The following is a 57,671-nucleotide window of genomic DNA, read 5'->3' as shown; positions in this document are numbered from 1 at the left end:
ACCGCATATCTTCCGCCACGCGCGTGCGGTTGAACTGCTGCGGGCGTCGGTTCCGCAAAAGATCATCGGCGACGTGCTCGGGCACCGATCAACCGAGTCCACCAACACCTATCTCAAACTTGCCACCGAAGATTTGCGGGCGGTAGCGCTCGACGTGCCCGGATCGGAGGTGCTGTCATGAGCGCCTGGCACGATCCCGATCGCACCATCATCGACGCCTTTCTGGAGAAGTCGCAGTTCCGGCCGGGAAGCAGACCCACGTATCGCTGGTTCCTTCGCAGCTTCGAAGATGTTGCGCTCCGGCACCCTGCAGTGGATCGCCAGATGATCGAAGACTGGTTGGGCGAAATGGCACCGCGCTGGAAATTGTCGACGCTATTGAACCAGGTCTGCATCGTTGACCGTTTCCTCGACTATCTGGTCCAGAACGAGTTGATCGCCAGCAATCCCGTTGCCGAGCTTCGCAGGCAGCACAACATCAAGCAGAACAAGCCGATCTGGCGTGCCCTTGCATCGTCCAATCCCGACGAGGCCCTCGCGGGACTGTATCGGCCTGCGCCCTACGGCAGCGTTCTGGGCGACTTCATGCGTGACCATGTCGCGCTGATGCGAAACCGGGGCTACCAGTACGAAACGCAAGCTCATTGGTTGCTGCGGTTCGACCGGTTCCTGCAGGCTCATCCGGAACTGGCCGGAGAGCCGCTTGAGACGATGTTGACGCATTGGGCGGCAGCAAAGCCGACCCGCAATCACGCGGCAGAATGCCAGAAGCTGGGGCGCATCCTGACCAAGGCGCGGCAACGGCTCGATCCGAACATCCCGCCGAAACGCTTCAACCCGCGACCGGAGCGGGAGGTGGCGCGGGAGCACCGGCGTCCGCATATCTTCAGCCCGGCTGACATCCGGCTCATGCTCGAAGTTGCCCGATGCTATCCGTCGCCGCATGCCCCGCTGCGGCCGCTAACCCTCTACACGATGATCTTGCTGGCCTATTGCGCCGGGCTGCGACGTAGTGAGATTGCGTGGCTCGATCTGGGCGACGCCGACCTTCGATCCGGCACGATCACGATCCGGGAAACGAAGTTCTACAAGACCAGGATCTTGCCGTTATCGGGCAGCGTCATGGTTGAACTGCGCGCCTATCTCGATGCGCGGCGGCGCGCTGGTGCCCCACAGGACCCGCAGTCGGGGCTGTTCTGGCAGGATCACTTCAAGGATCGTTACGCCCCGGTGGTGGTCACAACGATGATCACCAACGTCATGCGCCGCGGCGGGTTCAAACCGCTTTCCGGACGGACAGGGCCGCGTGTGCATGACCTGCGGCACTCGATGGTCGTAAACCGGATCCTCCAATGGTACCAAGCCGGCATCAACCCGCAGGACCGGCTGCACTTCCTCTCGACCTATCTGGGTCACCGGGACATCAACTCGACGCTGGTCTACATCACCGTCACGCAGGATCTGCTGCAGGAAGCCAGCGAGCGGTTCCGCGTCGTCGGTGCCCCCTGCCTCAACGGGGAGGCGCTGTGATGAAAGCCGCAAATCCCTTCCCCGAACTATTGCGGGCCTTCTTCCAGGAATGGCTGGCGGAACAGCGCAGCGCCTCGATCCACACCATCAAGTCCTATCGGGACACCTGGCGGCTGTTGCTTCGGTTCGTCGCGGAGCGAAACGACCGTGGTGTCGCAAGGATCACCCTGGCCGACGTCTCCGCCGGCGAGGTCCGCGCGTTCCTCAATCATGCTGAACATGGTCGCAAGGGCACGATCGGCACGCGCAACTGCCGGCTTGCCGCCATCCGCAGCTTCTTCAGCTTCGTGGCGGACAAGGATCCCGAATATGTCGCCCAATGTGCAGAGGTCCTCGCGATCCCGCTCAAGCGCAAACCCACCGCCGCACCCTGCTATCTTGAGCCAGCGGAGGTCGAGGCCATTCTCGCGCAACCCGACCGGTCGACCATCGAAGGGATGCGAGACCATGTGCTGCTGTCACTGCTCTATAATAGCGGTGCGCGTATCCAGGAGGCGCTCGATCTCTGTCCCAAGGCGATCCGGTTCGAAGCACCGTATTGCGTGCGTCTTTACGGAAAAGGTCGAAAAGAACGCATCTGCCCGCTTTGGCCGGAAACGGTGGCGTTGCTGAAAAAGCTGCTGGAGCGGCAGCCGCGCGCACCGGATGAGCGCATCTTCGTCAATCGTTACGGCGAACCCCTGGGGGCATCGGGCGTGCGGTACAAGCTGGCGAGTTACGTCGCAGCGGCGGCGAATGCGACACCCACGCTTCGCTCGAAGCATGTGACGCCGCACAGTTTCCGGCACGCGACGGCCGTCCACCTCGTCGCGGCGGGCGTCGACATCACCGTCATCCGAAGCTGGCTGGGGCATGTCAGCTTGGACACCACCAACCACTATGCCCAGGCCAACCTCGAAACCAAGCGAAAGGCGCTCGAACAGGTTGGCGTTCCAGCAGCAGGAAATCGACCCGCGCGATGGAAACGTGACGCGGACCTGCTCGACTGGCTCGACACCCTCTGACCCCGAACCACGGAGAAATAATGTGAAGGACGTAGCCCTGAACTCCCTGAATGATAGCGATGGTGCCGCATTCCTTCGCATTATCGCGTCCTCGCGATTACGCACCTTATGCGCAGCTGCGCATAAGGTCCGGTAGGCATCGGCATAGCTGTCATAGATCGCGATCTGTGCGGGCGTCAGCTCATGCACCAGCATTTCGTATTCGACCCCGGCATAGGAGAGGGACCGCGCAAGATAGAGCCCGAGCGCCTTCAGATCGCGCGAGATCATCTCCATGGCAGCAATGCCCCCGGCCTCCATCGCGGCAACGAACTCGGCCCGCGTCACGAAAGGGAAATCACCCGTGCCCCAGAGCCCGAGACGGGAGGCATAGGCGAGATTGCCGACCACCGTCGCGCCGGTCGCTGAGACGTAGAGCACCCGGGCATCGGGAACGGCATTTTGCAGCGCGAGGCCAGCAAGGCCTTGTTGGGATGCCTTCTTGTCGCCGCGGTCGGACTTTTCGCCGGCGGCATTCGCCATGGCGTGGCTTTCGTCGAAAGCGATGACCCCGTTGAACCCCTCGCCAAGCCAGGACGTCACCTGATCGAGGCGGGAGGCTTTCCCGTCGCGTTCAGCAGAACGCAGGGTGGCATAGGTGACGAAGAGGATGCCCTCTGGGAGACGGATATCGCTCCCCTGGCGGAATTTCGAGAGCGGCACGATATCGCTTTCACGCCCCCCAAGCGCCATCCAGTCGCGGCGCGCATCCTCGATGAGCTTGTCGCTCTTCGAGACCCAGACCGCGCGGCGTCGTCCTTGCAGCCAATTGTCGAGGATGATGCCCGCGACCTGCCGGCCCTTGCCGCAGCCCGTGCCATCGCCGAGGAACCAGCCCTTGCGCAGGCGAAAGGCACCTTCGTCATCCTCAGACGCTGCCATCAGCTGACCTTCGATCTCGCCGCGCTTGAACCAGCCCTTGAGATGCGTCTCGTGGGCATTGCCCGCATAGATGACGCTTTCAAGCTGCGGCGCGGAGAGGAGACCGTCCGCGACGAGGGTCTTCGGCAGCATTGGGCGGTAGGTCGGGACAGGCGGCGGGACAGAGGCCATGGCCGCGGATTGCACGAGTGCGGTCGGATGAGCGGCCGCGCCGTCGATCCGGATCGATTGCAGGTCATAGGCTTCGTAGACCGTATCCTGCAGCGCGCCCTCGGGTTCGCTCCAGGCTTTCGGCAGGTAGTCGAGCGGGGCCGTGTCGATGTCGTCGAACGGGTGCTTCGCGCGTTCCTCGGCGAGGGCGCGGGTTTCTTTGCGTGCTGCGTTGCGCAGGGCGTGGAGGTTGGTGCGGGTCGGGCGAGGTGGCACCGAAAGAGCCGCGCCAGTGGGGCAGGGCAGGGGGTTGCGGCGCGCGGGACAATGGGTGAGTACTACGGAGAGAAGATCACTCGTGGTCGCGCAGATCGGATGATAGGCGGCGTCAATATCAGCCGGTGCGGTCTCTTCAGCACCAGCCACGCGCTTGTCGATCACCGTCAGCCTCGTGTCGATCGTGGTGCCATGCCGCGCGAAGACCTTGCCGTCGATGGCTGCGGAAAACACCACGTCAGCGCTTTGCCTGATCCGCTGAAACGTAGGCTGGAAACTCTTGGTGGAGGGACGGAAACTCTCGCCGGTGATGACAACGAGACGCCCACCGGGCGCGAGGCGAGCAAGGGAAGACAGAACATGTTGGCTGGTGGCCTGCCGGAACCGGCCTTCGACGTGGCTAGCGGCCGAGAACGGTGGGTTCATCACGATGACCGAGGGCGTGATCGACCGATCCAAACGGTCGTCGATCGAGGCGGCATCGTGTTCCGAGACTGCAGCGTCGGAGAAAAGCTGCTCCAGCAACGCGCGGCGGGTCTCAGCGAGCTCGTTCAGCGCCAGGCGAGCGCCTGCGATCCGGGCGAAGATCGCCAGCATGCCGGTGCCGGCCGAGGGCTCGAGCACGAGTTCGTCGGCCCGAAACCCCGCCGCCTGCGCGACGATGGCTGCGAGCGGCAGAGGGGTCGAAAACTGTTGCAGACGGATGCTGTCTTCCGAGCGCCGCGTGTGAGAGGGCGCCAAACCGGCGAGGCGTTCGATCATGGAAAGAAAGGCGTGCGGCGTAGCCGCCTGCCGCTGTATCAGCGCACCGTAGCGCGAGAGCATCAGGATCTGGGCGACCTCTGCGGCCTCATAGACGTCCTTCCAGACCCAGGCACCACTGGTGTCGCTGGCACCGGAAGCTTCTTCCATCGCGGCGCGCAGGGCAGCGGCGTCGATGGGCTTGCCCGCCTCGAACTGGGGGACGAGGGTTTTCGCAGCCAGCAAAAGGTTTTGGGCGAAGCGCGAGGCTTCCGAGCGGGCAGGGGTCTCGGCCTCGGGCGCAAGCGGGACGGAATGGGGGTGAGCGTTCATCGGCAATCTCCGGGGTTGAGGGTTGGCCCCAAGCCCCGCGCGCACTCTCTCACCCGGGAGGGGTCACCCCTCCCGCCCTGTCTCTCGCTCTTTCATGGCAAAGCCCCGGTGCAAATTTGCCCGTTATCAGGACGACCGCAGATGCCTCGGCACGTCCATGGACTGATGCAGGACCCGGATCACGAATATCCTGTCCGGGTCCACCTCGTAGAACACGAGGTGCCGACCCGTGATCAGTTTACGCGCACCCTGCTGGAGGTCGGAGCAGTCCGATCCCATTTGCGGGTTGGCGATGAGCCCCTTCAGGGCACGATCGATGTCGTCGAGATAGCGGTCCGCCTGCGCCGCGCCCCACTGTCGATCTGTCTCGACCCAGATGTCGACGAGATCGGATTTTGCCGCCTGGGAGTGATGGATTTCACGCATCAGAAGCGCCAGAGCGGCTCCGCGCCTCGCGCTTGATCTCATCCATGTCAAGCGGACCGGCGTCACCGGATTGTTTGCCCTCCATCAGCGCAACGCGAAGCCGCGCCCGCTGACCTTCCTGCTCCTCCATCAGGCGCAGAGAGGCGCGGATCAACTCGCTGGTTGACCCGTAACGCCCCTCTTTAAGCATCAGGGCGATGAATTCGTCCCAATGGGGGCCAAGTGTGACGCTTGTGCTTGCCATGCTCATCTCCAGAATACGCATGAATAAGATATATGAGTATTTCGGGCATTTCAACTCGGGGGTGGGCTTGCGCCCTGTTCGGCGCCGGCAGGTCTGTGCAGCTCTCGCAAAGTCAGGTGATCTACAAATGCTCGTGCCTCGGACAGGCAGTCCAACTCATAGTGCCCGAAGAACCCCCAGCAGGCATCGACCTCCTCGCCGTCACGCTCGACGACATAGCCATAAACCTGGCCGCCGAGGTAGGCATCGAAGGTGACGATCTCAGCGCGCAGAATGTTTTTGGCCTTTTCGCGCATCGCCTTGGTGACGCGTTTCACGCCGAACTCTTCCCGGACCGCGTCGAGCGTCACGTAGACATAGCCGACTTGGCTGGAATCCCACGGGCAGTGAAACCCGATCGTGTTCATCGCGAGACCGGAATGATCGTAGAGAAACACGGGCAATAAGATCGCCTTGCGCTCGGCGCGCTCGCGCAGCTGCTCAATCGAGAGGTCGCTCTGGTCTGTGACGCCCGAGAGATCGCGCAGGAGCGCATCTGGGCTGTCGAAGGGATGGCTGTCGCCCAGCCGATAGCGCCGGTGCCAGCAGATCAGTTTCCCGAGGTTGGACCACTCCCTCGGGCTCTCAGTATCCGGGTCATGGTAGATCTTGATGGTATGGCCTTGGTAGGCCTCCTCGTAGACAGGGTCTTGCATTTCGATATCCTTTCTTGAAACGCAATCGACCCGCCGAGCCGGTTGAGGCCGCAGGCGGGTCGATTTGGACGTGGTCAGGTGGTCGGCGAGTTTGCCGTCCGGTGGATCAGGCAGCAGCGCGGTTCTGACGATCTTGGATGTGCTCAACCGAAACCTTCAGCAGCCAGTCCTCGAAGCCGAGAATGGTCTGGTGATTGACCACCGCCGCGACCCAAACTGCGCGCGGATCGCCAACAATCTGTGTCGGGTCGTTGTCGATCCGGCCATTGGCCATCCACGGCTCTGGCTGGATGCGCCCGAGCCAGTCCGCCAGCGACGGGATGCGTCCTTGGCAGTCTTCGCGCACATGCTGCTCGCCGATCCAGCGGATGGGAACAACCCGGCCCGCGCTGTTGGTCAGGCTGCGACCGAAGTGGCGTTCAGCATCATAGATCCCAACGGTATGATGTTTTTGGGCTCTGTGAACAAAGAGACCTAGGTGCTCTTTGGATGAGTCAAACCAGTCATGCACATGCTGGTAATCGTTTGGCACACCGCCAAACTTTCGGGCTGAGCTTTCAGCGTGATGGAGGGGGTGTGCCATGTCAGAGCCCCTCGTGTTCAGTGGTGTTGGTCTCGATGTAACGGTTCGAATGACTGACATCGATCTTGTCAGTCTCAAGCGACCAAGTCAGTTCACCATAGCCGCCCTCGTTGTTCTCGAACCCGGGGCACAGGGCATAGGCGAAGTCCCAGCCGAAATCTTCGGCCCGGCGCCGCAGGTCTTCCGTCAGGATGATCGTGTCAGGGGTCACCACGACATCCTCGACATTGCCGGAATCGCCGTAGCCTTCGTATTGCACCTCGATGTTCGTTACGCCGAGGGTGCGCAGTTCGGAAAGAAGCGTCGCGCGGGTTTCTACCCGCTGTTCGGCAGCACGCCTCTGGGATTCGAGTATCTGCGCGTAGAAATCAGTCTCTTGTGTCATGTCTTTGATCCTTTGGAATTGAGGAAATGGGAGGGCGACCATTACGCGGGGTCGCCCAGGAAGTTTCCTGCGGGGCTTCAGGCCGCAGCGTCGCCGCGGTCTTCAGCCGTCCGATCTACCAGGTTGAAATAGAGGTTCTCGGTCGCGCGCTTGAACCCCGGCGGTTTGCGCGGGGCGAGACAACGCACCGAAGCGCTGCAGCTCTCGCCGTGCTCCATTGCGAACTGCGTCACCTTGTCGATCAGGTCATCCATTCCCGCGGCCTGGATGCGCTTTTCGGGGTAGCTCGCCATCATCTGGAACTGAGTGACAACGAAGGCGCCATCGCGATGCGCGGGATAGAGGGTAATCTGGTAGTCGAGTGTCTTGGCCATCTCTGGTCTCCTGTGGCGGGCCGGACGCGGGTATCGCGCCCTTTGGAACCCGCCAGCCTGAAAGGACCGCCCTTTGTGCAAGGGCGGTCCGGGGCGGTGACTAGGGATGGGGGGCGTCAGTATTCCGACGGCAGCAGCAGGGTCAGGACCCGACGCGTTTGCGCAAGGTCAGAGGGCTCGGGGGAGCCGTATTGGTAGTCGACATCGTACAGGTCGAGTTTGAACCAGACCGTCGTGTCCTCAAGCTCAATGACACCCATCTCGTGCCAGCCATGGGGGTCGCTGTCGGCAATGAAGGTGTCGAAAGCGGCGACGCGGCGGGTGAGTTCCAGCTGCACATCGAGCCCAAGCGCCGCGACGCCGCGTGTCATTACGAACTGGCCCTGCGGGGCATCGGCAACTGGGGCATTGCCAAGGATGGTACGGCGAAAGGCGTCATTCTGCGCAGCGATAAGTGCGGCTTCCTGAACGGGGTCGAGGTCGAGTGTGGTGGTCATAGGAATTCTCCGGGACGGGCCAGCTGATCCGTTATCGGCTGTGGTCAACCCGCCAGCCGGAAAGGGCCGCCCTCGATGTGAGGACGGCCCAGAGATCATGTCAGGTTCAGGTCGGTGGTCGCTTCGTCAGGCAGCATCCCCACTGAGGAAGGCTGGCAAGGACGACGGTTCGTCGTTCTCGGCATCGATCTGAGTATCTGAGGCGGGCTGGTCGCCTTCTTCGGCCTCGGGCACATCGTCACCCATGTCGGCGTCAGCGTCCATCGCACCGGCAAACGCCATCCCGTCGGGCAGCCAGCGCGTCGTCTTCGCAACCGTCGCCGCGCCGAACCCTTCCGTCTCGCCGGCGGTTTCCGCGAAAGCCCGCTCCATCGCGGCCGCGATATCGCCCTTGCGCTCGCGATTGCGATCTTCGGCGTAGTCCTCGCTGATCAGCTTGAGCGCAGTCGCGACTGCATGGCCCTTGTTGACTCGACCCCAGTAGTTTTGCGCGGTCGGGCGCCAGCAGGCCGCCACATCGACATCAAGCCGCGCGCCAATCTCCTCGATGATTGGGGAGGGGCGATTGTCGGAGGAGAGCTGCGGCTTTACCGCCAGACCCGTCGCCCAGGCGAAAAGCGCCTGCTTATCGGCAAGAGGCAGCGCCGACATCACCCGGAAGTCCTCTGGTTTCTCGAGCTTCATCCAGTCGGTGGCGAGGTCCTGTTCCAGTGCCTCGAGCATTTTCTGGGCGACAGTATCCGCATGCAGCACCTCGCGGTCTTGCGCCTGGAAAGGCCGGATCGAGATGTCGAGCGCTTCGTTGTTGTAGGACCGCCCCAAAGCCTGTTCGCAGAGCGCGTAGAGCATCGCATCGAACGCCACCTCGAAATCCGCCGCCAGATGCGCCCGCAGGATGTGCTGACGCGTCGCGCGCAGATCGTCGGCGAGGCTCGCCGAAATCCCATCCGCCTTGCGCAAGGTCGCCGCCGGATCGGAGGTTGGCACCGGCGTCGAGGAGGTTGGCGGCGTCACGTGCGGGCGGGCAGGGGATGGGGCATCACCCGCTTCAGCACTATCCTCGCCCGGCTCGGTCGCAGCGGGGATATCTTCTGGTCGCACGAGGCCTTTCTCGACACGTAGCGCCCCGTCATGACCGATGGTCAGAACCACGCCCGCGATGGCACGATCTTCGTCCGCGTACGGTTGCCGTTCGCGCTGCAGGGCTTCGATCTCGCGCAAACGCGGCTCGATTGCGTAGTATTCCTCCGTCTCCGCCTCAGACCAATCCTCGCCGTCGTTCTGCGCCGCCAATTCCTCTTCGCGGGCGATGAGACGTTCCTCCTCGGCGAGCAAGTCCGGATCGGGATCGACATCCTGCGGATAGACCCGCCCGAAACTGCGAAACGCGCCGTAGTCGACCGAGAGGTGAACCTCGACCCATTTCCACATCCCCTCAAAAGTCTTGGCCGCAGCCTGCAGCCTCTCGATGGCGAGGCGCTCCAGGAGCTCGGGGTTTTCCATATGGGCGCTGGCACGATCGTCGAAGAGATCGCGCAGCAGAACGCCGCCTGCCGCCTCATACGCCTCGATGCCGACAAAGCGCCCGAGGGCCGAGTTCGCCGAATGCGCGGTCTCAGTCAGCTGGCGTTTGATGCTCTGTGGGTGGATGTGATAGCCGCCCTTCACCGCGTTCCAAACTGCCAGTTGGCGGTCATGGTCGTCGGTCAGCGTGAAAGCCATCACGCATTCGAGGGTCAGATCGCCCGCACGGAATTGTTCGATGATCTCGGGCGCGACACGGGCGAGTTTGAGACGACGTCGCACCAGGTCGACCGAGACGCCGAACTTCAGCGCGATCTCGTCCTCGCTGCGCCCCTCGGCGATCATCGCCTCAAAAGCTTCGAACTGGTCGGCCGGGTGCATCGCCGCGCGCTGGAGGTTTTCCGTGGTAGATGTGAGGATGGCGTTGCGCTCGTCCTCGACGAGGCAGGGCACGGGGTGATCAACTGGGATCACGCCGTCATCGGCGAGCTGCTTCAGCGCCTTGAGGCGGCGACCGCCGGCATCAACCGCAAAACGTGTCTCAGACAGCGCATGAACCACCAGGTTCTGCTTGATGCCGGTTTCGCGAATGCTTGCGAGAAGCTCGGCTTCGACGCTGGCGCTCGGCGCCACCTTGCGAACGTTGAGCGGGCTGGGCTCCAGCTGGTCGAGCGGGATCAGACGAATGTCGGTCGCTCCGTCAGCCGTTGCCGATGCGGCGGCTTCTGTCTTCTTCACGGTGGCGGGTTTCGGGCGGGTTGAGGTCTTGGCCATGGTCAGGGTCCTTGTTACGCCGGACCCGGATGAGACTCTCTCTATCCTATCAAGCCCGGCACCCGGGCTTCCCTTTCTCTGGCTTTTTCCAATTGCGGATCACGTCACCAATCGACCGTTTGTAAACGAATGCAAGCAAATGCTCTCTCGTTGTGCTCGTCCTAAGACCCATGGTATCCTTGCACTGAGCGCGATCTGAGAAGTTCCACCGGCAGTCGCGCGCGCATACTATAAGAGGAGCGAAGGCAACCGCTAAAAAGTCACTTGGGTAATGTGCAAAAGATCAGTATTTTGCACATATGAAAATCCAAGCATCCGCTTTGACTGATGATTTCAATGACCCGCTCATCACTATCGAGGAAGATGAGGAGGCTCGCGAAGAAGACCTCTGGTTTCTGCCGGGACCACTCGAAGAAGAAGCGGATGATTTGCCTCCCGGGCCACGGGCAGAACCGCCCGAGACTGCTGTCATCGAAGACTGGGCAAAGGCAGAAGGCGTTCACGCTGCACGACTGGCGCGGGTCGCTGGACGCCTGGGCGCTCTGGATGACCGGCTGCTGCGCGGCCCGGAAGGCTGGCGGCATCGCCTCGCTCTTATCGAGGCAGCGGACCTTAGCTGGTTTGCAGGGGATCGGGTGAGTTCTGATCGTCTGGCGCTCTGGATATCGATGCGGCTGTCAGGTGCACAGGATGACCCAAATGCCCTGGCAGGAGTTGGATGGGCTGTTCGGCGCCTGACAGGCGGCCCCGGGCCGCAGGCTGACTTGGCCGCCTTCCTTGATCGCCGCGATCCCGAGCACGCCGAGGACGGTGCCGAGCGCTTCGAGGATCGCGCAGGTGGATGGCTGGACTTCATGGCCGCCGCACGCGATCTCCACCCGATCACGCGGGCTTGCATGGGCTATCATCTCTGGAGACTGGCAGGCCTTGGTGGGCACGGCGACCAGATCGAAGCCACCGTCACCGCATCCAGGATTGCGGCCAGCGACGGAAGCGGTGCAATATTTGCACCGCTCGCTATGGGTGGGGCAGGGGGGCAACGTGCCTCTGGCTTGCCAACGGAACGCTTGGCCCGCTGGTTTGATGGAATGAACAGCGCAATTCTAACGGCAATGCGAACACTTGACGATATCGAAGCCTGGACCTTGCGGGCAGAAAATGTCATGGCGCGATTGTCTGGGTGCACACCGGTTGTCGCGTAGCCCTTAATTGTGAGATGAGAAACCCAACGAAATCAACGGCCACCCTTTGCCTTTAAATATGAGATTATGTCTTTAATTCCGATATTTTGCCCTTAAACCTGAAACAGGGTTCGGCCAGATACTCTATGGAAAGATGCGGAAACTCCGCTCGAAGGCGCTGCAATATCGTATTTAAGGGCAAAATTTGACGTTCAAAGCGTCATGTCTCGGAATTAAGGGCTACGCGACAACCGGGTCCGAGAGCAGCAGCACCTCGACCCCCTTGGCTTTGAACCCTTTGAGATGCGGGGACTGCGCCAGTTTGCCCGCGTCTTCGCCCGCAATGTAGAAAATCGCGTCCTGCCCCTCTTTCATCCGTTCGACGTAGCCGGTCAGGCTGGTCAGGGCCTCGGAGCCGGTCTAAGCAAAACGGCAGACCTCAGTTATCCGGTCGCGCAGCGCCGGATCTTCGACAAGGCCTTCTTTCAGGACAGCGCCGAAGTTGCCCCAGAAAGTGGCATAGGCCTCCGGGTCCTTGGTCGCCTTCTTCTTGAGTTCGCTCAGAACCTTCTTGGTGACCTGCCCCTTGATCTTGGCGAGCTTCGGGTCGGTTTGCAGCATCTCGCGCGAGACGTTTAGCGACAGGTCCTGGCTGTCCACAACGCCGCGCAGGAAGCGCAGATAGGCCGTGATCAGGTCTTTCGTCGTCTCCGAGATGAAGACCCGGTTCACGTAGAACTTCACGTGGCTCTTGCGTTCCGGATCGAACAGGTCGAACGGCTGCATCGACGGCACGAACAGGAGGCTGGTGTGGTTGAGCGAGCCTTCCACCTTGTTGTGAATGGTCAGCCACGGGGTATCGAAGGCACGCGACGCATGCCGGTAGAACTCGGTATACTGGTCCTCGGTGATGTCCGTCGGTGCCTTCGTCCAGAGCGCCTTCGCCGCGTTGAGGGTCTCGTCACCCAGCTTCACCGGAAAGTTCATGTGTTCGGAATAGGTCTCGATGATGTGGCGGATACGGGCGGGCTCGGCGAATTCCTTGACGTCCTTCTTGAGGTGAAGAGTCACGGTGGTGCCGGCGGCTTCGCGGGTCGCGGGCTCGATGGTGAAGGAGCCCATGCCGTCGGAGGACCAGAGCCAGGCCTCGTTCTCACCGGCCTTTCGGGTCAGCACGTCCACGCGGTTGGCCACCATGAAGGCCGAATAGAAGCCCACGCCAAACTGGCCGATGAGGCCGGGGGCATCCTTTTTTTCGACCTTCAGGGCTTCGAGGAAGGCGCCGGTGCCGGATTTGGCGATCGTGCCGAGCGTATCGAGCAGATCGGCATGGTTCATGCCGATACCGTTGTCCGAGATCGACAGGGTCTTCTTGTCGGCGGCGAGCGTGATCGCGAACCCTTCGGCGGGGGCCAGGCCGGGATCCGTCAGGGCCGCATAGCGGAGCTTGTCGCAGGCATCGGATGCGTTGGAGACAAGCTCGCGCAGGAACACCTCGCGGTTGGAATAAAGCGACCCGCGACAATCTCCAGAAGCTGGCCCACTTCGGTCTGGAAAGAAAAGGTTTCTTTCTCAAGCACGTCGGTCATTTCTGATCCTCCAGTTTCATGCGCGGCACCGATTTATGGAGCACGCGCGGAGCTTTCAATAAGCGCCCCTCATCCCCAGGGACCGCCGCGGGCCTGACGGCGCCGCGCAGGGCGCATGGGTGCTCTGCCAAGCTTCCGCAGTTCCGCAATCCGCTTTTCGACCGGAGGATGCGTGGCGAAGAGACCGTCCACGGCCTGCATGTGCAACGGGTTCACGATGAACATATGCGCGGTGGCCGGGTTTCTCTCGGCGGCGATGTTGTCGATCCGGCCAGAAAGGACTCCCAGCTTGTTCAGGGCAGAGGCCAGCCATTCCGGGTTGCCGCAGATCGCGGCGCCTTCCGCATCGGCCTCGTATTCCCGGACCCGGCTGATCGCCATTTGCACCATCGCCGCCGCCAGAGGGGCCAGGATCATCATGGCGATCGTGCCGATCATTCCAAGCGGACGGTCCCGATCGCCACCGAAGAACATGGCGAAGTTGGCGAGCATGGACACGGCGCCCGCCAGCGTGGCCGTGATCGTCATGGTCAGCGTGTCGCGGTTCTTGATATGCGCCAGCTCATGGGCCACTACGCCCGCGACCTCCTCGCGGCTCATGTGGCGCAGCAGCCCGCGCGTGACGGCAACGGCCGCATTCTGCGGATTGCGCCCGGTGGCGAAGGCGTTGGGTTGCTCGGTCTCGATGATGTAGAGCGCCGGCATGGGAATGCCCGCCCGCCGTGCCATGCTGGCCGTCATTTCCCAAAGCTCCGGCGCGGAGCCCTGATCCACGGGCCGTGCGCCATGCATCCGAAGTATGGCCTTGTCGGAATTCCAATAGGCGAAGAAGTTCATGCCCGCCGCGATGGCAAGCGCAATGATGAGCCCAGCCTCTCCGGCCAGCAAGAGCCCAATGAACCCGACAAACGCGGTCATAGCAGCCATAAGCATGAAGGTGCGAACCATTGATAATGCCTTTCGAATTTCGATTCTGCGGACGGATATAGGAAGATGAAGTGGCAGAACAAAGAGTATTGGAACAGCGCCGAGATGTGCCTCCATTTACCGGAATCTCACGGTAGGAAAATATTTTCGCGCGCGCCTCTTGAAGTGGCCGATTAGCAACACCTTATCTACATCGGAACGCCCATCCGGGGTTTCACGGATACGCGAGAAGGGTTCGGCTGAAATAGCGGACCGCCGATTGTTCGCCTTTGTGGGAACCACTTGGCAGCGCGAATACGACGACCGCCGCATTGTCGGCGAACCTTGATGCATGTCCGTCCTTCCGGGCGTTTCCACGCGTCGCGACGTCTGTCGCGCTCGCTGTTGGCAACGAAGGAGGCTCGACATGTACTACTTACCCTACACACGGCGCAGTGACCCGTTCGCGTTGATGCGGTCCATGATGCGCGACTTCGATCGCACCACACCTGCGCGCGGAGCACCCTCCGTGTTTCCGGCTGTCAACATTTGGCAGGGCGATGAGGCCGTCGCCATCACGGCGGAACTGCCCGGCGTGGATGCCGCAGATATCGACATCTCGGTAAAAGACAACGTCCTGACCCTGTCTGGCGAACGCAAGATGCCCGAAGTGCCGGAAGGTGCGCGCTGGCACCGGAGCGAACGCGGCTACGGCAAGTTCAGCCGCACGATCCGTCTGCCGTTCGCGGCCACCGACGAAAAGGTCGAGGCAAGGATGGCCAACGGTGTCCTGCGGATCGTCGTCGGTCGCCCCGAAGAAGACAAGCCGAAGAAAATCGAGATCAAGGCCGCGTGAGAAGGAGGATTGCGAGATGACAAATGATGTAACCAACACCCCCGAGAAAACTCCCGCCGACACACCCGAAACAACCTCGGGCGGCCGCATCTACCGACCGCTCGCGGACATCGTGGAGACGGCTGAAGGCGTGACGCTGAATCTGGAAATGCCTGGTGTCGCCGCCGATGACGTGGACATTACGCTGGAAAAGCGCGTTCTGACCATTCGCGGCAAGGTGCAACCCACCGCACCGGAGGCGCTTCAACTGGCTTATGCCGAGTACGGTGAAGGCGATTTCGAGCGGTCTTTCACCTTGGGCGATGATTTCGACCCCGACAAGATTGGTGCCGAGGTCTCGCATGGTGTGCTGACCGTGACCTTGCCGCGCCTGGCCGAGGCCAGCCCGAAGAAGATCGCGGTGAAGTCGGCCTGACACCAAACCACCCAAAGACCAGGAAAGGAGTGACAAGACATGCAAGTCAAAGACCTGATTCCATGGGCGCGTAAGGACCATGCGCCTGAACCCAAGGGCGACGATCACAACCCGATCGCCTCGCTTCAGAATGAGCTGAACCGTGTCTTCGAGGGCTTCCGCAACCGCTTCGGCGAGTTGGACTGGCCATGGGGTGGCGGGGAGGCTAAATCCGACGTCGTCGAAACCGACGACAATGTCGTCGAGGTCTCGATCGAACTGCCCGGCATGGAGATGAAGGACATCGAGGTGTGCGTCACTGACGACATGCTGACCGTGAAGGGCGAAAAGCGGATCGAACGGCAGGAAGAGAAGAGGGGCTATTACCTCTCGGAGCGCAGTTATGGCGCGATCTACCGCACGATCCCATTGCCGCCCGGCGTCGATGGCGAGAAGGCCGAGGCCAGCTTCAAGAACGGTGTTCTGACCATCAAGCTGCCGCAGACCCCGGAAGCGCAAGCCAAGGTGAAGCGTATCGAGGTCAAGGGTGCGTAAGCGCAGCAGAGGCGCCGCGCAGTGACGCGCGGTGCCGCCACTCCGAGCAGTCGAAATGAGCATAGATCCTTACAAGACATTGGGCATTCACAAGACCGCCACGCAGGACGAAATCAAGAAGGCCTATCGCAAACTGGCAAAGGACCTTCATCCCGACCTGCACCCCGACGATGCCGCCAAGCAGGAGCGCTTCAAGGCGGTCTCGGCGGCGTACGATCTTCTGGGGGATGCCGAAAAACGGCGCCGTTTCGATGCCGGTGAAATCAACGCGAGCGGCCAGGAACGGCCTGAACGCCAGTATTATCACCAGTATGCGGGTCAGGATGCGGGCCGTCGCTACGATCCCGGTTCGGGTTTCGGCGGGGGCGCAACCATGGGAGAGGAGGACCTCTCGGATATATTCTCGCAGTTCTTCGGCGGGCAAGGCGGCGCACGCGGTTCAGGATTTGGAGCTGGATTTCACGCCCGCGGGCAAGACCTTCGCTATCAGCTTGAGGTCGATTTTCTTGAAGCGGTTCGTGGTGCGAAGCGCAGTGTCACAATGCCCGACGGCGCGCATATCGAGATCACCATCCCGAAAGGTCTGAAGGACGGCCAGACCTTGCGCCTGCGGGGAAAGGGCGCGCCCGGTATGGGCGAGGCCGAAGCGGGCGATGCGCTCGTAACGGTCTCGGTGCGCCCGCATCCGGTCTTTACGAGGGTTGGTGACGATATCGAGGTAGATCTGCCGATCACCTTCGATGAAGCGGTTCTTGGTGCGAAAGTCGATGTTCCGACCGTGAACGGGCCGGTCTCGGTAACAATTCCGAAAGGTGTCTCGTCGGGGCGGAAGCTCCGCCTGCGCGGCAAAGGCATTCAGCGAAAGGGCGGCAAAGCTGGCGATCAAATTGTGCAGCTCAAGATCGTTCTGCCCAAGGAAGTTGACGACGACATGACAAGCCTTGCCCGGCGCTGGCGCGATATTGCCGGCTTTGATCCAAGAGCAGACATGCGGAGGAAGTTATGAGCATGACCGAAGACATGGTGCTGTCGCAGGTCCGCCGGTTGACCAAACGCGATCTGCGCCTTTGGGTGCGACAGGGCTGGGTTGGGCCTGCACTTCGCGAAGACGGGCCGGTTTTTGACGACCTGGACATCGCGCGCCTGCGGCTTTTGCGTGATCTGCGAAAAGACATGGGAGTCCCGGTCGACGTTCTGCCAGTCGTGCTGAACCTCATGGATCAGTTGCATCAGGCACGCCGGGACGTGCAGCTGCTCTTGAGGATCTTGGAGGACCAGCCCGGAGGGATACGCGAGGCAGTTGGTCAAAGTCTTCGCTTGCGCGGTCCCGGTGGGCAACCGAATAGCGACGATTAAAGGGGCGAGGCCATACAATCAGAAAAGGAAAGCGAAATGCACAAAGATCTTTCTGCCTACTATCGGCTCCTGATGATGACGCATCGCAGGTTTCTTATCGCCGACGAGGCATGGCGCGCCGCGCAAGCAGACATGCACGCTATTTTTCCGGCACATCAGATGCCATTTTCCGGCACGATTGGAGCGCCCGGCTCTCGGATGCGCAGGCTCCATGATGCACGGACCGACGCGCTATTGCGACTGCAAACCGCTCATGAGAAATTCACACGGGCAAAGGCGCGTTCCGCCCGTCGGCGTGCTCCAAAATACGAAGTGTTCCTCCTTACAGTTCAATAGATCGCGCCAAACCAGCGAAGCGGTGGCTTTGTATCTCGGCGCACTGGAGTCTAGGGTCAGGATTCATAACCAATAGATGACGAGAGCCGCGAGGGCGATGGCTGAGAGGAAGACCTTGGGGCATCGGTCATAGCGGGTCGCGACGCGCCTCCAGTCCTTGAGCCTGCCGAACATGATCTCGATGCGGTTACGCCGCTTGTATCTCCGCTTATCGTATTTGATCGCCGTCTTGCGTTTCTTCCGGCCTGGGATGCAGGCACGTATCCCCTTGTCCTGCAACGCTTCTCTGAACCAGTCAGCGTCATAGCCACGATCCCCGAGTAGCCATTTGACGTTTGGCAGGCCACTCAGCAGGGCCCGAGCGCCGATATAATCGCTGACCTGTCCAGCGGTGACGAACAGGTCGATCGGTCGCCCCTGACTGTCGCAGATGGCGTGCAGCTTGGTGTTCATACCGCCTTTGGTTCGGCCGATCAGGCGACCACGCCCCCCTTTTTGGCGGCCATGCTGGTCGCCGTTCGATGGGCTTTGAGGTATGTTGCGTCGATCATCACGGTCGTTTTCTCGCCGTGTTCCGCCGCCAGCCCGGCCATCATCCGCGCGAAGATGCCCTTTTCGCTCCAACGCTTCCACCGGCTGTAAAGCGTTTTGTGAGGGCCATATGCAGCAGGAGCGTCACGCCAACGCAAGCCATTGCGATTTATGAAGATAATCCCGCTCAGCACCCGTCTGTCATCAACCCGGGGCTTCCCGTGCGACCTGGGAAAGAAGGGAGCCAGGCGCGCCATCTGCGCGTCGGTCAGCAAGAAGAGATCGCTCATGTCACCACTCCGTTTTCGCAGGCGTGAATCACGCAGCGCAACAGAAATCAATGCATCCTGACCCTAAACCCGATATACCGAATGCAAGCTTTGAAAGGATCGGGTGCGTGACGTCAATTCTTGTGACCCTGGCCGCGGTATGTGGTGTTGCGGTCGTCGCCGTCTGCGTTTGGCATGCGATTTCATCGGCGCGCACCCCGCAAGGCGCGGTGGCATGGGCCGTTTTTTTGATCTCGTCGCCATGGCTTGCCATGCCGGTTTACCTCGTCATTGGTCGCCGCAAGCTACAAGACTACCGGGCCGCCTGGCGACAGAGCCATGGAGCCATTACGGGATTTCGCCTTTGCCAGGCTGCTGTTGACCCGGCACCCCCCAAGCAAGCAACGCTTGTCGCGCTTGAGCGGATCGGCGGCCTGCCATTTATCGGTGGCAACACTGTCCGCTTACTTGTCAACGGAGACGAGACTTTCGACGCGATCTGTGAAGCCATAGACCGTGCGCAAGACACAATCTGCATCCAATTCTACATCATCCGCAATGATGGATTGGGGCGCCGGGTGGCCACACATCTCATTCGGGCCGCAGAGCGCGGCGTCTGCGTGCGCGTCATGTACGATGGGGTCGGCAGTCAGAAACTGCCCGAGGCTTGGCCACAGCGTCTGCGCACCGCCGGCGTGAAGGTCCTCAACCCGGATCAGTCGCGGGGGCCCACGTCCCGGCTCGAGATCAACTTCCGCAACCATCGCAAGACGGTGATCGTGGATGAAAAGACCGCATTTGTCGGTGGCCACAACATCGGGGACGAATATCTAGGTCTCGATCCGCATTTCGGTCATTGGCGGGATACCCATCTGGAGTTCCATGGCCCAATCGCGATGCAGGCTCAGACCGTTTTTGCTGAAGACTGGCACTGGGCCTGTGGTGAAACTCTTGAAACCTCGCTGGAATGGAAGGCGGACCCGGAAAATATTGCTACCGCCGAGACTACGGCCGCGTTGGTCCCGACGGGTCCGGGGGATCCTCTGGATAGTGGCAGCCTGATGTTCTTCGCAGCGATTACGGCCGCGACAGAGCGGGTCTGGATCGCCTCGCCCTACTTTGTGCCCGATACTGATATCCTGTCAGCGTTGACCGCAGCTGCCCTTGCGGGCAAGGATGTACGGCTTCTTCTGCCGTCCATAATCGACCACTATCTCCCTTGGGTCGCAGCGCATGCCTATTTTGACGAGATCCGCGCCGCCGGTGTGAAGGTCTATCGGTATCAAGGCGGGTTCATGCATCAGAAGGTGATCCTGATCGACAACGATCTTTCGGCGGTCGGGACTGCAAATCTCGACAACCGGTCCTTCCGGCTTAATTTCGAGAGCATGGTTTTTGTGGCCGACAAGGACTTTGCTAGCGCTGTTGAGCGCATGCTTGCGGCTGATCTCGACAATTGCGAAGAGGTCACGCGCGCCCTTGATGAACAGCCCCCCGTCATCCGCTATGGTGCGCCTCTGGCGCGCCTCTGGGCACCGATTTTATGATATCCATGCGCATAGCCAGCTACAATATTCGCAAGGCCATTGGTCTTGATCGTAAGAGGGACCCAGTGCGGATTGCCCGTGTGTTGCGCGACGTGGATGCCGATGTGGTTGTATTGCAGGAGGCTGACCGGCGTCTTGGCAGGCGGCCGACGGCCTTGTCCCCGGAGATAATCCGAGGGGAGACGGATTACCGGATCGTCGATCATGCGGGCAGCGATGTGAGCCTCGGTTGGCACGGAAATGCGATACTCGTTCGGGACGGCATCGACTGTGCGCCATTGAACCGCATTGATCTGCCAGGGCTTGAGCCGCGCGGCGCGGTACTTGCGCGCTGTGGTGATCTGACAGTTGTTGGCACGCATCTGGGTCTGCTCCGCAGACATCGCGTTCAGCAGATGGAACATATCAAACAGGTGACCGCAGATTTTGAGCCTGGACGCGTTCTGATCGCCGGGGATTTCAACGTGTGGTCAGACACGCAGGGGTTTGAACCATGGTCAGACACCTTCGATATCATTCGACCCGGTCGATCCTTTCATTCCAGTCGCCCGATCGCCCGTCTGGACGGGTTTGCGATAGGGACGGAAATCAACATATCCGAGGGTGGCGTCCACGAAAAAGGTGATGCGCGGATGGCATCGGATCATTTGCCTGTCTGGGTGGAGCTTGACCGCCGGCGCGCTGATGTCGACGCGTCGGCGATCACTCGCAATCAGGCTGGTGACCTGCTGTAAAGCGGCGGGAGATTTCCGGTCCGGGTCTTTCCCTTGGCAGCGGTCCCGCGTCGTTTCTCGACCTTTTTCACAGCGGTCCAAAGCACCTCTCCCGTCCAGGCCGAAGTCGTATCCTGTGAGCCGAAAACATGTGCTTCCAGTTGCTTGGTGGCTGCTGCCAGCGCAGCGTCTGCGTCTTCGGGCAAACGCGCCATTTCGGCGCCTGATGCGTTGCGCCATGCCAAGAGGCGATCGTAGGCTTTCGCCGCATCACCTCTTTTGCAGGCCTCTCGCAATTCGGCAACAAGTTCTGCGTGATCAGGTCGCACCGGTTTCGCCTTTTCGTCACGTGATGTTCCGATTGACGGTGAAGCACCTGCGCCACGGTCAGCCTTCTCCCTGCTCTTGCGCCGCCAAAGCAGGAAGCCGGTGCCGACGACTGCAAGCAGTCCAATGGCAAAGAGACCCCAAAGCAGTTCGTACCGCCAAGCTAAAAGCCAATCACGTAGATTGAAATCGGCGGCCGGATCCGTCGTTTCTGGCCGGTCAGGCGCAGAAACCTGTGGATCAGGCTGCGGTGCAGATGGCGCTGTCGCCTGGCTTTGGCCGACGGCGACTTCTAGCGTTTCAGCGGCCAAAGATGCTGTCCGCTGCTCTCCGGCGTTCACGTCAAACCAGTTCACCGTGACCTCAGGCAGGATGATTTTCCCGCTTTCGGTGGGAACGATCGACAGGGAATATTGCCGTATTGCAGCACTTCCTTCGGGCGTCTGGGCTTCGCGTGTATCCGACCGGTCAACGTAGATGCGCGCGCCAGGGATGCTGTCGAATTCCAGTTCCGGCAGTTGTTCCTGAGCGGTGCCAAGAGCAGTGATCTGGATGATCCGCGTGGCCGCTTGACCGACCGCCAATTGCGGCGGATCAGGTTGCCAGGTACTGCGCAGTTCGACCGATTTTGCGGGAAGGAACCATTCATCCGCGCCGCCGGGGCGAGCCGCTATGTCAAGTGCGATTGCCTCTGAGCGTGCGGTCATTTCAAGGGTAGGGGTCATGAGGTCATCAAAAATGCTGCCTCCAAATCCCCCAATGTCGGGAAATCCGAACCGGTCCCGCATGTCCGCAAATGGGTCGCGACCAAGTCCGCTACCGCGTCTTGCATTCGGGTCGGTAACAACACCGCGCAGGGTCAGCGCCGGGATCCGCAATTCGCCACTGGCCTGAGGCGTCACCAGATACGTGCGTTCGATGACGCGTATAGGTCGACCTTGGAAAGACGTGCTGCTGACACGGTCTTCCCCGACCTGACGGACCGTTGCATTCTCGACGGCCAGCGGGGTCAGGCGGGCTTGTCGCAGACCGAGGCCATCCATGATGCGGACAGTCACCGGAATTTCCTGTTGTACGTAGAACGTGTCGCTACCCACTTCGACATCTATCTGCACACCGGTCGACGCAAGGTCGCCACGCGGCATCGTTGCGGGATCGACGACTTCAAGGGTCAGTGGTTGGCTGGTTTCCGCCCCGACGGTGATTTCCGGCACGGTCAGAACACCGATCTCCCGCGGTGCGATCTGGATCAGCCAGCTTCGGCTTTGGCTTGAGACACCATTGACGATACTGGTCTGCATGGATTGGCTTGTGCCCAGAATATCAAAAGACTGCTCAAGCGGCGCAAGGTCAGGCGTTGCTGCCGCGGTCTGCCCGTCGACACGCAATTCCAGCGTCACCGGATCGCCGAGGGCAACCTTGTCCTGAGCCAACCGCGCGGTGACATCTGCCATAGCGACACCAGAGAACGCCGCCGCAAAAAATGGCCCCGCTGCCAGAACGACGAAGATGCGGAACAGTTTCTGTCTGGCTCTCATTGGGATGTTCATTGATCAGCGCCTTTCTAGATAATGTTGTCGAATACGAGCTCGGAGCAGCCCGGACGAGTCATCAGGTACGCGCCGCAGCATCTGTTCGATCGCTTGCTCCTGTTCGCCAAAGCCTGGAACAGCGACTTCTGCAGCGGTGTCTTCTTCGGTTTCCGGGACTTCCCTGCCGGGATCACGGTTTCCGCCGAGAAGCGCGTCCATCGCCTGTTGAAACGCAGATTGGTAAGTGCCGTCCTCTTTCGCGTCGGCACTGTTCTCCGCTGCTGGCTCGTCTCGAATTTCGCTTTCGGCCGGAAGTAGCTGCTCGCCCCTTTCGCCGGACTGTTGCTGGTCCTGCTGCTCACCGCCGGACTGCTGCTGCTCCTGTTGGTCACCGCCAGACTGCTGCTGGTCCTGCTGCTCACCACCTGTCTGTTGCTGGTCCTGCTGCTCACCGCCGGGCTGCTGCTGATCCTGCTGCTCACCGCCGGGCTGTTGTTGGTCCTGCTGCTCACCGCCGGGCTGTTGCTGATCCTGCTGCTCGCCGCCGGACTGCTGCTGGTCCTGCTGCTCACCACCGGTCTGTTGCTGGTCCTGCTGTTGGTCTTGCTGGCGCATCTCGTCCAGCAATCTCGCAACAAGATCACGGTTGAATTGTGCATCCTCATCGTCCGGGTGCGCTTCGAGATGACGGTCGTAGGCCGCCAAGGCCTCTTCGAGCGCACCAGAGCGCGCCAGAGCATTGCCAAGATTGTAGCCCGCGTCCGGGTGGTCTGACTGCGCCATGAACGCCTTTGCAGCCGTGGCATAATCACCAGCTCTATAGGCTGCCGCACCGCGCCAGTCGCCTCTTTCAAACAACTCCGCAGCGGCTTCGTAGTCTTCGGCCTGGAAAGCCCGTGCGGCCCGTTGGTCAGGGGTCAAAAGGATGGCGGTCGCATCCTGCGCCACAACTGATGACGGGGCCGAGGCGATCCCGAAGAGCCCGACCAATGCCGCACACATCAGCGCGTTCCGGCGGAAGGCCAGTGGGGCGAGCAAAACGGGAATAAGCAACAGCCAGAAACCCATATCGGCCCAGCTGTCCGCACGCAGGTCGCTATCCTCCGCGCCAAGTGCCGCCGCCTCGCTATCAATTCCGGCAAGGACTTTTTCCACATCTGTCGGCCCTGGTGTCAGCGGTGAGAAGCTGCCGTCCCCGTTCCGGGCAACCTCGGCCAGTCCGGTGGGGTCGTAGCCTGCGGACATAGGCTGTCCTGCTTGATTCGTCAGGATGCGTCCCGAAGCGGTTTGCAAAGGAACCTGCGCATCTGCTCCTACTCCGATTGTATGAACGGTGTAACCTGCACGCGCGGCTGCGCGCGCTGCCGCGATTGTGGCGTCAGGGTCACTGCCGGGCGTATCTGCCAAAAGAACAATGCGTCCCTTGGCGGCACCCGCCCGTTCCAGAAGCGCGGTGGCCTGCGCAATGGCCTGATCTGGCCGGTTGCCAAGGGTCGGCATCAGATCAGTCGAGAGTTCCGGCAGCATTTCGGCGATCACCTCCCCGTCGGAGGTCAGGGGTGCGGCAACAAAAGCCACGTCCGAATAAAGAACAAATCCCGTATCGCCCCGGCTAGTCTTTGCAAGAATGTCACGCAATTTGTGTCCAGCACGTGTCAGCCGCGACGGTGCGACATCGTCGGCGTTCATGGATTGCGCCAGGCTCAATGCCACGACGACGGGTTCCTTGGTCTGGAACGTGGGCAGATCGATTTTCTGCCAGGCCGGTCCGGCCAGCGCAAAGACTGCTGCACTCAGCCCCGCAGCCAGCGCCAGCGCGCGCCAGCGGCCCGTGGTCGTGTCTCCATCAACCGGCGGCACGGCAAGCGCCTCCAGTAGATGAGGATCAACCAAGCCGCGCCAGCCGCTGTCGCTTTTGCGTATGCCGCCGCGCCATGTCAGCCAGACGAGCCAAGCCACAGGAACAAGCGCCAAGAGGCAAAGGGGACGCAGAAAGAAGAAGTTTTCAAAAATCATGTGTCAACTCTCCACGGGTGCGGCCTTGTGGCGGCGACCCAAACCCGCACCCGGCAGGTGGATGGCCACGGCAAGCATGAATGTCAGTATGAGCGCCCCTGCCAAAGGTACGTGAAACAACGATACCGATGGTCGGACCATTCTTGGATCGTCTGCGACCGGTTCAAGGCGGTCCAGTTCGGCATAGACCTGTGCAAGCCCCTGCACATCACGGGCACGGAAATACTGCCCGCCGGTGATTTCCGCGATCCGCTTCAACGTTGCGTCATCCGGCCCGTCACCGGCCACAAGCCGCGTACCGAACGGCGTGCGCACCTGTGTTTGGCCGGATCCGACCCCTATCGTGTAAATCCGGATTCCAAGATCGCGCGCCAGTTCGGCCGCGTCGATCGGCTCGATCACGCCTTCGTTGCTTTCGCCGTCGGTCAACAGGATCAGAACCTTTTGCTCTGCCGGTCTGTCGCGCAGCCTGCGGGCCGCGACGGCGATTGCATCGCCAATGGCGGTTTTCTGTCCGGTCAGGCCCACACGTGCCTCCTCAAGCAGCGCTGCCACAGTGCTCCGATCGAACGTTGGCGGTGCCTGAAGGTACGCCCGGTCGCTGAACAGGATCAGGCCCACCCGGTCCCCTTCGCGTCGCGCGATGAAGTCCTGCGCCACCTCCTTGACCACGGCAAGTCGCGTCGCTGGGCGCCCGTCCAGACGGAAATCTTGCTCATCCATGCTGCCTGACAAGTCAATGGCCATCATCAGGTCACGTCCTTCAACGGGCAGGGGCACCTCGTCGCCGACGTAGACAGGGCGGGCGAGTGCCATCACCAAAAGAGCCCATATCAGGCTGGAGAGGATCAGTCGCACCCAGTTCGTTCCGCGATTTCCCGGCGATTGTCCGACGGAGGCGGCAAGTCTTTCGAAGAACGGGACCCGCAGCGCACCGGCCGCCGAAGAGGGGATCGGTGGCAAAAGCCAGCGCGCAACAAATGGAAGGGGCAGAAGGACGAAGGCCAGCGGCCAAAGAAACTCGATCATGCGTTTCTCCCTATCCAGCGCCGTGCGGCGGCAATCAGCTTGTTCCGTTCGGTGTCCCCCGTCAGCGGCTATGGCACAGATTTGAGGTTGTGATTTAAGGAGGATTTGGGCTTCGTCGTAGTGACGAAGGAACGAAGATGAAGCCCAAATCCTCCAATTCAAAATCGCCGACCAAGCCCCCTGCAGATCGGGTGGTCAAGGACATCCGGCGTCAGACCCGCCGCCACTTCTCGGCCGAAGACAAGATCCGCATCGTGCTTGAAGGTCTTCGCGGTGACGACAGTATCGCCGAGTTGTGCCGCAAAGAGGGCATCGCGCAGAGTCTGTACTACAGCTGGTCCAAGGAGTTCATGGAAGCCGGCAAACGCCGCCTGGCCGGGGACACCGCCCGTGCGGCGACCTCCGGTGACGTGCAGGACTTGCGCCGCGAAGCCCGTGCGCTGAAGGAGTGCGTGGCGGACCTGACGCTGGAAAACCGCTTGCTTAAAAAAAGCATGATCGCGGATGGGGGCGACGACGAATGAGGTATCCCGCATCCGAGAAGCTGGAGATCATCCGTATCGTCGAGCAGTCGCACCTGCCGGCCAGGCGGACGCTGGACCAGCTCGGCATTGCCCGCCGGACCTTCTACCGCTGGTATGACCGCTACCGGGAAGGTGGGCCGGAAGCGCTGGAGGATCGCCCTTCGGCACCGAACCGGGTGTGGAACCGCATTGGCGAGGACATCCAGGACCAGATCGTCGAGATGGCGTTGGAGGCGACCGACCTCAGCCCACGCGAACTGGCCGTGCGCTTCACCGACGAGAAACACTACTTCGTGTCGGAAGCCACGGTCTACCGGTTGCTCAAGGCCCATGACCTGATCACCAGCCCAGCCTATACGGTAATCAAGGCGGCCGATCAGTTCCACACCAAGACCACGCGGCCGAATGAGATGTGGCAGACCGACTTCACCTACTTCAAGATCATCGGGTGGGGCTGGATGTACCTCTCGACGGTGCTTGACGACTTCTCGCGCTACATCATCGCCTGGAAGCTATGCACCAACATGCGGGCCGAGGACGTGACCGACACGCTGGACCTCGCGCTCGCCGCCTCGGGCTGCGACAGCGCCACCGTTCTACACAAACCCAGGCTGCTATCGGACAATGGCCCCAGCTACATCGCGGGCGAGCTGGCCGAATACATCGAGTCCAACAAGATGAGCCATGTGCGCGGCGCGCCGTGCCACCCGCAGACCCAGGGCAAGATCGAGCGCTGGCACCAGACCCTGAAGAACCGCATCCTGTTGGAGAACTACTTCCTGCCCGGCGACCTCGAGTCCCAGATCGAGGCCTTCGTCGAGCACTACAACAACCAGCGTTACCACGAGAGCCTGGCCAACGTGACGCCTGCCGATGTCTACTTCGGCAGGGCACAGGCCATCATCAAACAGCGCGAAAGGATCAAACGAAAAACCATCGAATATCGGCGCTTGCAGCACCGCAAGCTCACAGCCTAACATCAAATCCCAGACGAGGCCCGCTCTCCGCTAGTCTACGCCCCAATCTGCGCCAAATGTTCTGACGACGGACAGCCACACCTAAGGCGAAGCGCAGCGGAGAGGGGCAGGCGCCGGTCTTTTTGGCGCGCGAGGAATGACCCGCAGGGTCAGGGGAAAAAGATCGGCGACAACCTTTGTGGACGGGACGACAGCTGCGACCAGCATGTCATGCAACTCAGACACCCGGAGAAGTGCGGTGGCCGCGAAGGAAACTGGGTGAACAGCCGAAAGAGAGAAATGCCTGTGGTGGCGATATTTCTGTCCTGTCGCTCCGAGCCGCATTCGGACCAGTCAGAGCTTTGCTGGCTCTGCCTCTCGTGCCGCGACGGCTGGTTTCCGTGGCAACGCGATGTGTTTTCTGGACGAACAGCATGGAGACCGTCGAAGCTTCGACAACGTGTCCGGATCACTCGAATTTCGAACGGACCCTCTACGGCAGCCCGATAGCCTGCGATCCGCGCATCACGACCATCACCGGCCTTCTGCCAGCTGCGGCCAATGCAATCCGGCGGTCGCCGGAAATCGTTTGCGACCCATGATGACAGGGCGGCACAGCATGTCCGGCAAAGCACGGAACAACAGCGGCCGAGACGCGACGTACGAGATCACTGATGTCACGCGCCCGCCCCAGCGACCGTAACCGAATGGCCGAGATGAAGCGTTGCCACGACCATGCGACGGCTGGTCGAGCTGGCTCCGGAGGAGACGGCACGGCCAGCGGCACGTCGCAGGGAGAGGCGGCGTTTCAGCTCGGGGAGGGCGGCTGCGTGCAGCCGACCGAGTAGGGCGCGGTCCTGACCAAAGGGCAGGAGGGGCCAAGATCATCAAATCCGGACGACTGTTGCACAAAGTATCCGGAGCCTCTCCGCACCAAAAGATGGAAAGCTAGGACAACTCTCAACGTAAGCGGTGCGCCGCTCCCACACTTACGGCGTGACGCCTGATCTGCGATTCAGAGGCTTCTTTGATTTGTGGGGAGTTTCTGGATGGTAGCTACAAGCGAGTTTCTGGCAAGGGAGCCGCGTCGGGCGGACGGCAAGCGGACTTGGCCGCCGGAGTTGAAGGCTCGGATCGTGGCGGAGACTCTGATTGAAGGCGAGACGGTCAATGCGGTTGCTAAACGGTATGAGTTGATCCCCAGCACGGTGTCTGACTGGCGACGAATGGCGCGGCAGGGCAAACTGGTTCTGCCAAATTTGGAAGGTATGGATTTTGTGCCTGTTGAGATCGAGGCGTCTGCGCCTTTGGCCCAGCCTCTGGCCGTCACTTCCTCAAACACGATTGATGTGATCAAAGGCGATGTCACCGTTCGTCTTGATGCGGCAACGCCAGCCGCGCGACTCGCCGAGATCGCGCGGGCTTTGGCCACGTGATCATGCCATCCCACAAGGTTCGGATTTTTGTAGCCAGTGACCCGGTGGACTTCCGCAAGGGCCATGATGGGCTGGCCGCTTTGGTGCAGAGCCACCTGCGCCAGAAGCCGTTTGATGGGTCGGTCTATGTGTTCCGGGCCAAGCGCGCGGATCGGCTGAAGCTGATCTACTGGGACGGTAGCGGGTTGGTGATGGCCTACAAACGGCTCGAAGATAACAGCTTCACATGGCCCGCGGTCAAGAACGGGGTGATGCGCCTGGAACCGGCCCAGTTTGAGGCGCTGTTTGCGGGGTTGGATTGGCGGCGCGTGCGCCCTTTGGAGGTGGTAGCGCCCTCTGCGGCGGAGTGACTCACGGGGTTGTTTGCGCGGGTCATTCTGCCCTTGTTTTGTTATGGGATGGGGCATGACTGTGCCTGACAAATTGCCCGATGACATTGCCGAACTGAAGGCGATCATCCGTACGCAGCAGGATCAGAATGCGCGGCTTGAAGCCTTGGTCGCTTCGTTCAAGAAGGCGCTCTTCGGGGCCAAATCCGAGAAGCTTGACCCGGCCCAGTATGAGTTGGAACTCGAGGATATCGAGACCGCCATCGCGCAGGTGGAAGCAGAGATCGACGCGGACGAGCGCACCGCGCCCGTGCGGCCCCCAAAGCCGCGCCAGACCAATCGCGGATCACTGCCCAAACATCTGGAACGGGTTGAGGTGGTCATTGAACCCGAGCAATCCTGCGCCTGCGGAACTGAGCGTCACGTCATTGGCGAGGAGGTCAGCGAACGGCTGGACATCATCCCGGCCCAGTTCCGTGTGATTGTCACCCGCCGCCCCAAATACGCCTGCCGCTCCTGTGAGGGTGGGATCACCCAAGCGCCTGCACCCGCCCACATCATCGCGGGCGGCATGCCAACCGAAGCAACGCTCGCCCATGTGCTCGTCTCAAAATATGCCGATCACCTGCCGCTCTATCGGCAGGCACAAATCTACAGCCGCCAAGGGATCGATCTGGATCGCTCGACCCTGGCCGGGTGGGTAGGCAAGTCGGCGTTTGAATTGACCCCGGTCTATGAGGCGCTCATGGCCGATCTGAAGCGCTCCACCAAGCTCTTCATGGACGAAACACCTGCACCGGTTCTGGCCCCAGGGCGCAAAAGCACCAAAACCGGTTACTTCTGGGCGCTGGCCCGTGATAACAGGCCATGGGGCGGCGGCGATCCTCCCGGAGTGGCGTTTACCTATGCGCCCGGTCGGTCAGGGCAGCATGCGGATAACATCTTGAGCGGCTTCAGCGGCACCCTGCAGGTTGATGGATACGCAGGCTATAACAGCTTGCTCAAACGCCCTACACAGGATGTGGTGCTGGCCTATTGCTGGGCACACGCGCGGCGAAAATTGCATGACGTCACCCAATCTGGAGCTGCTCCAATCGCGCAGGAAGGCCTGGCGCAAATCCAGGCACTCTACCGTATCGAAAAAGACCTGAGAGGCCTGCCTGCCGATCAACGGCACGCTGCACGACGGGACCGCTCAAAACCCATCATCGACGCCTTCAAGCTCTGGCTCGCCCAGAACCGCGCACGCGTCTCAGCGAAATCGCCGACCGGTGAAGCCCTGAAATACATCGCCAAATACTGGGATGGCATGTGTAGGTTCCTCGACGATGGCCGCATCGAACTCGACAACAACCCTGTCGAGCGCACCATCCGCCCCATCGCTCTGAACCGCAAAAACGCGCTCTTCGCCGGACATGATACCGGCGCTCAAAATTGGGCCGTAATCGCATCCCTGATCGAGACCTGCAAACTCAACGGGATCGAGCCGCATGGCTATCTGTCCGGTGTCCTGACAGCCATCGCAGGCGGGCACAAACAAGCGGATATCAAAGAATTGCTGCCTTGGAACTACACCGCACCAGTGTGAACGGCGCACCGCTTACCTCTCAACGAGAAAGACGCCGAACATTTCGTTCGCTCCACTGCAATTGGGTTGGGCCATTATCTGGAGGTTGGCTTTCTAGCTGCTTGCGATAACCTTCAGCCGCATGGCGCGCGTTTCAAGGAGATAAGTCTCCACGCTGGCCAGTAGATGCAGTCCCTCCTCTGTGACAGCCGATCGCGATAGGCCAGGCTGAACGATGCGCACATCGAATTCGTAGCGATAGTCCTGCCAATTCGCTTTCAGCTTTTTGAGGAATGCGGCTGTTCCCTGTTCGAAGCGGGAAGTCTGGCCCTTCTCCAGCCGTATCTTCTCCCGCTTCAACATATGTATGAGCATTCTGTTGGGCCGATCACGCCAGCGTGCGGATTTCTGCGCTTGCCCGCAAACTTCATAGAGATCCTTCACTCGCGCGCCGGGCGTGTCGGAACTGGAGTATTTGCAATGGTGAAGCGTCACTTGGACGAGACCTTCAGTCACTCGAAGGGTGACGACGTCCGCGATCTCTCCAGCCCCATCATCGTCGAAGATGATGTCAAAGGCGTCGCCTTCTGCGAGCAATGTCTCGATTACGCGCCGTTGCACTGAGTCAGTCCGCTTTTCAGGACCCTGCGCCTCGGCACGTATATTGGTCTCCGACCAATCCCAAACCTCGATCCGATCAGCGGAATACGGTTCCACCAAGACGCCTTCAGGCAGAGCATAAAGGTGACTGTAGATCAGCAGTGAACCATCCCCAAAGTCAATCTGTGGGGAATCCTCGCCGAAGGATTCCGAGAGCGGCTTCGTCTTGCCGCTGACCTTGACGGTTGTTTTCGGCCCAGAGCGCTGCGGATAGCTGGCACCCCCTTCAGCAAAAACGATTTCGAATTCGGCGATGTGGTTATCGCTGCGCACCGTGAAGCGCAATGGACCCGTGCGTTCATGATCCAGAAGCTCGATGTCGCATTCAGCGAAGGCTACAGGTTTGTCGCCGAAACTGATTTCGATCCGGTCCTCGATTTGCGTCAACAGCGATTCCGGCCAGTGGATCGCGACCGGAGGCACCTGCGGGCGTTCGCTGATCTGGCGAGGTCGCATCGCACTCTTGAAGACGCCATCGGTGGTGATCCCTGGATCTTTGACGGCTTTGCCGATATCCGCGGACCAATCGACCCAATCAGTCAGATCGCGAACCCGCGAAATCGACCAGAACTTGCCTTTGGCCGAACAGCCACGAGAGGCGGGAACACCGTCGAGGAAACCGGTTGCGAACACGTTGTTCTTGATGCGCGACTGGGACTTCGCAGTGTCGAGTCCGTCGGCGACATCGACACCCATATACATGGAATAGCGGACACCGCGTCCCTGATGGTGCGTCAGGCCAAGATTGCGCAGGATCAGGCGATTGAACCCATGCAGGCTGCGGAAGACCTCCTCGCCCTCGACCCGGCGCGCTGCCTCACCGCAGACCGCCTTGGCCAATCGGTCATACGGTCCCTTGATCGAGCTGCTGATATATAGGAGCTGACTATCGGCATCCCAATGCATCATGTGCAGGTCCCAGGTGACATTGGTCGCGTGCTGGGCCGTGGTCCAGCCGGCCTGCTCTTCGGAGCGGGTGACGAAGATGGCGACACGCTGGTGTGGGTTGACCTTCATGCCGAGATATACGCCGGGACTATATAAGTCCTCGGCCCGCAAAGGCTCCCAACCGTCGCAGTTGGTGCGATAGACGACGGCGTTCATCTTCGGTTCGAGCGTCTGCAGGGGAATGTCGCTCAAGTCGCCGACAAAGCCCTTGAACATCTCGGCACGGCGGACTTGCCGGTCGATCTTCGCGGTGCTGAGTGCCTCGACCAGCGCATTCCAGTCGGCATCCTCCGCATAGAGCTTAGCCAGCGAACGATCAATGTCGTCAATGCCGGTGTTGGCGATGACCGTGGCGTCGCCGAGGCGTGGATCCTGGCGGGTGAAGCGGCCGACAAACTGGATGGTAACGGCGATGCTCTTGTGCGGGTCGTGCAGGGCGGCGATCTTCAGTTCCGGCAGATCGAAACCTTCGCCGAGCATGTCCACGCAGACAATGATCCGGCTCTCGAAGCGCCGCAGAGCGGCAAGGTTTGCACGGCGTTCACGGATCGACTGCTGGCTATGAACGATGACCGGACGAAGTTCTGGGTACATCTCGCTGTAAAGCTGGTGGAGGGCTCTGGCGCGGTCGATAGTTTGGCAACGCGCCATGGCGAGATGGTTGAGGCCGACGTCCAGATCACCCTGGAGGACTTCGCCGAGCTTTCCCGCGATCGCGAGATCGGCGTCTGCCTGATCGAGCCCGAAGACAGCCTCGAAGCGAATCGGCTTGAAATAGCCTTCGGCCTGCGCCTTCTTGAGCGGATAGGTGTAGATGAACTCGCCGTCGACGCGCCGGCCGTCCTCACGGAATGGTGTGGCGGTGAACTGGACGATCGGGAGCGGTGGCTCACGGTCCGCGAATAGGCCCCGAAAGCGCGCCCATGTCGGGGCGCCGATGTGATGAGCCTCGTCGATAAACAGCGCCGAGGCGCGTGCCGCCATCCGCTCCTGGACCGCCGCTTCGGCGCGACCGGCGATCTGCATCGTTGTGACGATGACATTGGCACTGTCGAAGATCTCATCCACGTCGGCTAGCCTCGTCGGAATGTGCGAAAGGCGCATCACCACTGGAAATGCTGCCTTGTCTTCCAGGCATTGCTGTTGCCTCAGCACGCCGAAGGTCTCGAACTTGCCCGCGATCTGCTCTCGAAGGGCGTCCGTCGGCACTACGACCAGTAGCCTCTCGAAGCGCTGGTGGACGTTGAGCGCGAGCATGGTTTCCGTCTTGCCGGTGCCCGTCGGCATGACGATGGTGGCCGGATCGATCGATCGCGTCGCATGGGCCAAAGCCGCGTGCAGTGCGCCGATTTGAGGACGTCGCAGACCGAGCTGGGCTGGCCGCTCGTTTTCGGCTGCTCGTCCCTCGCGGAGATGAAAGGCGCCCGACCAAGATGCCGAAACCGCGGCCAGCCGTTCGACCCGCGCTTGGCGACTCAACGTGTCGATGCGGATGGGCAACGGGGCCATCCACCGGCCTTCGCCGGCGTCGAGTGCTTCTACGATCTGCGCCGGCTCACTCGCGCCGGGGACCAGAAGAATGAGCTCCGCCTCCAGCGACGTAGCGGTCTTCGCGTTGATGATCTTCAGTATCTCGCCAGACGGCAGCGTGGTTTCATGACCAGTCACACGGCGGATTGAAAAGGCACGCAGACGGCACCGTACGCGCTGCGGCGGAGCCGCCAATTGGCGTATAGGGCTTCCCAGGGCCTTGCCCTCTATCGCAAGCCGAGCAGGCAGCAGCAGTTCGACTTCGGGATTGAAGAGATCATCTTGGACGGGCTCGGTGCGCTTGCGGGAGGCCATGGTCGCGTCCTCGGCTATGCCGCAATCGTCTGCGGAGAAGGCGGGACGGTGATCACCGTCCCGTTCGTCATCAGAACGATCAGGCCCCGTTCGGCTCCGGTCATATCGAGATAGGCACGCAGCTGAGCCCGATAGTGATCAAGCGTCTCCTGGGCGGGATTCACGTCGCTCTTCCAGTCGATCACGACGGCTGGCCGACCTTCCGGATTAACCGAAATCGCGTCCGCGATGCCCGCCGTCGCAACCAGTTCGGCCTCCTCTTGCTGAAAGGCATAGACCGGAAACTCAGCGAGCAATGAGGGACGCAATGCCGCCACCTCCGACAAGGCCAGCGTTCGCGTCACGCAACCGGCCAGTTCCTCAGGCGAAAGCCCGTCCGCCGGATCGGAGGAAGGCTCCTTGCCGAGCGCAGAAATGAGGTCTCCAGCACGCGCGGTGAGCGCCTCGTCGGCCTCGTTGCATTCCCCTGTCAGGACTTCTTCCATGAGCTTGTGAAGGATCAAGCCACGCTCGCGTCCGCCCCGGATGGAGGCGAGCGCGTCGGCGTCCGGCACCTGAGCATCAGCCGAACCGGCCCAGATGTCCGGTTCTTCTTCCTGAAGCACTGAACCTGTTGTCGTCTCGTCGCGGCTCGGCGCAAGCCAGGTCAGATGCATCTGCCTTTCGACAATCGCACCAGCCTCAGTGGCGAAACTCTCCCGTGTCTGACCGTTTTCTGTATCGGCTTTCGCCGCGATCGTGTCGAGCGGCAGATGCGACAGGTCAAGGTGAGGGAGATCTGTCAGGGACAGGTCCACCAGGCCAATCCAGGCTGATTTCGAAGGCGTTACGTCGAGCCGCGGCAAGACCAGGAGTTCCCGGGCGCGGGTTGCTGCGACATACCAGAGCCGGACCCGCTCGCAGTCCAGTTCATCCTTCTCTGCCTGCCGCGCCGCGTCATAGCCGGACGGAGGGACACCCAGAACCGGGCAGTAGAAGGTATCAGTCTGGCGATCGGTCACAGCGCTGTCGGGCGCCATTACCCCTGTCATAGTGTTGATGGGGATGACGACCGGCCATTCAAGACCTTTCGCGGCATGCATCGTGTTGAGGGCGACGGCTTCTTCCTGCGCATCGGGCCGGCCTTCCACCGCGCGGGCCTCATCCGCCCATGCCGCCGTCATTGCCTCGGAAAAGGCCCGCAGACCCCGTACCGCATAGCTGACGGCGAGGCTGAGATAGAGATCGACATTGGCAAGTGCTCGTTCTGCCTGACCGCGATGCCGCTCCAGAAGAACCGGGCGTACCCGAAGGACGTCGACGGCCTGCGAAAGAAGAACGTGTGGTGTCGTGCTTTTGGCGCGTTTCTGGAGCCCTTGCAGCCGCTCGATCACATCGCGCGCCAGCGGATGCACTATTGCCGCGGGGTCGACGCCGAGGTCGAGCCGTGGGATCCGGACGGGTTCTTCTTCCGAACGCGGAAGCGCCCAGACGATGTCCAGAAGCTCCTCTTCGCTGAGCCCGACAAGCGGGCCGCGCAGCAATGCGCCGAGCGCCAGCGTATCACGACGATCGGCGAGAACTCGCGTGATCGCGATAAGGTCCTGCACTTCCTGCCGGCGAAACAGACCTTTGCCGGCCTGGGTTGCGACCGGGATGCCCCGGAGCTCAAGGGCTTCTTCATAGCGCCAGAGTTCCGCGCCGGTCGGGGCGAGCAAGGCGATGTCGCCCGGCTGGCAGGGGCGTTGTGCACCGGCTTTGCGATCCTGGACCGGATGGCTGCCGATCAAGCGTGCGCAAAGTTCAGCCACCGCTTCGGCTTCGGCGTCGCGTCGTTGCTCGGCACTGGCCTTGCCGTTCTCGTCAGCGACCGCGATATCGATCGCAGAGACGCAGACGCCGTCTACCGGATCGTCGTGGAAGGGATCAAGCGCTGTGAAGCCGGGCTGGCCATCAGCCGACAGGACAGTCTCGAACCGTTCGTTGACGAAGGTGAGGATCGAGGCACAGGAACGGAAATTGGTCGAGATCGAGACGAGGCCGTCCGCGTCCTGTGTCGAGAAGGCCGTGCGAGCCTGGACGTAAGCGCCGACATCCGCGCCGCGGAAGCGATAGATTGCCTGCTTGGGGTCGCCAACCAAGAAGAGTGCGCCCGGCCGAATCCGGAAACGCGTCCAGTCCTGCGGATCATCACCGGGATCACCGCATAGACGCCAGAAGATTTCGGCCTGGAGCGGGTCGGTGTCCTGAAACTCGTCGACCAAGACCTTTGAATACCTCTGGCCGAGCGCCTGTCGCACAGTTTCATGGTCGCGCAACAGGTCGCGCGCGGCGTAGATGAGATCGTCAAAATCGAGCTGGGCGCTGGCGCGCTTGTGCTCACGATAGCGCGCAAGGATTGTGCCTGCTTCGTCGATCAATGTCGTGAGGACCTGGCCGGAAACCACTTGGAGTAGTGCGGCCCATGCGGCACAGCACGCTTCGTACAAACCGCTGGCCGTATCGTTCAGCCTGTCGCCGTCTGCCTTGGACAGCCCTGCCTGCTTTGCCGCTGCCGCCCATTTGCCCTTCTTGCGGTAGGCGTAAAAGCTGCCCGTCCCGGTCGTAAGGTCGGGATGCGGGCGTGCAACCAGCAACCCGACGAGCCCGGCGGGCGTGGAACCATCTGTAACCGATGGAAGGGCGGCCGCCATTTCAGAAAAGCGCACGGCGAAGACCTCCGTTTCCGGCTCATCAACGCCGGCGCCTTGCACAAAGGCCGAAAGTTCGTCGGCCGCCTGCTGGAAGGCTTGCAGGTGACCTGCAAAGGGCATCGCCTGCGGTGCGACCAGTTTCCTCGACCGCCGGAGGGCTTCGGCGATCTTGTGCATCAGAGCGACGGTCTCTCCCGGGTTATGCAGCACCATCTCGGCGAGGACGCCGCCCTGATCGCCAGACAATCGCTCGCGCAGCCAGCCTTCGACGATTTCGAGGAAGTTGAGATCGGCCTGGTTGCGGTCGATGACCGCTGCGCCCGGATCGATATCCGCTTCCGCCGGGTAGGGCTTGATCAATCGCTGGCAGAAGCCGTGGATGGTCGAGCAGGTGATTTCGTCGATCGCCGTGCTGGCCGACATCAGATTCTCGCGCTGTGCCGCAGACAGTCCCTCCGGCAAGCCGGCGCGGAGCTCCGGTGCGATATGGCCGGCGGCGAGATCTTCGACGAAATCCCGAACCCGCAGGAGGAGCTCGCTGGCCGCCAGTTCGGTAAACGTGACTGCCGCGATGGAACTTGGCGCGACACCCTGCGCCAGCATGACAGCGATCCAGCCGGCCATCACGGCGGTCTTGCCCGATCCCGCGCCGGCCTCAACCAGAATGGATCGGTCATGACGGCTGATCGCGTCATGCCGGGCGCCATCATCATTCAGAACTTTCACGCTGCTCATCATTCCGCCTCCCAGATCGGCGCGACCTCACTGAGCCGCTCGGTCGAGGCGGCTTGTTTGCGTTTGCAGTAGGTGGCGCCTGCGTTTGCCGGCAGGGCAAAAGCGAGATCGTCGTAGTCGCCTCCGGTATCCGGCCCGGGCAGTGCCGCGCCGCTGGCCAATGCGGTTCTCGCCGCCCGCAGATATGCCTTGATCTCCGCCAGGACGATGTCCGGCTCGTCGAGCTGGAGATCGAGCGGTTCACGCGGATAGAGCAGCGAGGCGCTGATCGCGATGTGGTCGCCCAGGAGCGCCTTGACGGCGAAGGCATAAAGGCAACGCTGAAGCTCGCGGCCGCCGTTTACACGGATGTCGCCTTTGGGCGGCTTGCCGGTCTTGTAGTCGCGCACGAGTGCCCGGCTGCCGTCATCAGCGATGTCGAGCCGGTCGATATAGCCGGCAATGTGAAATCCGGTGTCGGGGATGATCACCGCCACACTGGCGTCCCAGGGCAATGCCGCCTCCGACTTGGGCTCGGACCCGCCGAACGGGACTTCGCCAAAGGATCGGCTGCCCGGCAAATGATCATTGCCATAGGCAAGCGCCTGTCCGGCAAGAGCGCGCGCGTCCCCAAGCGTGCGGCCCCAGATAACAGCGGGCGGAACGGGCCGCTCGCTTTCCCACTCGGCAGCCACGGCACCAGCGGCTTCGTCTACCGCAGCCTGAATGGCAGCCACGTCGGCCAACGCCAGGCCGCCCGTCGCTTCGAGGTTTCGCAGGGCACGGTCGAGGACGAGATGGATGAGGTCGCCGGTTTGCAGGGCGTCAAGCACGAGCGGCTCGGCACTGCCTTGCGAGGATTTCCAACCGAGAGCATAGCGCCAGAGGAAATTGAGGGGGCTGCGCAGCAGTGTCTTGAGCGAGCTTGCCGACTGAGTCCGCCCGAGGATCGCGAGAACCAAAGGATGATCGGACCTGACCAGGCCATCATGAGCTGTCACATCGGCCATGCGCCAATCGCGCCAGCAGGAACGCGCACTCAATGCCTGGGGATCGGCAGCGAATTCCTGCGGCCGCGCCATCAGCCGGTCGGTTTCACTGAAGGCATGGGCGGGAACGGCGTTGCGCCGCAGATAGGCATCCTCGTCATAGGTGGCGAGGCCGGGGCTGCGACCCAGCAATCTGCCGTCGCTGTCGCGTCGGGCGCGGGAGAGGACGACGTCGCTGCCCGTAGTGGCGAGGATCGTATCAAAGTCACGGCGATCTGCCAGATTGACGGGAAGCGGGTCGAGCTCGCCCGTTGGAATAATGTGGTCCGGGATCAGCCGATCTTCGGCGATCCCGCGTGGCCAGCGGGAGGAATTGAGACCGATCAGCCGAGCGAAGCGTCGCGGCGACGCGGCGAGCGCGCTGGCCGGCATCCAGGCCACGGAGACGGAGGCCTCGAGCCCGTCATCCTGTTTCAGTGTTTCCAGCGTGCTGTCGATCGCGCCGGCGGGCCCTGCCAGAAGGGCTTTGCGCCAGATGGACAATGCCCGGCCCTTGAGGAAGGCTTCGCCGATTTCCTGTGCCGCGTCCGGTCCCTTTGCCAGCAGATCGACCGCAGCACGCAGCACCGGGGCGTGATCCATGCCGTCGGGCCAGTCGTCTGGCGCGAGGCGCGCCAGCAGTTGGTTCCAGGCGGACGGTGTTGACAAGGGTGCATCGCTTGGAAGGACGCGCATCCAGTCATCGGGAAGGGAAGCCATAGGTGCAGAATCGCCGCACAGGGCGGCGAGACGGCGCAAGCGCGACTGCGAAAGGCCGCGCACGATGATGTCGGCGAGTGCCGCTGCCGCTTGTCCGTCACGTGTGGTGACGGCCGGGACGCCATGAACGAAATGCAGATCGATATTGGCATCGGCGCGCAACGCGAGAAAGTGATCGTCGTAGTCGGCCGGCGACGCGGTGGCGATGGCAATGTCGGCGGGCGGTACGCCCGACGCGAGCAGCGACCGGACCCAACGCAGTGTCTCGACTGCCTCATGGTAAGCGGTCGCGGCACTGACGGATCGAATGGCCGGCGCCTCAGCATCGCCTCGAGCGACAGGAACGCCGCTTTCCTTGAGCCAGGCCGGGACAGGGCGGGGACCTGACGTCCATTGCATGGGGGTGTGCTCGGCGAGCGCCTTCAGTAGAGGCCGCCAGCAGGGAGACAGTTCGGTCAGTCCGGCGATTTCCATCGAGCCGAATATGGCGGGCGCATGGGTGATCCGGCTGATGGCTGCGGCGACAATATCGACCGGCCGCATCATTCCGCCCGGAAGTTCGGCAAGGACAGCGGCCTCCAGGCGAGCGATGGCTTCAAGCCTTGGATGATCACCTAAACGGGAAGCGAGATCGATACCGGCCCGCCACGCCTTGTGCAGTGTGTCGGCGGCCGCACCGATCATGCCCGGCAGCATCTTGATATCTTCCAATTCGCCCATCGGTGTTTCAGGGAGGACCGTCTGGATCGCCGCGCGCAGGCTTTCTTCGTCGATTGCGCGGGCGAAACCGCCCGCGAGCCGCACCGTGGCTTGTTCGAACGACATGATCTGGAGGCCATGTTGACCGCTGCGGGCTGCCACAAGGCGGGCCTCCCGCATTGCGTGTCGTCCATAGACAATAAGCGTGGACCGGCACGTCGTGGACATATTCAAGTTCCTTTTTGAAGAATAGCTTTGACCAAATCGGGAAGTGCTTGTGTCGAAAGCTTTGAGGATTCAGCGTCCCGAACCAAAAGTTCGATAGTAAGAAATTGATGGAACTTATCTGATATCAGATTGCCTGCGCCTGCGAACAAATCGACGGGTGCGCCAGATCGAATATCTTCCAGCGCCGATCGAAGATCGGGCGTTTCGTCCCCGGCCTCTACAATCAGAAACCCGTCATGCTGTTCGACCGAAAACCCTTGACTTCTGAGTGCGAGCGCGAGGGTTGATGTCTTCACCGTACCGACCCGCGTCGCAATGACTGATGTATGCTCGCCGATGCTGTGCATGTTATTGGCCCTAAACCCCAGCTGTTCATAGTGAGCACGCGCTTCCTCGAGCATCATCAAAGAGACTGTGTCCATGTAAGCTGGGCTGGATTCCCCCTCGAGCACGGCGAACATTCGGTCGATCACCTTGTCATGAATGTCCCCCGCATCGCCGTCGAAGACTGGAGGCACACCAGCCTTAGCGGGTTTGACGACGATGACCTTTTCCCGATCATGGATTTCTTGAACTATCCAACGCCGCCCAGAAAAAATCAGCAGCATCCCAGGAGCAAGAACATTGTCGATCGGCAGGGTTCCAAGATCCCGCCCCTCTGCGACCAACCGGAACTCCTCAGGCGTCTGGAACACCGCATAGAAGCTGTAATGCTCAACCAGCTTTTCGCCCGCGGGTCCCAAAAGTAGCAGCCCGCTGCCGGCCTGTTCGATCAAGCCGGTTACTGGGTGGCCGATTGCACGCAACACATCTGCGAAGACTTCGGTTGTGACCTTCCGAAAGGGGCCTTCGCGGCAGAGCACGTTGTAGACCACGCTTGCAGACGCACCGCCGCGCTGCGCTATGACTGACAGTATCTGATGGACGAGTGTCGAGAGATGAAGCGCCTGAGGTTTTGGCGGTTCGCACCAGCCTTCAAGCAGGAGGTCTATCATCGCGATGGACCTGATCAGGCCGAGCCGAAGGCGATCCACGAAACTGCTCTCCGGCGTCAACTTGGCTTCGATAGCGTACTGCCTCAGAATGGCCGGCTGTCCTTCACGGCGGCCTGATCGGCCAAGCCGTTGTCGCAACGCCGCGACGCTGAATGGCGCACCGATTTGAGCCACGCAGGTCACGTCACCGATGTCGATTCCAAGCTCGAGCGTCGACGTGCAAACGGCGGTCGTCGGTTTCGCAGGGTCCTTCAAGCGCCGCTCAACGAAGTCACGGTGTTCTCGGGAAAGGCTCGCGTGGTGGGGATAGAATTCCTGCGGCAGGTGCTCCCGTTCGCAAAGCTCCCGCAACCGATCTGCGTAAATCTCGACCCGTTGGCGCGCTCCGGCGAAGACCAGGTTGTCGCTGCCTCGAAGATGCTTGAACAGATGGGCTGATATCGCGTCCGTTGCGGATGGGCTATTTTCATCTTCATCGCCTGAGAGGTAACCGCGAAGCTGAAGCCTCAATTCAGCCTCGCCGCCATCTGCTTCGATCAGCTGGACAGCTTTTGCGGCGTCAGGGCGAAGATAGGCCTTGGCGAGCTCCATGTCGCCTAGCGTAGCTGACAGACCTATCCGACGGATTGGGCGCTTTATCGCGAGCTCTAGCCGTGTGAGCAGTGAACGGAGCTGGACACCGCGTTCGCTATCCAAAACCGTGTGCAGCTCGTCGATCACGACCGCCCGCGGGGCCCCAAACAGGCGTGCAATTTCCAAACCGCGACGAATGAAAAGCGCCTCAAGGGACTCTGGGGTTATCAGCAGGATCCCTTTTGGAGATTTCAACGCGCGCGTCTTGATCGATTGCGAGACATCCCCGTGCCAGGGAACAACCGGAAGCTCTGCTTCCTGGCAGATGCCCTCCAGCCGCATGGCCTGGTCCGTGATCAAGGCTTTCAGCGGACCGATGTAGAGCAGGTCGAAACCGGTGCCGCCCGACGGCTCGTCAAGCACCTGTGAAATCAACGGCAGGAACGCCGCCTCGGTCTTTCCGCCCGCCGTAGTAGCTGCAATGATTAAATCGTCATTGGTTTCGCAGATCGTCCGGATGGATCGCGCCTGGATATCGCGAAGTTCGCGCCATCCTTTCTGGCGTATCCATTTCTGCACAGGCCTGGCCAGTTTGTCGAACGCACTGCTCATAGGCGTCAGAGCTTGAAGCTGATCAGATCATCGTCACCGGGGTCTTGGGCACCAATCGACTCGTCTACCTCGGTCATGTCTTCGCCGAGGTCTTCGGAGACCTCGATCTTTTCGATTAGATCGCTCCACTCGACACCGGGGTTCTGCTCGAGCACAGAAAGCAGGTTCACGAAGGCCGTCACCGTATTGCGCGGGGTGCGGAAGTAAGCTTCACCGATCCGGTCCGAGCAATGCGCCATAAAGGCCTCGAGCGCGTCGTCCGGCAGAGCACCTGCATCGTCCTGCATGATCCGCCGGACATTGGCCAGAAGAACGAAGAGATCTTCAGGGGTCAGGCTGGCCAGCCGGACAACCGGTCCTGAAAGATCGACCAATCCGTCTCGCGCGAAGGTGTTCTCGGCCAAACGCGATTGAAGGGCTTCGTAGCTGTAGAGCCCTCGACGGGTGTTCATCAGAAACTCCGGGGTCCCGCCCATGAGAAATCCGAGGTTCTCGGCACTGCCCTGCAGCACATCATTCAGAATCCGTAGGATCTGTTCGTAGTTTGCATTGCGGGCCTGCGACGAAGTGAGCTTGTAGAGGTTCACCATCTCGTCGAGGCCGACCAGCAATCCTTTATACCCGGCCTCGCACACGAATGCCGACATCAGCTTCAGATGGTCATAGACACTGGCGTCGTCGATGATCGTTCGCACACCAAGCGCCTTGCGCGCGTCGGTGCGTGTCGCGAACTCGCCGCGCAGCCATCTCAGGGCTGCGGATTTCAACTCGTCGTCGCCGGTCTCATGGCCTTCCCAATATCGACGGATGACTTCGGCGAACTCAAACCCTCCGGTAAGTTCTTCAAAGTGGCCAAGGCGTTCACGAATGACGGTCCCCGTGGGCAAATCCCGTTCTTCAGCATCTCGGTGAGCCTGGCTGACAAACCTTTCCACCACGCTGGCCAATGCCCCGCCATCGGGCTTTGTCCGCGTCGAGAGGTTTCGGGCCATCTCCGCATACAGCCCCCGAGCTTGTCCGCCGGTCGCGTGAATGCGCCGATCTGGCGCCAGATCCGCGAACATCACGACCAGGCCTTTCTCCAAAGCGACGAGGCGGATCAGGTTCATGAAGAACGTCTTGCCCGATCCGTATTCCCCGATGATGAACCTAATTGCCGATCCGCCATCGGATATCCGGTCCATGTCCTTAACGAGCTCTTCAATCTCCCGGACGCGGCCGACCTGGATATGGCGCAAACCGAGCTTGGGCACGACTCCGGCCCGAAGCGCCTGTACGATTGCATCGCGTTCACGTGGTTTCAACTTAGACATCCCTGCCCTCCGCACTCATCTTTTCTTTTACCGCCTCCGCAATTTCCAGAGACACGTCATATCCATCATACTCGTCGAGCAGCGCTTCATCGTAGGTCTCAAAAGCCCATTCATTCACGACTTCCAGTGCCCCGGACGCCATCAAGCCTTGCGAGGCACAGATCGTCTCGAACTCGGTCTCAGACCAATGCTCCCGAGTCAGCAGTTCGAGGACGAGGGCGCCGTGTTTCGGGTCAAGCCCCGCCAGCTGGCTTTGGCTGGCGGGCCCGGACGCACCACGTTCTTCCTCTTCGACGTCGAAAATCTGCCCCAGGACGGACGACACGCGCTCAGTGTCCGAACGGATTGCTGCGATCCGCGACGCGTCGAGTTTGGGTCCGCTGGCTTTTTCAAGCTCGGGTATCGCTTCGCCCGGGCGACCTGGTTGCGAGGCACGAACGGTGCGCGGACCATCCGCAACTTCACCAGCATGCAGGTCAGAGTAGGCAAGCGCGGGATCAAGTCCCAAAGCCTTGTAGATTTTCTCGATGCTTGCAACTTCGTCGGAGTGAATGATGCCATCGGCATGTGCTGCACCAACCAGCGCTGCCCGCATGGCGGCCTGGTTGTCTTGGCCCACCTCCTTCAGTTTCCGCCGCAGAAGTGCCATGTCCGGTGGCACGGCCAGGAACCATTCAAGGTTTGCGCGAAGCCTGCGGCGTTCCTGATCGCTGAGGGCCGCGGCAGAAACCTGATCTTCCAACGCCCTGCGTTCAGGCTCCGCGATGCGACCATCAGCATGGGCGACGAACGACCCAAGTGCCAATTCGATCAAGGCGCTTCTATAGCTGTCGGAAACTTCCTCCAGTCTTTCGATGGGTTCACCCAGACTAAACAGCACAACAGGCTCCTCCGCCTTGGGCGACCGGAGCGCAAACCGAGGGTCGGGCGCCAGACCGAAACCGAGGCGCGCGAGCGCGTCGGCGGCTCCTGTCATTTGCCGTTTTCCGATCTTCTCGTTCGTTTCTCCCTCCAGTCGTCCGATCACCTCCTCAAGCGGCACCAATCCCCCGCGATCGACGATATCGCTTGCCCAAGATTTCAAGCGCTCCATTTCCTCTGATGGGAAGGCATCCCATAGTTCAGAGGGCAGCAAAGCATGCGCTTCCACGCTTCCGCGGCCATCGGGATTTCGGCCCAGGAAGCGACTGAGCTTGTCGAGGTCGTTAATCACCTCATCAGCCAACTCCTGGGCAATCTCGACCGGTTTGCGAAGACCGGAAATATCCGGGACCGGCTTCCCGCCCACGGATGGGCTGGCAGACCCCTGAAACTCGCTCGAGGCGGCCCTATAAGAAGCCGTGAGTGATTTCCGGGGTTTGGTCACTTTGAGCCCATCAGGAAAACGCCGATCAAACCGTATACGGAAAAGAGCGACGAACTCGTCACGGCACCGCGTCGCGGGAGTTCTCAGATATGTTTCCGGATGGCAGATGAACCAACTCAGCAACCAGTCAGCGGTCAGGTTCTCGCCTTTGTCGATCCGAGCTCCGATTGCGTATTTGAGTGAGAACGGAAGTTCCCACCCCTGCTTCTCGAACATCGGCTCGATAGCGTGGAGGTCGGTTTCGGCAAGCATCGCAATGTCGAGAAACTCCCCCAAATAACGCCTGACAGAGTGGTTGTCAGGGTAAAGTGACTGCAGCCGCCGAACTTCCTGGACGATATCCTTGACATCTTCGTTGGACTGATCGACGAAGAATCGTCGCTCCAGCCCGTAGAAGTACAGGAACATGTAGCCGGGGTTATAGGAGGCATCGTTTCGCCCGCTGGCCAACCAGTCGAGGTAGGTCGCCCGGCACTGAGGTGAGATATCCGAGTACCCCGGCCAGTAGGGCATACCTTCACCAGCTTTGTCGGCTCCAGAGCGCGCGACGGACAGGGATGGATCGATATAGGCTCGGCACTTGTCACGATACCCGTGGGTGTTCAGCAAGGGAGGCGTGCCGACATAGACCATCCCGCCGATGTTGCGGCCGGCGACGCTAGCTGTTTCGTTAGACCGGACCCACCCGCTTTTCGATGATCCGGCCGATGCGCTCGATGCCACTCGCGAGGGCTGGTTTCGTTCAGCGGCAGCGGCAAGTGCCGGCGCTGCAGACTTTCCAGCCCGAACGATTTCAGCGTAGTCCTGCTTTGGTGGGGAGTAAGCCTGCACGGCAGCCGGCTCTTTGGACGCGTTGGCTTCGCGGGTTCGTTCGCGCTCACGCTCGATACGCTTGTCGTAGGCACTTGGGCGCGGCACCTGCTCAGGTCGGGGGGGTAGGTTTTCAGAACTCCCCTCAGCTTGCGCCTTTGCAGCGACTTTCCGCGATCTCCGTTTTTCTTGCCACCAGACCAGAATGACGGGAACACCAAATGGAAACAACATCTGGCCGCCAATCGGCCAAGCCTGAAGCATTGTGGTCACCACGACCATGCATAAGAAAAAATATAGGACGAGAAAGAATGTAATTCGGAAAAACTTGATTATTGAAGACATTATCGGAACCCTCTCCGAACCACACTATTTTGCACAGCCATCTTTGCAACGACTAACGTCATGGTTGAAGCATTTCCCATGCTTTATGCTTGATTGGCCCGATGGCCACATACATCTGTTCGCACCGTTGAGGGCACACCCCCGCCCCAGTGACCGTAACCGGAACGGCCGAGATGGAGCGTTGCCACGACCATGCGACGGCTGGTTGGGCCGGCTCCGGAGGAGACTGCACTGCCAGCGGCACGTCGCAGGGAGAGGCGGCGTTTCAGCTCGGGGAGGGCGGCTGCGTGCAGCCGACCGAGTAGGGCGCGGTCCTGACCAAAGGGCAGGAGGGGCCAATGTTCCCCTTGAATGCTTCAGCTTAAGAATCAAAAATTACTTGAACGGCAGGGCCATTGAGACAGGCGGAACACACTTTGATTGAGCTGAAAATCGAACTTATTGGCATCAAACCACCGATCTGGCGCCGGATCCTCGTGCCGAATGACATCAGCTTGGACATCCTGCATTCCGTTCTCCAAGGCGCTATGCCTTGGCAAGACTATCATCTGCATGAGTTCGAGATTGGCGAAGACAGGTTCGAGGCCCGCGACGAACGTGACGACAGCTGGGACCCAAACGATGGCCGGAAGGACGAAAAGAAGTTTGCTCTTGGAGATCTGGTCAAGAAAGGCAGTCAGTTCACATATACTTATGATTTCGGCGATGGTTGGCGGCATCTCGTCACCGTTGAGAAGATTAGCAAACCAACCGGAAGACCAGATCTGGACTTCCCCGCCTGTGTTGCCGGAGAGCGAGCGTGCCCGCCAGAGGATAGTGGCGGGCCCTATTCTTACGAAGAATTTCTCGACGCGCTGACCGACAAACACCACCCGGAACATCGCGATACAAAGCAATGGGCGGGCGCGTTCGAACCGGAAGTGTTCAGCGTGCAGCAAGCCAATGCTGCCGTCGGTGCGATGTTTGTATGGGCAAAAGAACGCCACAATCGAAAGTGAAACCTGACTCTGGTTTGGCGCAGCGGCTTCGACAGGGGCACATAGCTTCGACTGTTCGATCCGAATGGCCGGATGTCTTCTCAGCCCTCCGAGGGCATCCACGCCCTGCTTTGCTGGTGAGCTTCAGAGTTGACAACCACCAGTCTCTTTGAAAATTCCAGAATTTGTCGATCCTTGACGGACTATCTCACAGGTTTTCACAGAAACATGTGGCCTCCTCTTTAAAAAATATATCATTGTGTCGCGCATGAGTGGACAAGAACACGAAAAACTAAAGAGCCTTCTTGAGGCTGTTCCCACGGGGTTCCTCGTGGACTCCGCCTGGCTTGAGCACCACGGGATAGGCCGGCGTTCGTCCTACGCCTATGTCCAACGCGGCTGGCTAGAACGCCTTGGCCGCGGCGTCTTCCGCCGCCCGGCACCAGGCAACGCCACCACGAACACGCTCGACTGGAAGACCTGCCTGCTCTCGCTCCAGCACATCATGCACTACCCTGTCCATATCGGCGGGGTGACGGCATTGGGCCTGCAAGGCTATGCGCACTATCTCTCCTTCGGCGACAAGAGCACAGTCTGGCTCTACGGCTCAAAAATCCCCAACTGGCTCGAAAAACTGCCGCTCAACACCGAACTCCGCACACGCAGCGTATCGCTGTTCTCCGACCCGGAGTTGGGTGTCGATGGCGCGCGAGAAAATCAGGGAGAGACAGCATCTTCCCTGCCGTGGGACTGGAAACTGGTGATGTCCTCACCGGAACGCGCGATCTTTGAGGCGCTGGACGAGTTGCCGGATCAAGAGAGCTTTCACAACCTCGACATGGCGTTCGAAAGCCTGACGACGTTGCGACCGAGAACCCTCTCGGCACTGCTCAAAAGCTGCAAGAAGATCAAGGTCAAACGCCTGTTCTTCGTGTTCGCCGACCGCCACGACCATGCCTGGCGCAAGCGTCTCGATCCGGAAGAGTTCGACCTCGGCCGCGGGGATCGCGCATTGGTCAAAGGCGGCAGGATACATCCGCGCTACAGGATCATGGTGCCCGAAGAGTTTGTAGGAAAGGAACGTGGTCATGGCGCGTGAAAACTATGCCGCCCAAGTGGCGCTGCTCGTCCGGATACTCCCATATGTGGCCAAGGAGGAGATATTTACGCTGCAGGGCGGGACGGCCATCAACCTCTTCTATCGCGACCTTCCGCGCCTCTCGGTCGATATCGATTTGACCTATCTGCCCCTCACGGATCGCGCCGAAAGCCTCGTCGAGATCAACGACGCGATGGACCGGATTGCCGCCGCCATCGAAGGCGGCATCACCGGCGCCAAAGCGCAGCGCATTGCCGGCGGTGGCGGCGGCCCACGCGTCTCGTCACTCGGCGACGTTCAGAGCGTTCTGGCAGAAGCTGCAGGAGGCAGGGAAACCGGTGAAAGCTGCTTTGGCTGCGACGGCCAGGAAGCTGCTCAGCGTGCTCAACAGCATGGTCGTGAACGGCACCTACTTCCGGGAAGTTCAGCCAACCTGAATACAGTTGCCGGAAAACCCGGAACGCTTCAGAGCCCCTCTCACCGATACCTGCAACAGCGGTGTGGACCTGCAATTTGACAAAACGTCCCTCGTGTGGCTAAGTGTCCTTGGTCCGGGGACAGAGGACATTTCGTATAAGATGATGAAAAGTCAAGATATTGTCATTTTGCTCAAGCTTGTGAGCCTGCAAAATCAGGAAGATTCCGATCTTCTAGATAGCCCCGACTGGTCCTCGGGTCGCGAAGAGCCTTACTCGGTCCGTGGTCTGGGCAATTCTCTTGGTATCAGCAAGACAGAAGTCAGCGCTTCGCTCAACCGTAGCCTAGAGTCCGGCCTGGCCATAAGGGATCGTAGCTATCGGCGGGTGAAGCCAAATCGTCGTGACCTGTGCGAGTTTATCGCCAATGGTCTGAAGTTTGTCTTTCCGGCGAAACCCGGCGCGCCAGAGCGAGGCGTTCCAACTGGGTTCTCTGCGCCGATGCTCGAAGGTCAGCTCATTAGTGTCGGCCAAGACATCTATGTATGGGCTTATGCGGAGGGTCGAGTGCGCGGACTTTCGATTGAACCGCTGTTCAAATCTGTCCCCGAGGCCGTCCAGAAAGACCAGCGCCTGTACGAATATCTCGCACTGGTCGACGCCATCAGGCTTGGCAAGCAGCGTGAATCCAATCTTGCCGTCGAGCGGCTCAAGCAAAGGCTCCTGAACAAATGACAGTCCAGGGGCAGCTTCTCTATATGCTCGAAACCGTGGCCGAGGCCATCGGGGACGATCTGCGCGATCGCCTTGTATTTGTCGGCGGATGTACGACGGCACTCTTCATCACCGATCCGATCACGCTGGAAGACGTGAGACTGACAAATGATGTCGATCTCATCGTCGACCTGGCCGGTTACGGCGAGTGGATAGAGCTGGAGGAACAACTGTTCGGGAAGGGCTTCACGATTTCCCCGCAGGACGAAGTCATCTGTCGCATGAGACTTGGCGAACTCATCGTCGATTTCATGCCGGACGACGAACGCATCCTCGGTTTCTCGAACCGCTGGTATGCGCAGGGCATCGAAACAGCAGTCTCACATCCGTTGACGGGCGAGCTGGAGATCAAGCATCTGACTGCGCCGCTCTTTATCGCGACGAAGCTCGAAGCCTACCGCGGGCGTGGTGGCGACGACCCGTTGGGGAGCCATGATCTCGAAGATGTCGTAATCGTCGTGGACGGGCGGGAGGAACTTCTTGCTGAAGTTCAAGGCGCAGACGAAGACGTGCGCAACTTTATCGCTTCAGAACTCCGGGCATTCAAAGAACACGCGGACTTCGACAACTTCCTGGAAGGGAATATCAGAGGCCCGGCTGGACGCGTCGACATTGTCCGCGACCGTATCGACGCGCTCGCGAATTGCGATGGCGGTGGCTGAGATGGGAGTAGAGATCAGGTGGCGCAGCGAACAAGGACATCGCACCAATGACAATCGCGATTGTTGCGGGGTTGGACTTCGTGACGATGCTGTTCTTGCTGTTGTGCTCGACGGCTCCTCGAACGGGAAAGCCAGTGGCGCTTTCGCTCGCGACGTGGCGCGCAATCTGATTGACTGGTTCGTCGTTGCGGAAGTCGTGACACCGAAGACCATCATCGACCGTTTGCGCGTGATCCACGCGGAACTTTCACGCACATATCGGCGAGACTCGGCGAGTGTCGTGATTGCACTTATCGAAAGGCAGGGTGCGACCTGCATTCTCCACGCCGGTGATTGTCTTGCAGGATTGGTTCAAGAGACGTCTGATATCGCGTGGTCGATACAGCCGCACACCCTGGCAAACGCCATATCGCCGGTAGCGATTGATGAGCTCGCACGGTCACCGTCGCGCAACCTCCTTACGCGGAGCTTTCGCACAAAACGATTCATGGTTCCCCAAGAGACCGTCCAAACATTCGGGGCGGGTCAGCGCCTGGTTCTCACGACTGATGGGTTCTGGGCCTCACTCGATCCCGAACAGAAGACCGCGTTTCTTCGGGGCGGTGCGTTCCAGCCTTCCGAAGACCGGGATGACTGCAGCGTCCTCACGTTAACTGTCGTCGAAGATCAGCCGGACGAGGTAATCGAAGCGGCCGGTGACAACTTTTACGTCGTAGATGCAAGAACCTAGACCGAGAGTGGCTCGCACGATTTCGTTATTGGAATAAATTAGGTACATTCGGCATCCGTCCGCTCCCCACCCGATCACAATGCGCGGTGCCGGATCATCGCTGCGCCGTGCACCGGTGACCGCATTCTCAGGAATGCTGCCGTTGCTGCGCTGCGCCGCCGAAAGTCGGCTCTCCGCCCACAACGATGAGGAGGGAATGCCTTGTCGCTAATAAATGCACGAGGCTTCGTTCAGAAATCTTGAAACGATTATCACATTGCAATCACGCGACTCTCTTGGCGCGCAGCTGAATCGTTGCACAGCAAATGAAACGATAAGCACAACGGCGGACTTCATCCTCAGCATCGGCAACGCGTTACCCATAATCGATATGTGGCGCTTCGCCTACAACCCCCGCATCCTCCAACTGCTCCCGATCGGGAAGATCGCGCAGGCTTTCCAACCCGAAGGCGACAAGGAACTGCTCGGTCGTCACAAAGGTATAGGGCGCACCACGACGCGGCGCGCGCGGCCCAGTTCCAATCAGACCCTGCGCATGCAGCCTTCCGATCAGGTCCCGGCTGATCTCTTTGCCAAAGATGTCTTTGAGCCCGTCGCGCGTGATCGGCTGGTGGTAAGCGATGGCCGCCAAAACCGCGACGTCGAATTCGCTCAGATCGAGTAGCTGGTTCCCGATATCCGCCGCCGCGCGGATCGCGGGGGCGTAGGTGGCGCGCGTGCGGAACATCCAGCCGCCAGCGACCTGGGCGATCTCGAAGGCCCGCCCCTCCAGATCGGCGGCAAGGTCGTCTACCAGCAAATCGACCGAAGCCCCCGGCCCCACCACGCGGACCAGGTCCTCGCGCGGCACTGGCGAGGCCGACGCAAAGAGCACCGCCTCGATCCGGCGCATCCATTCCCGCCAGCGCAGCTCAGGCGGCAGGTCGGCCAACTCACGGTCCAGGTCCGGCTCTGAACGATCCTTCGCCATCGCTACACCCCGTAGAGCCGAAACGTATCTCGCCCTGTCAGCTCGCGCACCGCGCCGAGATCGACCAGTCGGTCGCAAAGCCGCCGCGCGGCGCGATCCGACAAGGGCAAGGCCAAAGGTGCCACGGCATCGCGGGTGAGGAACATCTCGACAGCGGCATCCGCTCCCTTGGCGCGAAGCTTTGGCGCAACGGCCTTTAGGTGTGCCGCCCGACGCGCGAGGTCGGCGGAGAGACGCACAGCCTCGACCGCCGATAAGATGAGTGCCCGATGACAGGCGAGACGCAAATCGTCGCCCTGCTTGCGCAGGTCGGCACGTTTCAGACCCGCGGCCAACAACGGCACGAGATGATCCCAACCGAATGTTTGGGCGAGAGCCACATCCGCGAGGACCAGCGAAGCTACGTCAGCGCGTGGCGCCTCCGTTAGCACGGCCTCCAGCACCATCGCGGCCCGAATCACCGGCGCCCCCTTCCCTGCATTGAGCCACATCGCGATCTTGCCCGACTCGAAGGCCGGCAAGGCTCGACCCAGAGCCTTGGTCGACACAGGCCGCTCCACCGCGCGCCGCCAGGCGAGGCAGGTCTCGCCAGCCGGTCCCGGCAGATCGCCAGAGCGCAATAAATGCACCGCGTCGCGCAGATCCCCTGCTCTCTCCAGGCGCCCCGAAAACGCGACACAGGCCTCCGCTGCGCGCAGCGCGAGCCGGTCCCGCAACAAGGCTTGGGGCACCTCCGCGCGTCCTAGCACAAGATGCAGGTGGTTCAGCGCCGCGCCCGACAAAAACGCAACATCTTCAAGGGTTTCAGCGCGTGCAGAGGTGACCCAAGTGGGCATCCGGGGTAACGTGTCGAGGTCGCTGATGTGATCTGGCCGGGCGAAAGACATGCCTGAAGCCTACACTCGTGCGGCGGTTTCTGCCAGTAAATAGCACATAAACCGCCCCACCTCGCCATTCCCCATTATGTCCAATAAGTTTGCATTATCGGACACCAAAGAATATGCTCAGCGACATGTCAGAAAACAACGAGAAATCGATCTCAAAGCCGCCAAATGGGCCTTCGGTCAGCGAGAACAACGAGAGAGATCATCCCAGCAGCGAGGCTTTGAGCCTTCCTTCCTTTGTGGCTGGTTCAGGCACGCTCGATCGGCTGGTGGATACCGCGCGCGACTATGCGCGCGCCGCGGCCTCGGACAATACGCTGAAGGCCTATGCGAAAGACTGGGCGCATTTCGCGCGCTGGTGCCGGATGAAGGGCGCGGAGACTCTGCCCCCGTCGCCCGAAATGATCGGGCTCTACCTTGCGGACCTGGCGTCCGGAGCGGGCCCCTCCCCTGCCCTATCGGTCAGCACCATCGACCGCCGCCTGTCGGGCCTCGCCTGGAACTATGCGCAGCGCGGCTTTGCCCTCGATCGCAAGAACCGCCATATCGCCACCGTGCTGGCCGGGATCAAACGCAAACACGCCCGTCCGCCGGTGCAAAAGGAAGCGATCCTGGCCGATGACATCCTTGCGATGGTGGCCACCCTGCCTTTTGACCTGCGCGGCCTCAGGGATCGCGCGATCCTGCTGCTGGGCTACGCCGGCGGCCTTCGTCGCTCGGAAATCGTCAGCCTCGATGTCCACAAGGACGACACGCCGGACTCGGGCGGCTGGGTTGAAGTGTTCGACAAGGGCACCCTGCTCACCCTCAATGCCAAGACCGGCTGGCGCGAGGTCGAGATCGGCCGCGGCTCCAAGGATCAGACCTGCCCTGTCCATGCGCTCGAACAATGGCTGCACTTCGCCAAGATCGACTTTGGCCCAATCTTTGTCGGCACCTCGCGGGACGGCAAGAAGGCGCTGGAGACACGCCTCAACGACAAACACGTCGCGCGCCTGATCAAGCGCACCGTGCTCGACGCCGGCATCCGGTCGGACCTGCCTGAGAAAGACCGCCTGGCGCTGTTCTCCGGCCATTCGTTGCGCGCCGGTCTCGCCAGCTCCGCCGAAGTCGACGAGCGCTACGTCCAGAAACACCTCGGCCACGCTTCCGCCGAGATGACCCGCCGCTATCAGCGCCGCCGGGACCGGTTCCGGGTGAACCTGACCAAAGCCGCCGGTCTCTGAGCCCCTGCCCTATCACGCCGCCTGCCCACTGAGCCTACCATAGAAGCTGCGCTCGAGATGCAGCTCCCCTGCCCCGGCCTTCTCGACCATGCCCCGCAGATAGCCGCCCGGCGAGGCAACCTCGCCCGCACTGTGCTTCTCGAAGACGAGGGCAAACGCGGCCGTGGCCACCTGGGTGCCCATTCGGTCCTGCGCCACGTTCCAGGCATGCTCAGAGATCCCGATCATCGGCCTGAGTTGACCGGCAACCCGGTGCAGATCGCCCCAATCTTTCAGGAATCCACCCAAATTCCGCGCCCAGGATGCGAATTCCGGACAGGCCTGCATGATTGTCGGCAGATCGAGCGCTGTCCGCTTCTTGCGTACCTCGGCAACCCAGTCTTCCAGCTCCCTATCAACCCGCTCTTCGGGTTGGGCATTAGGCACCACACCCGCCGCTTCCTCTTTTTCAGAGGAATTACTAGTTACAGGATTAAGTTGGTTTGTAATTAGTATATGAGGTTCAGAAATGACCTCCCTGGGGTTCATTTCTTGAGTCTTCTTCGTGACTTGGGCGTGTTTATCATCGGTGTTTTCCACAGGTTTTGTCGCAACAGTCGCCTTAAGATAAGCCGCCTCGACCCGTTCTTGGAGTTCCTTGAACCATGCCAATAGCCGCTCCAACTGCTCTGAAGCTTCATGACGGCGCGGAAGTCGTTCCAGAAGCTCCTCAAAAAGCCCCGTGAATTGCCTCCAGGGCCCACGCAGAGCGCTGCTGAGAGCTGCCTCGATCCGGGCTCGGATCATCCGGCGCGCCACAGTGATCTGGCGCTTCAGGCGTAGGCAGAGCTCGCGTTCAGCCTGCAACTCAGCATGAAGCTCCTCGAACTCCTCGACACGGGCTGAGAGCGGCGACAGATCGAAGCCATAGGCCTCGACGATGCGGCCATCGACGTCTCTGCGGCCCCACCGCTTGCCATTGGGGCTATCCTGGAAGGAGATCACGCCGATCTCAGCAAGGCGCCGCGCGTGGCGCTTGAGGGCAGACAGCGAAAAACCCGTTTGCTCCATCAGATAGGCGTTCGACGCCCAGACGATCGGACGCTGCCCCTCCTCCCAGTCCTGGGCCTGGGTAAAGGCCCCGAGCGTGTCGAGGAGCAACATGTCTCCGGCCTTCAAGCCGATATGTGCCCCCACGCGCTTAAGTGCCACGAATGCCCGTGTTTTGGGTACTGCTACCCGTTCACCGGCTTGGGCAAGTTGCTCAGCAACCCCAAGACCCGGTGTCGGCTTGCGCCAACCTGTATGTTTCATGCCTGTATCTCACCTCCGTTTATGTGGAGGCAAAAGAAAGCCGTTCGCTCAGGAGCGTTCGTCGTTGACAGTGAATCCTGCGAGACTTATCTTGAAGGTGACCAAACCATTAAGATCAGCTCTCAGGCCACACCGCTTGGGGGCTTTTCTTTTGCCTTTATTTCGATTGTCGTTCCTTTTTGCTCCTTGCCTCGTCGTTCTGGAGGATATGTCGCTGACATTGTCGTCAGTCGGTTTCCTTCCCCGAACCTTCGGCGCTCAAGTAGTCGGCGACTAAATCTCCGAGCTTCTCGAGACGCTCTTGGTCTATCGGCACACCTGCAACCTTGATGGATAGGTTTCCATCGACTGAAGTCGCCGAAAGATTTCGGTTGCCCACCTTGCGTTTGACCGTGAGCTTTCTGGGCTTTGCCTTCGGTTTGAGCTTGGGTTTGTTCACCCTCTCCAAGCTCGCTAAGGCTCCCTGCAAATCACGAAAGCTCATGTCGTAGACATTCTTGAACGCGTTCAAGATCTGATCCTGCGCAGCGAAAACAGACCTCGCTCGTGAGACTAGGCTCTCATGCACGCCAATTTTCTTTGCGAAGGCCACAGCTGTCAGCTTGTCTGCCCCAGAAGCCAACGTTTCATACATTTCACCAATCGAAACCAAACGCTCAAATGGGCTAAGATTCTCGCGCTCCTCATTCTCGCGGAACCGCAGAAACAACATCTCAAACTTGCTGTTCTCGGCGTTTCGCGCTTCCGGCGAAGCGAGGATTGCACGAAGAGGTAAACCCAACTCCGACGCGGCCGCCAGTCGGCGGCGTCCTGTAAGCATGACAAATGGAACACCAGTGACGTTCGACGGCTCCAACGGATCCGGCTCCCAATCCGGATCCTCGGGCCACACCAGAATGGGTGTGTCCTGCCCGTTCGAGGCAATGCTGTTTACCAGAGACCTGAATGCTTCCTGGGACATCCAGTCTTGACGGCGGTCTGTCCCCATCGGATCTGATATCTGGTCTGGCGACAGGCTTATTTCGTGGCGGCCGTTTAAGATATCCGAACAAAGCTCAGCTCTGCTTCGCTCCACAGCGGCTTGCGATTGCGCAAGCGCCCCTGATTTCCAAGCACTGCCGGCCCCCTTGAAAGGAGTAGAAACAGCGTCGCCCGTTTCTGCCCGGCCTTCGGGACCGGGCGTGCGCTCCTTGGATGTGTCGGGACTAGTAGCCTTGCTGACCAGCGACCTTGGAATACTGCGTTTCATGCTTCACCCTCGCCGTCATCTTCATAGAACTCGTCCATCCATGTATTGGCATAACCGCGTTCGAAGCCCGGCCAGAGTCGCGATACTATGGCGTCGTTAACCGCATCGGCATTCGTGATGAACCGGTTGATCCCCTTGCGTTTTCCCGGCGTGTCCGGCTCATATTCGTATACGGATTGATAGACGTCCGACGCATTCGAGATTGCGTCGGAACGCAGATAAAACACCGGCAGAATTTCCGTGGGGCAGTGTTCCAGCAGGTTTCCGATGTGGTTTAGATCCTGCGCATTGGATCGTTGGACGATCGTCGGCAACAGCATGTTGGCACCAGTTCCTATTTCGATCCGTTCATGGGCCAGAATATGCTGAAGCATCCCCAGCAGGCCGGTCACAAAGGTCGACAGCGTTGCGATGTCAAACCCCTTCATGGTTTGCGGGATGACCAGCGAAGTCGACGCAATCACGTTATTCAGCTGGAAAAGTGTCAACGCAGGCTGATAGTCGATGATGATGACATCGAGGGTCTCGGTCAGCGCAGCGTTCAGTCGCTGCTGATCGACCTTGCCCTCGACTACCAATTCGTTGGGCAGCGTTTTTGGCGGGTGGCCCGCTTTCCAGCGATCAAGGGCATCGCGCAGGTAGCGATAGAAGCTCTTTCCGGCGGGGGCCTCTCGCACAAGGCGCGCAATCTGGATCTCTCCCTCAGACGTTTCGCCATGTGCCGGCAGCAGACGCAGCCCCGGCCAGGAGGTCTTTAGAAAGAAGCTGTCGAGCGTCTGCGCATCGTGATCAGTGTATGGCGCATCTTCCGACTGGAAGAGGCCGGCAAAGTCCACCATGGAGGCGGTGTTTTCGTCGGGCATCTGGGGAAGACCTTCACCCCCGACAAAGTAGAGCGTTATCGTGCTTTGCGGGTCTGCATCCATGACACCAACGCGCATGCCGTAATGCAAGCTGAGATACTGCGCAAAATGCGCGGCGCTCAGGCTCTTAGCCGTGCCCCCTTTCTGGCTGGCAAACGAGATGACGGGTAAGGGGGCGTCGGGTTTGCGCCAGGCTAGGTAGTCGTAGGGCCGCTTTGCCGAGGCCGCCAGAAGGGCCCGCATGTGCATCAATTCGGAAAGCGTGAAAACACGCTCTCTTCCAACATATTCGCCCGCGGGAAAGTCGTCGCTCGAATTGGCGAACTTGGTTAGATACTGAATACTGACGTTCATAAACCTTGCGCACTGGCGCATTGACCACGTGCGCTTGATGCGCTGACGCAAGGTGAGTTCCTTGTTCACTGCCACCATCGTGCGCTCAAGCCCACGTGACAGGTCCGTCAAAAACTGTTCTAGACTACCGCTCATTCCTAAGCCCTGACTTCGGTTGGGTCCGAGTTCGACTCGATTCTGCTTCTATGGTAGCACGGTTTTGGAGGAAAAATAAAGATACCACGCGCCTATGAGTTTCAG

General features: G+C 60.6%; 46 protein-coding genes and 3 pseudogenes (1 of these 49 running past the window's edge). 23 read left to right on the top strand and 26 right to left on the bottom strand.

The genetic code is table 11. From position 1 onward, the window contains the following. The 3 genes in view from PAF12_RS18280 to PAF12_RS18270 are tightly spaced (each overlapping or abutting the next) and all read left to right on the top strand, a layout consistent with a single transcriptional unit that may run on beyond the window. Positions 1-181 carry the end of a site-specific integrase gene (locus PAF12_RS18280; protein ID WP_088626526.1) on the top strand. It extends 1,049 nt beyond the left edge of the window, so only the last 181 of its 1,230 coding nucleotides appear in the window; the start codon falls outside the window, past its left edge; it ends in the stop codon at positions 179-181. Beyond that, positions 178-1,530 (top strand): tyrosine-type recombinase/integrase, encoded by a 1,353-nt coding sequence (locus PAF12_RS18275; protein WP_100931402.1) that lies wholly within the window; start codon positions 178-180, stop codon positions 1,528-1,530. Before PAF12_RS18280 ends, PAF12_RS18275 begins: the two co-directional genes overlap by 4 nt. Continuing rightward, positions 1,530-2,534 (top strand): tyrosine-type recombinase/integrase, encoded by a 1,005-nt coding sequence (locus PAF12_RS18270; protein WP_088626524.1) that lies wholly within the window; start codon positions 1,530-1,532, stop codon positions 2,532-2,534. The genes PAF12_RS18275 and PAF12_RS18270 overlap by 1 nt, the downstream gene beginning before the upstream one ends. 129 nt (positions 2,535-2,663) lie before the next feature. Here the strand turns inward: PAF12_RS18270 and PAF12_RS18265 are convergent. The 9 genes and pseudogenes from PAF12_RS18265 to PAF12_RS18225 all read right to left on the bottom strand — a co-directional run. Continuing rightward, positions 2,664-4,955 (bottom strand): annotated as a pseudogene (locus PAF12_RS18265) (strawberry notch-like NTP hydrolase domain-containing protein); the annotation flags it as partial. A 126-nt stretch (positions 4,956-5,081) separates the two neighbouring features. Continuing rightward, on the bottom strand, positions 5,082-5,381 hold the full coding sequence (locus PAF12_RS18260; RefSeq protein WP_008335672.1) for a type II toxin-antitoxin system RelE/ParE family toxin: 300 nt from the start codon (positions 5,379-5,381) through the stop codon (positions 5,082-5,084). Further along, positions 5,374-5,625 carry a type II toxin-antitoxin system ParD family antitoxin gene (locus tag PAF12_RS18255; protein ID WP_037207773.1) on the bottom strand — a complete coding sequence of 84 codons (252 nt, stop codon included), beginning with the start codon at positions 5,623-5,625 and terminating at the stop codon, positions 5,374-5,376. Before PAF12_RS18255 ends, PAF12_RS18260 begins: the two co-directional genes overlap by 8 nt. Before the next feature lie 50 nt (positions 5,626-5,675). Next, positions 5,676-6,467 carry a hypothetical protein gene (locus tag PAF12_RS18250; RefSeq protein ID WP_233152325.1) on the bottom strand — a complete coding sequence of 264 codons (792 nt, stop codon included), beginning with the start codon at positions 6,465-6,467 and terminating at the stop codon, positions 5,676-5,678. Beyond that, on the bottom strand, positions 6,427-6,903 hold the full coding sequence (locus PAF12_RS18245) for a hypothetical protein (protein ID WP_008335678.1): 477 nt from the start codon (positions 6,901-6,903) through the stop codon (positions 6,427-6,429). Before PAF12_RS18245 ends, PAF12_RS18250 begins: the two co-directional genes overlap by 41 nt. A gap of 1 nt (position 6,904) precedes the next feature. Further along, entirely contained in the window at positions 6,905-7,288 is a 384-nt protein-coding gene (locus PAF12_RS18240; RefSeq protein ID WP_008335679.1) for a DUF6878 family protein, read from the bottom strand. A gap of 77 nt (positions 7,289-7,365) precedes the next feature. Next, positions 7,366-7,662, bottom strand: a complete 297-nt coding sequence (locus PAF12_RS18235) for a hypothetical protein (RefSeq protein WP_008335680.1) — start codon at positions 7,660-7,662, stop codon at positions 7,366-7,368. A 116-nt stretch (positions 7,663-7,778) separates the two neighbouring features. Then, positions 7,779-8,159 carry a DUF3768 domain-containing protein gene (locus PAF12_RS18230; protein WP_008335689.1) on the bottom strand — a complete coding sequence of 127 codons (381 nt, stop codon included), beginning with the start codon at positions 8,157-8,159 and terminating at the stop codon, positions 7,779-7,781. Positions 8,160-8,285: 126 nt separating this feature from the next. Then, entirely contained in the window at positions 8,286-10,457 is a 2,172-nt protein-coding gene (locus PAF12_RS18225) for a ParB/RepB/Spo0J family partition protein (protein ID WP_008335691.1), read from the bottom strand. Between the two features lie 299 nt (positions 10,458-10,756). Here PAF12_RS18225 and PAF12_RS18220 point away from each other — a divergent pair, with 299 nt between their 5' ends. After that, positions 10,757-11,659 (top strand): hypothetical protein, encoded by a 903-nt coding sequence (locus PAF12_RS18220; RefSeq protein ID WP_271109931.1) that lies wholly within the window; start codon positions 10,757-10,759, stop codon positions 11,657-11,659. Between the two features lie 219 nt (positions 11,660-11,878). On the opposite strand, the pseudogene htpG reads toward PAF12_RS18220, so the two are convergent. Continuing rightward, positions 11,879-13,132: pseudogene (gene htpG / locus PAF12_RS18215) on the bottom strand (molecular chaperone HtpG). Positions 13,133-13,296: 164 nt separating this feature from the next. Continuing rightward, complete coding sequence (htpX, locus tag PAF12_RS18210) at positions 13,297-14,175, bottom strand: zinc metalloprotease HtpX (protein ID WP_271109930.1); 879 nt, start codon at positions 14,173-14,175, stop codon at positions 13,297-13,299. A 385-nt stretch (positions 14,176-14,560) separates the two neighbouring features. On the opposite strand from htpX, the gene PAF12_RS18205 reads away from it, so the two are divergent. The 6 genes from PAF12_RS18205 to PAF12_RS18180 are packed head-to-tail and all read left to right on the top strand — an operon-like array spanning position 14,561 to position 17,630. Further along, complete coding sequence (locus tag PAF12_RS18205) at positions 14,561-14,989, top strand: Hsp20/alpha crystallin family protein (RefSeq protein ID WP_057796959.1); 429 nt, start codon at positions 14,561-14,563, stop codon at positions 14,987-14,989. 16 nt (positions 14,990-15,005) lie between these two features. Further along, a complete protein-coding gene (locus PAF12_RS18200; protein WP_057796960.1) occupies positions 15,006-15,404 on the top strand; it encodes an Hsp20/alpha crystallin family protein in 399 nt (132 codons plus the stop codon). A gap of 39 nt (positions 15,405-15,443) precedes the next feature. Continuing rightward, entirely contained in the window at positions 15,444-15,938 is a 495-nt protein-coding gene (locus tag PAF12_RS18195; RefSeq protein ID WP_271109929.1) for an Hsp20/alpha crystallin family protein, read from the top strand. Positions 15,939-15,993: 55 nt separating this feature from the next. Next, positions 15,994-16,944 (top strand): DnaJ C-terminal domain-containing protein, encoded by a 951-nt coding sequence (locus tag PAF12_RS18190; protein ID WP_271109928.1) that lies wholly within the window; start codon positions 15,994-15,996, stop codon positions 16,942-16,944. Next, entirely contained in the window at positions 16,941-17,294 is a 354-nt protein-coding gene (locus PAF12_RS18185) for a MerR family transcriptional regulator (RefSeq protein WP_271109927.1), read from the top strand. The genes PAF12_RS18190 and PAF12_RS18185 overlap by 4 nt, the downstream gene beginning before the upstream one ends. Positions 17,295-17,330: 36 nt before the next feature. After that, entirely contained in the window at positions 17,331-17,630 is a 300-nt protein-coding gene (locus tag PAF12_RS18180) for a hypothetical protein (protein WP_271109926.1), read from the top strand. A gap of 63 nt (positions 17,631-17,693) precedes the next feature. On the opposite strand, the gene PAF12_RS18175 is transcribed toward PAF12_RS18180, so the two are convergent. Then, positions 17,694-18,451 (bottom strand): IS5-like element ISPso2 family transposase gene (locus PAF12_RS18175; protein ID WP_100053151.1). Its coding sequence is split into 2 segments (ribosomal slippage): positions 17,694-18,127 and positions 18,127-18,451, totalling 759 coding nucleotides; the frame shifts between segments, so codons are not numbered across the junction. Between the two features lie 107 nt (positions 18,452-18,558). On the opposite strand from PAF12_RS18175, the gene cls reads away from it, so the two are divergent. Both cls and PAF12_RS18165 read left to right on the top strand, forming a co-directional pair. After that, a complete protein-coding gene (cls, locus tag PAF12_RS18170; RefSeq protein ID WP_271109925.1) occupies positions 18,559-19,977 on the top strand; it encodes a cardiolipin synthase in 1,419 nt (472 codons plus the stop codon). Further along, positions 19,974-20,711 (top strand): endonuclease/exonuclease/phosphatase family protein, encoded by a 738-nt coding sequence (locus PAF12_RS18165; RefSeq protein WP_368045181.1) that lies wholly within the window; start codon positions 19,974-19,976, stop codon positions 20,709-20,711. Before cls ends, PAF12_RS18165 begins: the two co-directional genes overlap by 4 nt. Here the strand turns inward: PAF12_RS18165 and PAF12_RS18160 are convergent. The 3 genes from PAF12_RS18160 to PAF12_RS18150 are packed head-to-tail and all read right to left on the bottom strand — an operon-like array spanning position 20,690 to position 25,594. After that, entirely contained in the window at positions 20,690-22,567 is a 1,878-nt protein-coding gene (locus tag PAF12_RS18160; protein WP_271109923.1) for a BatD family protein, read from the bottom strand. The two genes, PAF12_RS18165 and PAF12_RS18160, sit on opposite strands and share 22 nt — an antisense overlap. 3 nt (positions 22,568-22,570) lie before the next feature. Continuing rightward, complete coding sequence (locus tag PAF12_RS18155; protein ID WP_271109922.1) at positions 22,571-24,565, bottom strand: VWA domain-containing protein; 1,995 nt, start codon at positions 24,563-24,565, stop codon at positions 22,571-22,573. 3 nt (positions 24,566-24,568) lie between these two features. Then, positions 24,569-25,594: a VWA domain-containing protein gene (locus PAF12_RS18150; protein WP_271109940.1), complete on the bottom strand. Its 1,026-nt coding sequence runs from the start codon at positions 25,592-25,594 to the stop codon at positions 24,569-24,571. Between the two features lie 137 nt (positions 25,595-25,731). Here PAF12_RS18150 and PAF12_RS18145 point away from each other — a divergent pair. The 4 genes from PAF12_RS18145 (at position 25,732) to PAF12_RS18130 (ending at position 30,427) form a co-directional block, all read left to right on the top strand. Next, positions 25,732-27,095 (top strand): IS3 family transposase gene (locus tag PAF12_RS18145; protein ID WP_271106531.1). Its coding sequence is split into 2 segments (ribosomal slippage): positions 25,732-26,079 and positions 26,082-27,095, totalling 1,362 coding nucleotides; the frame shifts between segments, so codons are not numbered across the junction. 1,028 nt (positions 27,096-28,123) lie between these two features. Next, positions 28,124-28,510: a transposase gene (locus PAF12_RS18140; protein ID WP_037211607.1), complete on the top strand. Its 387-nt coding sequence runs from the start codon at positions 28,124-28,126 to the stop codon at positions 28,508-28,510. Between the two features lie 2 nt (positions 28,511-28,512). Beyond that, positions 28,513-28,860, top strand: coding sequence for an IS66 family insertion sequence element accessory protein TnpB (gene tnpB / locus PAF12_RS18135; RefSeq protein ID WP_081940321.1), 348 nt, complete (start codon positions 28,513-28,515; stop codon positions 28,858-28,860). A 55-nt stretch (positions 28,861-28,915) separates the two neighbouring features. Beyond that, complete coding sequence (locus PAF12_RS18130; RefSeq protein ID WP_271107049.1) at positions 28,916-30,427, top strand: IS66 family transposase; 1,512 nt, start codon at positions 28,916-28,918, stop codon at positions 30,425-30,427. Positions 30,428-30,520: 93 nt separating this feature from the next. Here the strand turns inward: PAF12_RS18130 and PAF12_RS18125 are convergent, their stop codons facing one another. Genes PAF12_RS18125 through PAF12_RS18100 form a run of 6 tightly spaced genes read right to left on the bottom strand, consistent with a single transcriptional unit; the run spans position 30,521 to position 45,871 of the window. Further along, positions 30,521-33,859 carry a DEAD/DEAH box helicase gene (locus PAF12_RS18125; protein ID WP_271109939.1) on the bottom strand — a complete coding sequence of 1,113 codons (3,339 nt, stop codon included), beginning with the start codon at positions 33,857-33,859 and terminating at the stop codon, positions 30,521-30,523. Between the two features lie 14 nt (positions 33,860-33,873). Next, on the bottom strand, positions 33,874-37,269 hold the full coding sequence (locus tag PAF12_RS18120) for an exodeoxyribonuclease V subunit beta (protein ID WP_271109938.1): 3,396 nt from the start codon (positions 37,267-37,269) through the stop codon (positions 33,874-33,876). Next, positions 37,266-39,920: a PD-(D/E)XK nuclease family protein gene (locus tag PAF12_RS18115; protein ID WP_271109937.1), complete on the bottom strand. Its 2,655-nt coding sequence runs from the start codon at positions 39,918-39,920 to the stop codon at positions 37,266-37,268. Before PAF12_RS18115 ends, PAF12_RS18120 begins: the two co-directional genes overlap by 4 nt. 2 nt (positions 39,921-39,922) lie before the next feature. Continuing rightward, positions 39,923-42,100, bottom strand: coding sequence for a DEAD/DEAH box helicase (locus tag PAF12_RS18110; RefSeq protein WP_271109936.1), 2,178 nt, complete (start codon positions 42,098-42,100; stop codon positions 39,923-39,925). 5 nt (positions 42,101-42,105) lie between these two features. Beyond that, on the bottom strand, positions 42,106-43,413 hold the full coding sequence (locus PAF12_RS18105; RefSeq protein ID WP_271109935.1) for an ATP-binding protein: 1,308 nt from the start codon (positions 43,411-43,413) through the stop codon (positions 42,106-42,108). Next, positions 43,406-45,871 carry a TerB N-terminal domain-containing protein gene (locus PAF12_RS18100; RefSeq protein ID WP_368045182.1) on the bottom strand — a complete coding sequence of 822 codons (2,466 nt, stop codon included), beginning with the start codon at positions 45,869-45,871 and terminating at the stop codon, positions 43,406-43,408. The genes PAF12_RS18105 and PAF12_RS18100 overlap by 8 nt, the downstream gene beginning before the upstream one ends. A 479-nt stretch (positions 45,872-46,350) precedes the next feature. Here PAF12_RS18100 and PAF12_RS18095 point away from each other — a divergent pair, with 479 nt between their 5' ends. The 6 genes and pseudogenes from PAF12_RS18095 to PAF12_RS18070 all read left to right on the top strand — a co-directional run bounded on the left by PAF12_RS18095 (position 46,351) and on the right by PAF12_RS18070 (position 50,592). After that, positions 46,351-46,932, top strand: coding sequence for a plasmid pRiA4b ORF-3 family protein (locus PAF12_RS18095; protein ID WP_235213583.1), 582 nt, complete (start codon positions 46,351-46,353; stop codon positions 46,930-46,932). Positions 46,933-47,179: 247 nt separating this feature from the next. Continuing rightward, positions 47,180-48,010: a type IV toxin-antitoxin system AbiEi family antitoxin domain-containing protein gene (locus PAF12_RS18090; protein ID WP_037207745.1), complete on the top strand. Its 831-nt coding sequence runs from the start codon at positions 47,180-47,182 to the stop codon at positions 48,008-48,010. Further along, a pseudogene (locus tag PAF12_RS18085) lies at positions 48,000-48,281 on the top strand (nucleotidyl transferase AbiEii/AbiGii toxin family protein); the annotation flags it as partial. The gene PAF12_RS18090 and the pseudogene PAF12_RS18085, both read left to right, overlap by 11 nt. Positions 48,282-48,591: 310 nt before the next feature. After that, a complete protein-coding gene (locus PAF12_RS18080; RefSeq protein WP_037207778.1) occupies positions 48,592-49,161 on the top strand; it encodes a hypothetical protein in 570 nt (189 codons plus the stop codon). A 23-nt stretch (positions 49,162-49,184) separates the two neighbouring features. Then, positions 49,185-49,862 carry a hypothetical protein gene (locus PAF12_RS18075; RefSeq protein ID WP_198963366.1) on the top strand — a complete coding sequence of 226 codons (678 nt, stop codon included), beginning with the start codon at positions 49,185-49,187 and terminating at the stop codon, positions 49,860-49,862. Further along, on the top strand, positions 49,849-50,592 hold the full coding sequence (locus tag PAF12_RS18070; protein ID WP_037207738.1) for a PP2C family serine/threonine-protein phosphatase: 744 nt from the start codon (positions 49,849-49,851) through the stop codon (positions 50,590-50,592). Before PAF12_RS18075 ends, PAF12_RS18070 begins: the two co-directional genes overlap by 14 nt. A gap of 355 nt (positions 50,593-50,947) precedes the next feature. Here PAF12_RS18070 and PAF12_RS18065 read toward each other — a convergent pair whose 3' ends face one another. Beyond that, entirely contained in the window at positions 50,948-51,562 is a 615-nt protein-coding gene (locus PAF12_RS18065) for an SMC-Scp complex subunit ScpB (RefSeq protein ID WP_271109933.1), read from the bottom strand. A 2-nt stretch (positions 51,563-51,564) separates the two neighbouring features. Next, positions 51,565-52,449: a DUF1403 family protein gene (locus tag PAF12_RS18060; RefSeq protein ID WP_271109932.1), complete on the bottom strand. Its 885-nt coding sequence runs from the start codon at positions 52,447-52,449 to the stop codon at positions 51,565-51,567. A gap of 125 nt (positions 52,450-52,574) precedes the next feature. Here PAF12_RS18060 and PAF12_RS18055 point away from each other — a divergent pair, with 125 nt between their 5' ends. Beyond that, positions 52,575-53,672: a tyrosine-type recombinase/integrase gene (locus PAF12_RS18055; RefSeq protein WP_037207775.1), complete on the top strand. Its 1,098-nt coding sequence runs from the start codon at positions 52,575-52,577 to the stop codon at positions 53,670-53,672. 12 nt (positions 53,673-53,684) lie between these two features. Here the strand turns inward: PAF12_RS18055 and repC are convergent, their stop codons facing one another. The 3 genes from repC to PAF12_RS18040 all read right to left on the bottom strand — a co-directional run bounded on the left by repC (position 53,685) and on the right by PAF12_RS18040 (position 57,566). After that, positions 53,685-54,965: a plasmid replication protein RepC gene (repC, locus tag PAF12_RS18050; RefSeq protein WP_081940158.1), complete on the bottom strand. Its 1,281-nt coding sequence runs from the start codon at positions 54,963-54,965 to the stop codon at positions 53,685-53,687. A 226-nt stretch (positions 54,966-55,191) separates the two neighbouring features. Then, positions 55,192-56,214: a ParB N-terminal domain-containing protein gene (locus PAF12_RS18045; protein ID WP_037207731.1), complete on the bottom strand. Its 1,023-nt coding sequence runs from the start codon at positions 56,212-56,214 to the stop codon at positions 55,192-55,194. Then, entirely contained in the window at positions 56,211-57,566 is a 1,356-nt protein-coding gene (locus tag PAF12_RS18040; protein WP_009804235.1) for a ParA family protein, read from the bottom strand. Before PAF12_RS18040 ends, PAF12_RS18045 begins: the two co-directional genes overlap by 4 nt. Between the last annotated feature and the right edge of the window lie 105 nt (positions 57,567-57,671).

Origin of the sequence: Paracoccus sp. SCSIO 75233, assembly GCF_027912675.1 — a bacterium.
Classification (GTDB): Bacteria; Pseudomonadota; Alphaproteobacteria; order Rhodobacterales; family Rhodobacteraceae; genus Paracoccus.
This window is presented reverse-complemented; position numbering and strand designations above follow the sequence as displayed.

Excerpts from the sequence above, each read along its gene's own strand:
- PAF12_RS18275 (WP_100931402.1), top strand. The coding sequence starts at position 178 with ATGAGCGCCTGGCACGATCCCGATCGCACCATCATCGACGCCTTTCTG.
- PAF12_RS18270 (WP_088626524.1), top strand. The coding sequence starts at position 1,530 with ATGAAAGCCGCAAATCCCTTCCCCGAACTATTGCGGGCCTTCTTCCAG.
- PAF12_RS18260 (WP_008335672.1), bottom strand. The coding sequence starts at position 5,381 with ATGCGTGAAATCCATCACTCCCAGGCGGCAAAATCCGATCTCGTCGAC.
- PAF12_RS18255 (WP_037207773.1), bottom strand. The coding sequence starts at position 5,625 with ATGGCAAGCACAAGCGTCACACTTGGCCCCCATTGGGACGAATTCATC.
- PAF12_RS18245 (WP_008335678.1), bottom strand. The coding sequence starts at position 6,903 with ATGGCACACCCCCTCCATCACGCTGAAAGCTCAGCCCGAAAGTTTGGC.
- PAF12_RS18240 (WP_008335679.1), bottom strand. The coding sequence starts at position 7,288 with ATGACACAAGAGACTGATTTCTACGCGCAGATACTCGAATCCCAGAGG.
- PAF12_RS18235 (WP_008335680.1), bottom strand. The coding sequence starts at position 7,662 with ATGGCCAAGACACTCGACTACCAGATTACCCTCTATCCCGCGCATCGC.
- PAF12_RS18230 (WP_008335689.1), bottom strand. The coding sequence starts at position 8,159 with ATGACCACCACACTCGACCTCGACCCCGTTCAGGAAGCCGCACTTATC.
- PAF12_RS18225 (WP_008335691.1), bottom strand. The coding sequence starts at position 10,457 with ATGGCCAAGACCTCAACCCGCCCGAAACCCGCCACCGTGAAGAAGACA.
- PAF12_RS18220 (WP_271109931.1), top strand. The coding sequence starts at position 10,757 with ATGAAAATCCAAGCATCCGCTTTGACTGATGATTTCAATGACCCGCTC.
- htpX (WP_271109930.1), bottom strand. The coding sequence starts at position 14,175 with ATGGTTCGCACCTTCATGCTTATGGCTGCTATGACCGCGTTTGTCGGG.
- PAF12_RS18205 (WP_057796959.1), top strand. The coding sequence starts at position 14,561 with ATGTACTACTTACCCTACACACGGCGCAGTGACCCGTTCGCGTTGATG.
- PAF12_RS18200 (WP_057796960.1), top strand. The coding sequence starts at position 15,006 with ATGACAAATGATGTAACCAACACCCCCGAGAAAACTCCCGCCGACACA.
- PAF12_RS18195 (WP_271109929.1), top strand. The coding sequence starts at position 15,444 with ATGCAAGTCAAAGACCTGATTCCATGGGCGCGTAAGGACCATGCGCCT.
- PAF12_RS18190 (WP_271109928.1), top strand. The coding sequence starts at position 15,994 with ATGAGCATAGATCCTTACAAGACATTGGGCATTCACAAGACCGCCACG.
- PAF12_RS18185 (WP_271109927.1), top strand. The coding sequence starts at position 16,941 with ATGAGCATGACCGAAGACATGGTGCTGTCGCAGGTCCGCCGGTTGACC.
- PAF12_RS18180 (WP_271109926.1), top strand. The coding sequence starts at position 17,331 with ATGCACAAAGATCTTTCTGCCTACTATCGGCTCCTGATGATGACGCAT.
- PAF12_RS18165 (WP_368045181.1), top strand. The coding sequence starts at position 19,974 with ATGATATCCATGCGCATAGCCAGCTACAATATTCGCAAGGCCATTGGT.
- PAF12_RS18160 (WP_271109923.1), bottom strand. The coding sequence starts at position 22,567 with ATGAACATCCCAATGAGAGCCAGACAGAAACTGTTCCGCATCTTCGTC.
- PAF12_RS18155 (WP_271109922.1), bottom strand. The coding sequence starts at position 24,565 with ATGATTTTTGAAAACTTCTTCTTTCTGCGTCCCCTTTGCCTCTTGGCG.
- PAF12_RS18150 (WP_271109940.1), bottom strand. The coding sequence starts at position 25,594 with ATGATCGAGTTTCTTTGGCCGCTGGCCTTCGTCCTTCTGCCCCTTCCA.
- PAF12_RS18140 (WP_037211607.1), top strand. The coding sequence starts at position 28,124 with ATGGTAGCTACAAGCGAGTTTCTGGCAAGGGAGCCGCGTCGGGCGGAC.
- tnpB (WP_081940321.1), top strand. The coding sequence starts at position 28,513 with ATGCCATCCCACAAGGTTCGGATTTTTGTAGCCAGTGACCCGGTGGAC.
- PAF12_RS18130 (WP_271107049.1), top strand. The coding sequence starts at position 28,916 with ATGACTGTGCCTGACAAATTGCCCGATGACATTGCCGAACTGAAGGCG.
- PAF12_RS18125 (WP_271109939.1), bottom strand. The coding sequence starts at position 33,859 with ATGGCCTCCCGCAAGCGCACCGAGCCCGTCCAAGATGATCTCTTCAAT.
- PAF12_RS18120 (WP_271109938.1), bottom strand. The coding sequence starts at position 37,269 with ATGATGAGCAGCGTGAAAGTTCTGAATGATGATGGCGCCCGGCATGAC.
- PAF12_RS18115 (WP_271109937.1), bottom strand. The coding sequence starts at position 39,920 with ATGTCCACGACGTGCCGGTCCACGCTTATTGTCTATGGACGACACGCA.
- PAF12_RS18110 (WP_271109936.1), bottom strand. The coding sequence starts at position 42,100 with ATGAGCAGTGCGTTCGACAAACTGGCCAGGCCTGTGCAGAAATGGATA.
- PAF12_RS18105 (WP_271109935.1), bottom strand. The coding sequence starts at position 43,413 with ATGTCTAAGTTGAAACCACGTGAACGCGATGCAATCGTACAGGCGCTT.
- PAF12_RS18100 (WP_368045182.1), bottom strand. The coding sequence starts at position 45,871 with ATGGTCGTGGTGACCACAATGCTTCAGGCTTGGCCGATTGGCGGCCAG.
- PAF12_RS18090 (WP_037207745.1), top strand. The coding sequence starts at position 47,180 with ATGAGTGGACAAGAACACGAAAAACTAAAGAGCCTTCTTGAGGCTGTT.
- PAF12_RS18080 (WP_037207778.1), top strand. The coding sequence starts at position 48,592 with ATGAAAAGTCAAGATATTGTCATTTTGCTCAAGCTTGTGAGCCTGCAA.
- PAF12_RS18075 (WP_198963366.1), top strand. The coding sequence starts at position 49,185 with ATGCTCGAAACCGTGGCCGAGGCCATCGGGGACGATCTGCGCGATCGC.
- PAF12_RS18070 (WP_037207738.1), top strand. The coding sequence starts at position 49,849 with ATGGCGGTGGCTGAGATGGGAGTAGAGATCAGGTGGCGCAGCGAACAA.
- PAF12_RS18065 (WP_271109933.1), bottom strand. The coding sequence starts at position 51,562 with ATGGCGAAGGATCGTTCAGAGCCGGACCTGGACCGTGAGTTGGCCGAC.
- PAF12_RS18060 (WP_271109932.1), bottom strand. The coding sequence starts at position 52,449 with ATGTCTTTCGCCCGGCCAGATCACATCAGCGACCTCGACACGTTACCC.
- PAF12_RS18055 (WP_037207775.1), top strand. The coding sequence starts at position 52,575 with ATGTCAGAAAACAACGAGAAATCGATCTCAAAGCCGCCAAATGGGCCT.
- repC (WP_081940158.1), bottom strand. The coding sequence starts at position 54,965 with ATGAAACATACAGGTTGGCGCAAGCCGACACCGGGTCTTGGGGTTGCT.
- PAF12_RS18045 (WP_037207731.1), bottom strand. The coding sequence starts at position 56,214 with ATGAAACGCAGTATTCCAAGGTCGCTGGTCAGCAAGGCTACTAGTCCC.
- PAF12_RS18040 (WP_009804235.1), bottom strand. The coding sequence starts at position 57,566 with ATGAGCGGTAGTCTAGAACAGTTTTTGACGGACCTGTCACGTGGGCTT.